We start from the raw sequence: 57,671 nt of genomic DNA, 5'->3' as shown, positions 1-57,671 counted from the left end.
ACGGTGCCCAACTAGCTGCGTAAGCAGCCTAGTCGCACTTCTGGTAGCTTCGGCTCCAGCAATCATTAGGGGATGTCTGTAAACCCGAAATGATTGTCATATAGAACAGAATCGCCGCGTAGTACGTTGTGGACGAAGTGGCTAAAACTTACACAACTCGCCCAAAGCACCCTGCCCGTCGGGCGGCCAAGGGTTAACTTAATAGACACGGCTAAGCATGTAGAACCGACAGCGGAGAACTGGCGGACGGGGGTTCAAATCCCCCCGGCTCCACCAAATATACATCTAAGGGCGTCCACGGACGTCCTTTTTTGTGCCTGAAATCCAGCAAAAACTGAGCCTCCAGCGTTTTTACGATCCGATAGCGTCCAGCAGCATCTTCGCTTTCGTGCATTCCACGTGGTATTCCAAGCCCCTCTCTGATTTTTTTAGAATACACAAACAGCCTTGGAATACATCAAGGGTGCCCAAACCACTCGCCTCTCAGACCTCAAAGTCAAAGCAGCCAAGCCAGAGGAAAAGGACTACACGCTGACTGATGGGAGTTGACTACATATGCGAGTGAGAACCAATGACTCTAAACTCTGAAACTTTAGCTATATCCATTCGCTAACGGGATCGATCCGAAGGAACAGCGCAATGCTGATCGGCAGGCGAAAAAAGCCGCAACCGAGCACACATTCCCGAACGTAGCGACGGTCTGGAATGAGCTTAGAAAAGACTCAGTGACGCCTGCCTATGCCGAGGACATTTGGCGCTCGCTGACGCTGCACATTTTCCCTGATATGGGTGCCATATCTATCTCCGCCATCAGCGCGTCACAAGTCATCAACCTGCTTCGGCCGCTCGAAACCAAAGACAGCCTTGAAACCGTTAAACGACTGTCACAGCGTCTCAACGAGATCACTACCTACGGGGTCAACTCGGGACTCATCCACGCAAACCCACTCAGTTGGATTAGCTCAGTTTTTAAAAAACCGAAAAAGAAGAACATGGCAGCTCAACACCATTACTCGCTCAGCAGAGGCTGCGACTACCCGATGGGTCGATATCGATTAAGAAAAGCAGATCTGGACGTTCCCAGCTGAACGCATGAAAAAACGCCGGATAGACATCGTGCCGCTCACAGATCAAGCACTGGCACTTTTGGAAGCAATCAAACCCTACAGCGGGCATAGAGAATACGTTTTCCCTGCAGACCGCAATCCCCGAACTCATTGCAACAGTCTGACCACGAACATGGCGCTAACGCGTATGGGCTTAGAGGGGCGATTAGTCAGCCATGGTATGCGTTCAATGGCCAGCACAACCCTTAATGAACACGGTTAGGACCCTGAACTAATTGAGGTAGCGCTTGCTCACGTCGACAAGGACGAGGTTCGTAGCGCCTATAACCGGGCGGACTATATCGAACGCAGGCGACCGATGAAGGCCTGGTGGAGCGAGCAAATTCAGGAAGCCACTACCGGCAACCTGTCTGTATCAGCTCTAAAGGGGAGTCGAGACACTGAAAGGTCGTTTCAATACGCTGATCGAAGGGCGGCAATCTGCCCCTCAGAACTGCATCAAACTGCCCAGTCGGTAAGGGTCAAAAATGGTACTTATCGAAGCGCCTTTTGAACGCCTCAGCGGAACCTTCCATGATATTTAGGACCGCATTAGCAGAGTGAGCCTGGTCAAGCCCGCCTATCGCAAGCTGTGTTCCGCGCCCGCCGCTCACATCAAGGGCGAAAACCAGATCGGTATCCGCATTTACTGGCAGGTTTGCATTGTGCGTGGTCAAGATGAGCTGCCTCCGATTTTTCACCTTGCGAAGCAACGGAACCAACTCGTGGTAGATAAAGTTCGAGTCCAGCTCATCTTCAGGCTGGTCTATTAAAATCGGACCATCACCCTGAGCAAGAAGTAGCTTAAGAACCGCTGTATTCCTCTGGCCTTCTGAAAGTACACGGCTTTGGATGTTGCCCACGAGCGTTCCATCCGCGCGATAAAGTTCTACATCTACCTTGTCTTCTATTCGAGTGAGGCGTGCCGCTCGCCACTTATTTTTCTGTTCGACGAAGTGCTTTCGAATATCGTCTGATAACCCTGCCATTTCTAATGGGGCAGGTAGCTCGCCCATCAGCACCGCCTTGATGTACAGCCATGGAGATTGTGAACCTGGATTAAGATCGACAAGATGCTGTTGAAAGTCTGCAAATAGCGCTGTACCAATTTGCTCCCAGACTCTACCGACTCTGGCACGGCGATCAGGGGCCATTCCTTCCCAGACTTCTTGAAAGTGGACTTCATCGGCCATCGGCTGGATACGCACATTGATAGAGCAATCGGCCTTCTGTGTAATCTCCTGAGCAGTTCGAGTTCTAGCCATAAGCTGTTCAGACCAAAGATCATGCAGCTTGCTCAGCATTGATTCCCGTCTTTCCACTTCGGGTGTGAGGGCCTCAATTTTCTTTAGTAGATCCTCAAGGTTAGCTTGCTTGATCTGACGAAGCCTGTCGATTTCCTGAAGGCGTGCAACATCTTGAGGTTGAAGACCTCTTTCTTCACAGGCGCGAAGGAATCCAGCCTTAATCGCACCCAGCTCAGCCGAAACAGAACTCCAGCCCCCGAGTTGTTGCTCAAGTTCCTCGGCGTCTTTCTGCACTTCGGCAGCTAGCTCTGTGAGCTTATCTGAGTGCTTCTGGCGAAGCGCATCGACTCCCTGTGTGTAGTCGTTGAACCAATCAGATCTTGGCCAAGCCTCAACGTTACCGTCGTTCAACACGCCACGATTAGACAGCTGTTTAGCAAGATCATTGAGTGAACTGGCATCTTCAACCAGCTGAGTTTTCGCTTTCTCAAAATATTGCCGAGCCGCCTCGGCTCGCTGGTATTGAAGCGCCTCCGCCTGCACCTCTTTTCGAGCCTGCCATTGGCGGTTCAGCTCTTGCAGCTCCTGGGACAATTCCTTTTCTACTTTCCGTAACTCATCTAACTGATCGGAAGCAGCAAAAACCTGAATGATCTCGGCCCGCAGGGTATTTTCTCGCCCCTTCAGCGCTTGGAGCTCTGCACTACAAGCCTCATCCACCATGCCCAGCAAACTACCTTCACCACCAATATCGGTAAGCTCACTCAGCTGCTGCTGGCTGTAGAACTGAATTGGAATTTGCTTCAGGTAGGCTGGAATATCGAGCACTTCACCCTGCAGCATTTCATGAGCGGCGTCTGGACGAAGCGAAATGATGTCAACTTGACCAGGTACGCTTTCCCAGCCGACTTGGATCTCCGCATCGCCCGAGAACGTACCTCTGAGCCGCTCGAACTTCGCTTTAGTTGAAGCGGAAAATTGACCACCAGTGTCCCGAGCAAAAGCAAAGCGCAGTAGCTCCATCAGCGTCGACTTACCAGTTCCGCGCCCACCAATAACAGTGTTCAAATTCGGTGAAAAAGCAATTTCTTGGTCTGCGAGAAACTTAAGCCCGCTGCATTTCAGAAAAACAATTCTAGGGTGTGTCTGCTCTTCTGATGGCCTTACGTCTTGGATGCGTAAACGAGATGTCCCATCTAAAAACGCTTGTCTTAGTGCCACGATAGAGGGCTTTGAGACTTTTAACCATGTCCAGCGGTAGCCCAAGGAATTGGCAATGGGACGGCCGTCTTCTCCTACCTTCACAGACTTTGCATCAGATGACTGAATATAGGCGGGCTGACGCCCGCGCCTCGACCAGTCAGGATTGCTCCCCTCTAGGATCGACTTGAATCTCTTAGGCAGAGGATAGGTAGTTACCTCAACAGCCAGCAGACCCGGTATTTGATAATCCGCGATATTATTTGCCGATGACAACATCCCATCTGCTTGGTCAGCATGAGCGGCTATCACTATCCCTGAATGCTGTTCTTGAACAACTTCCAGCAACTCCTTCAAGCTGATCGTTCGACCTTCTCTGCGCAGCAGTGCAGGCTCGCCGGCTCTGAATCGTTCATGCTCAGCCAAGCCAAGCTTAGTGAGAATCATATTAACGCGCTGAACATGTCGCTGCTTCTTAGCCGGATCAAATAGGCACAGAACGTGATAGCCAATGTCGACTTCAAATCCTGGAAAAATTGAGATTGGAGCGCGATTAAGCTCTTTAGCGACTGACTTGTTCTGTTCCACCAAATGGGTGAGAAACCAGTCACGTGGATCGGCTTTCTCCGAAAAATTGTGGTCAGTGATACCGATCATTTCTAGATCGAGCTCATGACAGCGCTGGAGGAACTGCTTGGCCTTTGCTTGAATACCCTGCTCGCAAGGTTTCCCGTCTATTATCGGACGACGAATGTGAAGGCGCAGATCATCGTCTGCCCAATGTCGATTGTCTTCAGGCGTTTGTACCTGAAAGTCGGCTTTGAGCCAGCGCATTCCCTGATATTCGACCACTGTCTAGACTCCAATTCTATTTTCGCGCTTGGCGGACGACCGAAGCATACTGCCAAAGAGAAATCTTTGGGGTTTGCAAGTGATTGCTCCCTGCAGGAGAGCATCTATTCAATTCAAAAAACTCAGCCCTGAATAACAGCAATGACAGCACCATCAAAGATGGTTCGTACCATGTCATTGAAGTGCCCTCGCTGTCACTCACCCAAAGCCGCATCATTCCATCAGGCCATGAAAGTTGGCGCGGCCATCGGCACCGTAGGCGGTGTTGCACATGGCGTCAGCGCTGCAGACTTGTTGGTTGCACCCGAAAGCAGGCGCTTGAGGGTGGTGTCCTTGTTACCGAGGGCCTGCAGGAAGGCATAAGGGAACTCGATCCTGTCAAACGGCTGACTGGCCAGGTCAGTGATGGCTTGTTCGATTTCTACGGCGTTCATATAGGGCTGTTCCGATCACTGCTGCCAAGGCGGCAAAGGGGGCCTTTAGGTCCATCATCCATGCAAAGTGCATGGATGATAAAGGAACGAGTACTGGCATGTGAAAAAAGACCCATGCCGAGCGATAGATACATTTCCAGCTGCCGCAACCAGAGCAACAGGAGTCCTGAACTGCGACTTGCCATCTACCTCTGCCAGCAGTGGGAGTGACAGCGAGAAAGAGGATGATCAACGTGCCCACCCTCGTTACATTTGATGGTCATACCGCGCAATTTTCAGCATAAAGTAAACATAATCCAGCTTCTCTTCGGTCGGTTCATCATCACGTAGCCAGCGCACCTTGATGCCCAAGTACTGCGCCCATTCAATGCCCTTCTTGAAGCAACGACGGTCATCATTTTTTGCCGCGATCTCGACGTAGTGATTCACCAACTTGTATTGATATTTGCCTGCCCGGTACTTGGCATTTTCAAAGGCCGCCTGAAAGTGCGGCATTGCAGCCTCGAACTCTTCTTTACGGTAGTGGTAGACACCACGTAACCAGGGCACCATCCAGCACAGTTGCTCACCTAACCCGTAAGCCGCTACAAGGGCTGCATATTCGTCAATCTGGTCCATGCGGGTGGCTGCATTCTTCTTGAGCCAAAACCCGTGATTAAGCAGCTCAGCAAAACCGTGGGGCGGCAGAAATGCTGACTGCCGCTGAATCAAGTCCTGCAGGGAGCACACGGCAAAAAGGCCATACTTACTCTTGAGCGCAGCGAGCACAGCGTCTCGTATTCGCGCCCCCGGACGATCGTTCTTGAGCCTACGTACAGTGTCGGCAACGGCAGCCAACTTGCTGTCGAAGAATGTCCAGTAGTGGCTGCAGGCATTAAGCCACACAAACTGAGCCGACTCTGTTGATTCTTGCCGCTGCATCACAGGCGCAAGCTCGGCCTTGAACTCGCTGACGTCATCGGCGATCCACAGGGCGTACTCGCGAAATTGTTGGTAGACATCGGCGAGGTACTGATGATCGTAGGCATCAGTAATTTCTCTCGTGAGGTAGCTCGACACCCGAGCGACCATCAATGCCACGAGAATACTGAACTGAAGCTCTTTGGTTATCTCTCGCCCGCGTTGAGCCAGCGCGGCGAAGGATTCTTCAAAATTTCTAAACAGGGCAGGAACCGCCGGAAGCCTTGCGCCTCGCGTCCACTTGATGGCGTTGTCGAGGTTCTGCTGGAGCGCGTTGTTGTCGCTTTGCGGGTTCTTGCCTGGGTAGTGAAACTGCGTCTGCGAGAGCTCACAGCGCGCGTAGACCCAACGCATGACCTTTTCCAGAGGCAGTACCAGGCTGCCATCTTCAGCGATTGTCGGCAGATACCAGAATGTGTCCTCGGGCGTTTCGAGCGCTAGGTCTGCAAGTCTGTGTTTGAGTAAACTCTGATTCAGCGACACGACCAGCAAAGGGATTGCCTTGGTCGATATGAAGTACTGGAGTGTTTCCACTTTGCTGAGGTAGGTACCCTCTTCTCGAACAAGCCGGCTGTATGCCTCCAGCAGATCGTCGAACGGATCGCCCATGGCACTCAGTACCTCTAGGCTAGGTAAGTACGCTGTCAGAATGCTGCTGAGCGTCTGAATCACCTGTTCGAAATTCGACAGCAGCCCACCTTCTTCTTTAGCGAGCCTCACCAACTGCTTTTGGATGGCCTTCTTCTGAGTCTCGTCAATGTCATCATGGCTGGCTTCCTTGCGGGGAAGCACGCCGAATGCATCATAGGCCAGCTTAACCAACTCGCCCTGTGTGGCAAAGCAAGTATCTCTATTCATCTGAAATCCTTGATACCCCCGGCCAGTATCGACCGGGGGAACGCACTCCTAGCGCTGGTTGGGGTTGAGTTGTTTGCCGCGATTGCCATGAACGTGAGCATTGGTCGGGTTGGTGCCCGACGTGCCGCGATTATTATTCTGTGCATCCGATCTGTGGTTCTGCTGCTGGCGCTGCTGGCTGGTGGAGTTGGGTTGCTTAGACATGATTGTCTCCTGCTGGGTGGTTAGGAAGTCGCATCCTAACCACTCGGCTTAAACCGGTATCTAGGCTTTTTGGAGACGAACTTTCAGAAGTTCTGCAGCACCACACAGATGCTAAGCTATTGCCGACAAAGCTTTAACAAATGTCGCGCCACAGCTCATCTGACTCAACAACGGCGACAAATCGACCAGCAGTAAACCCGTCAGGGAACATTGAATCCCGAGCCCCCTCGTCACGTTCGCCTATGGGCCGGAGGAGATACTTCTCATCACGCAGAATGACTTCCAACGTTTCACGCGATACCACTCTGAACCCATCGACTGATTGCCCATCAAGTTCAATGGAGGTATCAACGATCCAGGCACGTATATCCGCTTCAGGCTCCAGACCGTGATAGCCCAATCTGGCGCGCAGGTCTTGATCAGCTATCAGCGCACTGAGTACCGCCACCTGCTTGCGGCGTAACTGCCAGGCTGCCTTACGTAGTGTGTTGGTGCGATGCAGCCAAACCTCATGGATTGTCGAGCGGATATACCCAGACTTGACCTCCAAAAGCAGTAGCACGCCATCCTGGTGGCAGATTAGATCCACCTCGCCGGCATCGTCCTCTTCGGTCGCCAGTGGCCGGTAGCCCACCTCAACGGCAAAGCCGCGCTGTCTAAGGCTCTCGGCCAGAGCGAGTTCTACGCGCTGGGTTTCAGCCTGCATATCGGCCCGACGCGCATTCACGCGCCGCAGGTTATTGATGGCCGCCGTCAGGTTGTTTTGCTGCGCACCAACCCAAGGAAACTGAAAGCTGTAGCGGCCGATTTTGTAGAATGGCTGCTCGTAGAGTCGCGGCGCAGGGGCGCGTGGTTGCTGCTTCAATTGCTGTGATAGCGCCTTGAGGTCGCTGGTCCAGAATTTGAGGATTGCCTTAGCCGAGTCGGCGCTGCCTTTCGGGTGCTCCTCGCAGACAGTCCAGTCAGTGATCTTGCGGATCTTTTCTGGTTCTTCCGACCAAGTCATGGGAAACCGGTTTTCTCCGGAAAGCATGCCATTCATGGCTAGGCGCCCTAGTGCCTGAGCAATCACACCCGATTCGCGCAGATGACTCTGGAATGGCTGGATAAACTCTTTCTGAAAGAAAACCGAGGTCAGTTCACTTGCCAGCAACATGTGGTGAAGCTGAACTTGCGAGCCGTCATTGAGCAAGATGCGATCAGCCAGGCCGTATATCTGCTGTAACTGCAGCTTGCTGCGAACCGCCTTGATATAGGCCAACTGGTTCAGCTCATGATTCTCAGGCGAGCCGATGATTTGCTCAGCCATACCGGAGTCGATAAAGGCCTGTACGGCACGGTTCATCCAGTAGTGCCAAAGCAGATCGCTCTTGCGCCCAGTTCGCTGCCAATACTTTGTTCCCAGCTCAGACTGGTTGTAGATCACCGGCTCCCCCGGCTTTAGCTGGTAACGGCATTCTGGATCGAAGCAGAACCAGTCGATGGAATCTTCGTAGTCGATTCGCTCTTGGGTCGCCGCAATCAGAACGGCTAACGACTCGAGATTTAGACGACACGCCACCACCTCAGAATTGCTGGGATCAGGAAAGATAATCGGTGATAGGTGTCGTTTCAGCGACTGCGCGAGCCGTGACTCACTCAGACGAAAATCTTCTTCCGAGCAAGCACGGAGCTTGTTCAAAATAATACGGTTGTAGACCTTCCACTGCTGGCCGGCAGGGTCATGTGAGCCATCTTCGGTAAATGCCTGGTAGGCCAGAACACTGAGATAGGAAAACAGCTCCAGCAGGGATAAATGCTCCAGCTGTTTTTCGGCACTGGTAATCAACTCATCAAAGACCTTGAGCTGATCAAGCAAGCGATCACAGACGCCGAAGAAAACTTGCCACTCATCCCCGGCGAGCGCCGCACGCATGGCAAGCCAGAGTGGCGACTCCGTTCGCTCAAATAGCTTCGCGTAGCGTATCGCCCATCTGAGGGTTTCCGGGTTATGCCTAGCGAGGTGCAACAATAACTCGATACTGACTGCACTATCGAAATGCAGCACCCTGCTAAGAGCCAGGCTGGCGAGCTCAGAACTGGCCACTGCCTCAACATCAAGCCAGCACGCTGCTGAAGCCAGACCAGCAGCTCGGTCAATGGCAGTTAAGTTCTTACCTGCGGGACGTTGATCGAGGAAATGATGCAGGCTTTCATCAAGGGCGAGGCCCTTGCTGAGTTTTGGTTGATTCCGTTCGAATACCGACTGGTAATGCTGTCGGCAGCGCTCTCCTTTTTCTGTCATCTCACCGCGCTCACATCAATCTTAAATTCCTAGCCAGAGCCTAAACCATCGGCAGGCCAGGACTCCATGGGCACGGTGCTAACGCGCAGTATGTAGGCAATTATCCTCGGCTACTTCCGAACCCATGATGATCATCCCCATAGGGCTTCGTAGCGGCCTGACAGAGGTAGCTCGCCCTGTAAAACAGTGCGGGTAGCCCACCAATGTAGATACATTAACCCTTGAATTTCCTAATGTTTTTCAGTGGCTTAGGGTTATCTGGCCGTCCAGTTAGATCAGACCATTGCACTCACCGCAAGGAGCGGGCTTTAGCCATTCTGGGCCGAGAATGTCTCCCTCGGCCCAGAGCAGCCAGTTAATGTATCAACTCCCTGCGCCCGAACCAGACTCCAGCTCCCTTAAAAGCTTCTGCAATGCTTTGTGCCTTTGCAGATAGCGATCAATCAGAGGGTTGAGCAAGCCACGCAGCAGTGCAATTGGCGTCCATCTTCCAGGCACAACAATACGCGGCCGGCGAGAACGCATGCCTTGCGTAATCGCTTTGGCCACCTGCTGGGGTTGGATGGGTTGGCGCAGATAGTTCGGCAACACGGTTTTATTCATTCGTGTGGCCAAGTCATTTCCGCCGAAGGCAATCTTGGCTATAGCCGTCTCGGTCCACCCCGGATAGACCACACTGACCGAGGCACCGGTGCCGCCCAACTCGACGAGCAAGGCACGCGCCAAGGCCTCTACGCCAGCTTTGGAAGCGGCATAAGGTGCGTTAACCAGACCGTTTATGAAGGCATAGATGGATGAGGTCACCAGTATCTGTCCCTGATTGCGAATGACTTCCGGCAAGGCCGCCTGCATCGTATTCCACACACCGAACAGATCCACTTCGACGATGCGCCGAAACTCATCCGTGGGGCATATACGCAAAGTCTTGGGATCGCTGCGCCAGGCAATGCCAGCATTGGCGAATGCCACATCGAGGCGGCCAAAGCGCTCAACCGCGCTCTGCACCACCCTTTTTGAAGCCTCGGCATCGGTCACATCCAGCGCCAGCGGAAGGACTCGTTCGGCGTCGAACTCCTGAGCGAGCTGGTCAACCGCCTCTTGCTGCATGTCCGTAAGCACCAACAAAGCCCCCAAGCTATACAGCTCACGCGCGGTGGCGGCGCCTATTCCCCCGGCGGCGCCGGTAATCAGTATTACTTTGCCTATGAAGTCGTAAGCCATGTTGCGATCCCCAATCAATCAGTCCGTGTTTTAGAGGCGCTCGATACCAGGCATTTGCCACTGGCCATCGAGCATGCGCTGGGTCGGCAGATAAATGCGGCCGGTTATGCTGAACGGACCACTGTTGGGAGTGGGGAGCCAGTTACTCAGTTGCTCCTCTCCCGGTGCTTCGCTCTGCATCAGCAGATTCAGCGAACCATCGGGGTTGTAGACCAGCTTATCGCGGTCACCCAGCGCAAAGCGGTGCAGAGGGTTGGGGATTAGATAGCCGTCATCATCGTAAGCGGTCAGCGACCAGAAGGCCTTGGCAGGTGGAAGCTGGTCCGCAGCGAAGTGCAGGCGATAGCGCTGATCACCTTGTAGCACCTCACCGTGGGCATCGGTTATGGCGTTGAGGTAGGTGGCTTCGGCAGCGAGGTTGGCACCAAAACCAACCATAGCCACTACCGCGCGAACGCCGTAGTCTTGGCCAAAGGCGGCGATATGCTTGGGCGCTTGTCGCCAACCGTTGACGAGTAGATCGCGACGTTCCAGAGCCTCGTGCATCTCCCGCTCCGCCAGCCACATGCCCACTGCCACGGTTTTCTCCTGCAGCCAGTTCCAACGCGGCTCGCCCTCGCCAACCCGCACGCCAAGCTGCTCCAATTCGGCCACGGCGGCAGCGTCTGTCGCGGCGGCCGGATTGTCCTCCATCAATCTCGACAACTGTCCGAAGAAGGCCCGAGGGGCCAGCTTACGCATCTCGAACAGTGGTGACGGTGGCAATTGCTCAGGCAATTTGAACGGCAGCGCCTCGACCACTTTGTCCTGCTTCCAGTCGTCGAGGCTGCGCAGACTGAGCCCAGCCTGTATGGCATGCACAGCGCTATAGTCAGCTTTTCCATTGGTTTGAATCCGGCCGAGCAGCCAGTTCATGCGTGTGGATGAACGCAGCAAGGTCATGCCTTCCGGAACTTGGCCATCCCAGTCAGGCCCCGCGAGCAAGAAGCGCCCGCCTTCGTCACCTGTTGTACGCGTGCCAACACTGGCAAACACGTTGCTCCAGGCATCGAGAAACTGCATCACCAGATAACGCGAGCAGGCTGGAACCTCAAACACCCAGGGCCCTGCCTCCATATCAAGCCAAGCCTGGGTATAGAGCGTGTCTATATTCGGCCTGACGAAAACCCGAAAGTCAGCCTCGGGAAATTCGGCCATGTTCACCAGGCGATTGGCCGGAGCGATCGAGTGAGTGAAGCTGTTGCGCGTAAGCTCGGTAAGCACCAACGGATAGCCAAACACGTAACTCTTGGCAGCCAGGCGGACGGTGCCCATCTGGCTCCACAGAGTGCTGCCGACAATCAATAATACAACCAGCCCAACCCATAGCCAGTTGCGAACACTGGGCCGCTTCTGGAGTTTTTCTGAAGTGTTCATAGTGACTCTCCGTCAGCGTATGGTCAGGCCAAAAGGTTCTTCACTGAAGTCGAAGCAACCGAGAAAGGTTTTGATGTCGAGCAGACTGCCGTCGATCTTCACATCACCCATCAAGGCACCTTTCACCAGACCACCCTCGCCGGTCAGCAGGGTCTCCATAAAACGTTTGTCCATCGTCAGCTTGAGCGTGGTTCCCTCCGGGATACCTTGGTGCAACTGCGCCACCCCGCGACGCACTTCCAGGGCCAGTTGCTCACCCGTGTCGGGAAACTCGAACCCGAGGGTCAGTTGCACATCGTTAGCCTTTTCAGGGTCGACGCGCGTCACCCAATTCTGCAAAAAGATCTGCGGGGTGAAGCTGCGCACCATATCGGGCGAGAGCATGACCTTGCGTATCTCGGCCGTGCGCTGTCGAATTTGCTCGCCATCGAACTTGCCTTCCAGCTCCATGGCGCTCATCAGGTACCAGTTGCGCCAGTTGAAATTCATACTGGCATAACCCATTTTGCGGAAACTGCGCGCCTTGATATCGCGAGCCAGTTTGTCATCGTGATCCATGCGAATAACGTAGCTGGACAGCTCTGCAGCCCACTGATAATCGCCTTTGAGATAAGCATCGCCTGCAGCCAGAAGCACCTTTTCGCGCCCGCCCATCAGGGCGATCAAGCGTTCTGCCTTCTCTTTGGGCGGGGTCGGATCGAGATCCACCGGGTCACCTTGGAACCAGCCAAGATAGCCGTTGTAAATCTGCCGAACGCTATGCTTCACCGTGCCATACATCTCTCGCAAATACGGCGAGTAGCCCGCCAGATGAGCAGGCAGTTTGACCTTCTCGACCAGCTCATCTGGCGTCAGGCCCTTGTTCATCCAGCGCACGGTCTGGTCGTGAACATAAGCCATGCCGTCGCGTGTCATGCGCAGCACTTCTTCGACCTTATCCGCACCCTCGACAGGACGGCCGTGAAGCGGAACCAGATGCTCGGCGTGGAGCTCACGCAGCATGTCGATGCTGGCAATCCACTCAACCGGATCGCGGAACTTGGTGCCGCGCAGGGTGTGGATATTGGGAAATGCCGGGCCCTGTTGCACGTCAGAGCTAATCAGCACTCGATTGTCTGGCAGGTAGACCACGATCTCATCTGGCGCTTCACCTGGCGCGTGCAGCAATTGAACGGGCAACCCGGCAATGGTCGTATCGAGTCGCTTACCGATGGTGTCGGTCGGGGCAATAAAGGTCGAGGGTTCCGCGCGTACGAGCGGACCTATCGCCGAATTCATGTCTTTCTGGTCGGGCTGTTCAAGCAGGGCGCCGAAGCTGTAAGCGGAACGAGCCCCGAGGATTGGGCCGACCAGTGAACCCTGACTGACCACATTGGCCAACAGCGTTTCATGGGCAAAGATTTTCACCTCACCGCTTTCAACCTGCTCACGACTGACAAAGGCTTGCACACCGTTGATATGGTCCGGGTGGAAATGCGTGTAGATCACCGCCTTGACCGGCTTGTCGGTCAGCTTGCGAAACTGCGCCATGATCTTGCGCGAATCACTCAACGACTCCCCGGTGTCGACGATTATCAAACCCTCCGGGGCCTCAATCATGACCACGTTACCCAACTGCCAACCGACAGCCGAATAGGTGTTGTCGGCCACCTTGTAGACATGCATATCGAAGAGCGAATTCTGCGCGGCCAGTTCAGGATTAATCTGCGGTTCAATTCGCTCGGAGGGGAGCTCGGCAAGTGCGCTAACAGGGAGTACGGCGGCCAAAAGCAGGCAACCCAGTCGACGTGGAATAGGCATGAACGTTCCTTATTTTTATTGTGTAGCCAATCTTGCGACGCCGAATTGGCTTTGGCGAGCCCAATCAATTGCACAACTGTAGTGTCATCAACGTTATTGCACTCGAAGAGTCAGCGTAGCAATTCGGGAGCATGTGCCAGGAAGCTGTTCCATTTCGCGATAAGGACTCTGCCCGCTAGCAGGTGGCCGCAACATCCTTGCCATCAAAGTACAAACCCACAGCGGTGATGGCCGCCTAGACGCAAACCAGCACGAAAACTTCTCGGACTTTCAGGGGCTTTTCACTTTCTGGATGCCAGGTGCCAAAGCGCTTAAGCGCGCTGAGGGTATTTCTGCCGACGTCGTAAATAGAGATATTTATGGCGTAAAAAGTACCATCTACCCCATGCGGCAAGGGTACTTTGTGAATGACCTTAACTGACAACAAACAACAAGAAAGCAGTCTCATGACAAGCCAAGAGAAGATGACAGACGCAAGATTTGTAGACATAGCCACCCTGCAAAAGGCTATGCGTGCCTTCTGACTAACTTCGGCAAAATCCTGGACCCGCCAGGCATCCGCCCCCGTCGATTCCCCAACCCTAACTTCCCCCATGCCCAAGCACGGATTGCCCGAGCGCGTGGCGTGTTAAGTGATGGGCGGGTATTGGCCGACCCCCTGAACGAATATGCCAGCCCGCCGCAAATGCAGCATTACACAGCGCTGGAGCGTTTCCGCTTCGCCAGCCCGATTACGCGATCACAGCCCTGCTTTTGGAGTTTTAACATGCCCAAACACGCACCCGAGTTGCCGATTCAGGTGGACGACGAAACCGGAGTTTGGACTACCGACTCTGTACCGATGCTATATGTGCCGCGGCATTTTTTCGTCAACAACCACATGGCTATCGAAGCGGAGCTGGGCACCGAAGCCTATGCCGAAATTCTCTACAAAGTCGGGTACAAATCTGCTTGGCAATGGTGTGAAACACAAGCCGAAGGGCATGCTTTGAAAGGCATCGCCGTGTTTGAGCATTACATGAAGTACTTGTCTCAGCTTGGCTGGGGACTATTCAAAACTGAGCATATCGACCTTGCCAGAGGCACCGCCGAAGTACGTCTGGAACACTCGGCATTCGTGTCCGAATATGGCAAGTGCGAGCGCAAGGTCGACTATATGTTTACCGGATGGTTTGCCGGTGCCATGGACCAGATTCTTGCCGCCGCTGGCAGCTCGCGTCGCACCGTTGCCGAGCAAGAGTTCAGCGCCTCTGAAGCTGATCACAAGCACGGCCTGTTCATTGTTTACCCTATTTGATTAACGTATTTAAGCTCTGACCGCGAAGGCCTAATCCGCCGAGGAAGCCATGCTTTACCAACCTAAGGTGATCAGTGTCGCTGGCAACTGACTCAAAATTGCTGGCAGTAGGACTGACAGGCATGACCAAGCGAATCAGCGCCAGACATAAGCGACGTATCCAGTCTCCGCGAACTCAATATGGGAGGCCAGTGAACATGTCACGATTCGACCTGCACCCCGAGCAAGATTGCACTGGAAAATTGAGCTTGAGAACGAATAGGAGCGGCCTGATAAATGTATAAAAATGCTGAGCGATTACCAGTGCATTCATTATTGCTGCCTCACGTGATTGATGTGACTATCTGTAGATGAATATCGCACCAACCAAGCCGTATAGAATTATTGAGCCAACATAATGAGAGCGTCCTTCGAAAGTGTCCTAAAGGATAAGAACTGCCTGCACATTAATCGCTTGCTTTATGATGTGCAGCCGAAAAAGGTGCACCGCGTTGCATTTTTGCTCCTCGATAACTTCTCCATGATGGCATTTACTGGCGCAGTGGATGCATTGGTCACAGCCAATCTAATGAGCACTTCGCCGCTCTATGAAATAGTGGTTGTGGGCAGAACCGACTTGGTAACCAGCGATCTTGGTATTTCGATCTCTGTAGACTGTAATTTAAATGATCTAAAAGAAAGCCAACAAAACTTAATCCTGGTTTGTGGCGGATTCCGGGTTGATTTACAAGCCAATCAAAATATCAGAACCAAACTACGCTCAGCTGCCTCTGCAGGCGTAACGTTGGGCGGGCTTTGGAATGGCTCATACTTTATTGCCGAAGCGGGCCTTTTGGATGGATATGACTGTGCGTTCCATCCCGACGGCAGGGCCATGATGGCGGAGCTATTTCCCAAAGTTAAACTGTCGAAAGACTCATTCACGTTAGACCGAAATAGAATTGGTTGCGCCGGTGCTAACAGCTCATTAGGCATGATGCTTGAGATCGTCAGACTTGAACACGGTGATAGCTTGGTGCGCGCGGTTGAAGAGGTTCTAAACTGCGATAAAACAAAAGATGCAGTGGATATTTCCGCACTGATTCTGGATAAGAATCTAACCTTGCCGCAGCCTCTTAAAGTTGCACTGGAGTTGATGCACAGCAATATCGAAGAACCACTGACTATTGATGAGATTGTCAGCCATTCATCGCTGTCCAGACGCCAACTTGAACGCCTGTTCTGTCGTTATGTAAACGTTACGCCCCCACGTTACTATCTCGAGTTACGCTTAACCTATGCACGACAACTTCTACAAACCACTAACAAGTCACTGGTTGATATTGCAGTGGCAAGTGGCTTCGTGAGCATTTCACATTTCCGCCGGTGCTTTCGCGAGTTTTTTGATATTCCACCAGGGCGCTTCCGCACGGGGCAACATAAAGTGCGGTGAGCATGACGAAAAACCAAGCTCGCTATATCCTGGCAGTAGTTTGTACCTCCAGCCTCCCCGCTTCGCTCTTCTAAGCACAAGCATGCTCGCAAAGATCAGATTGAGTTGCATTCGGGCTTCAAAGTAAGGCTAAGAGATGTTGTGAGTTAAACTCTCTTTCAGCGACTTTTCAGCAACATCGTTTTCCATCCTTAGCCGTCTGGCGCTTACTCTTGAGAAAATCAGCACGCCGCCTTGCTTCAGCCTCAGCCTAGGCGAGCAACACTCCGTAGCAAGAGCCGATAATCGCCGTGCCGCTCGAAAAAGAGCAGCTCATCAACGGTGCGGAACCTAACGTCACCAAGCATCCGCTGCAAAGACCGCAAAGCCGCACGAGCGAGTATCCACAAACCACGAGCAACGATGATTGTCATCGCAGGCTCGCATCCCACTGCCCCCTATCTAGCGGATAGCTTGCCGCCATCTTTACCAACGCCCCAGCCACATGATTTGCAACAACTTTTTGGCACTGCTAGTTTCGCGCGATTCCCCTACACAACGTAGGGAGTCTGGACTGGATGGACTGATCGACTCATTGGATCTATATCCACTCAAAGTGCCGTTCACAGTTGCTGGTTACACGACTGGCTTCTATTGTTCTAGCAAACCTCTATTCGCAAACTCCGGCGGAGCGACCATGGGCCCGAGAGAACAGATTCAATCATTACAAGCTCGCATGAGCGCTTCGATTATTGGCCAGGAACGTGTTGTGGAGCGCCTGGTTATCGCACTGCTGTGTAATGGCAACGTACTGGTCGAAGGCCTCCCGGGCCTTGCCAAGACTCGCGCAATCAAGAGCATGGCGACGAATATGGATGCCGACTTCAAGCGCATCCAATTCACACCCGATCTACTGCCATCGGATGTAACGGGCACCGAGGTTTATCACCAAACAGATGGCCACGGCGAATTCCGCTTTGAGCCGGGCCCTATTTTTGCCAATCTGGTGCTGGCCGACGAAATCAACCGGGCGCCCGCAAAAGTCCAGGCAGCCCTGCTTGAAGCGATGGAAGAACGTCAGGTAACCGTTGCCGGCACCTCACATAAGTTGCCTCCACTGTTCATGGTAATGGCGACCCAAAACCCGGTGGAGCAAGAAGGCACCTACCCGCTGCCAGAGGCTCAGATGGACCGTTTCATCATCCATGTGAACATCGAGTACCCAACCGTGGAAGACGAGGTTGGCGTAATCAAGCTGGTGCGTGAAGAAGAAGCTGCTGCCCTCGAAGAGAGTGATGACACCGGGGCGCAACACGCGAAACCGTCAGCCGACTTGATCCCGCAGCAGGCTGTTTTTGATGCGCGCCGGGAGATTGCCAAGGTTACGGTTTCTGACGCTATCGAGCGCTATATCGCCGACCTTATTTACGCCACACGAACCCCGGAAGTTTACAGCGATGAGTTGCGCCGCTGGATCGATGTAGGCGCAAGCCCGCGTGCCTCGCTTGCACTCGACCGCGCCAGCCGTGCGCATGCCTGGCTGCATGGACGCGATTATGTCGACCCGCAAGATGTTCAGGCCATGGTTCACGACGTACTCCGACATCGTTTGTCTCTGAGTTATGCCGCCGTGGGCAAAGGCGTCAGTCCGGACCAAGTCACTGACGAGATCGTCGCCCACGTGGCCCTGACTTAAGGTTTACCCGGAACTGAGGGTTCTATGAGTAACGATGCAGCTCGCAATCGTCTGGGCATCAGGGCCAATCAACCCGAGAATGAGACCGAAGACCCACGCGTAAAAGTCAACCTGGCGCATCTGATGGAGATGGAAGCCGAAGCACGGCACCTGACGTTGCTGCCGCGACAACCTGCGCGCAGCATCCTCAATGGTCGCCATGCGTCTCGGCTGCGCGGTCGCGGGCTGAACTTCGAAGAGTTACGCGGCTATCTGCCAGGCGATGACTCGCGCACAATCGATTGGAAAGTCACTGCCAGAACCGGCAAACCCCACGTCCGCGTTTACACAGAGGAGCGCGACAGGCCTGCATTGGTCGTGGTGGATCAACGCATGTCGATGTTCTTCGGCTCGGCTATGAACATGAAATCCGTAACAGCAGCTGAAGCCGCCGCCATTTCGACTTTCATGATTCTCAACCAGGGCGATCGCGTCGGCGGTATTGTCTTTGATGACGAGAATTTATGGGAGATCCGCCCGCGCCAGAGCCGCGCGAATGCCCTACGTTTTCTGGAAACGCTGGTCTCCGCCAACCGCTCGTTAACCGCCGACGCGGAACCCCGCGCACCGATGTCATTGAATCGCCCGCTTGAGGCCGCGGCCAGAATTGCCGGCAGTAACCACCTGGTCGTGGTGATAAGTGACTTCAATAATATTGACGAACACACCGATGAACTGCTGGGTGGCATAGCTCGCAAGAATGATCTTCTGTTGTGTCTGGTCAGTGACCCGATGGCCGACACGGTTGCGACCAACTGGAAATTGATTATTTCTGACGGTCGCCTCAAAGCGCTGATGGACACCAGTGAGGACAAAGCCAGAGCATCTGTTCAGCAGGTGCTGGATGAGCGTTTCAGCACAATCAAGGGCTGGGAAGAACGCGTTGGCGTCCCCGTGCTGCCGTTGTCTACCGAACACGACACCCTCATGCAAATTCGTGCATTGCTCGGAGGCGCTGATGGCGAAGACTGACGTTGCAACGCAGGCCCCAACACCTTCGGTGCCTGCTGATCTGGCTAACCTTAACCTGATCGAATTGCTCGAAAAGCTCGAGCCTGTGCCTGCGCCAGAACCAATCTCATTGTTTCCGCAGACACCCTTCTGGGGATGGCTTGCGCTGCTGTTGCTTATAGGCGTGGCTTATCTCTCATACCGCGGCTGGCGTAAATGGCGAGCCCGAGCCTACAGACGCGCTGCATTGGCTGAAATTGCCCAAGCGGGCGACGACCCGATAAAACTGGCAAGAATTCTTCGCCGTACCGCTCTGTGCGCATTCCCCCGCCGTGAAGTCGCCAGCCTGCATGGCGAACAGTGGCTCGCGTTTCTGAACGAGCATTACCCCGGTAACAAGTTCGCGGGTGAAATAGGCCAAACACTGGACAACGCGCCCTATCAGCCCAACACCAACAGCGGATCTGCACCCGGCCTGGCCAAACTGGTGGCCGAATGGGTTCGCACTCATAAAGTTCCGACAACAGGGGAAAACTCGTGATTGAGTGGGCGGCGCCTTGGGCCTTTATCTTGCTGCCTCTGCCATGGCTGGTGTGGCGCTTCATGCCGCCGTTCCGTGAGCGTACAAAAGCAATTCGCGTTCCGTTCTTTGACACCTTTGTAGCGGCAATGGGGGCTACACCCCGCGAGGGCGTGGTGGTTCCGCAGCGCAGCAAGGTCGATACAGCTATCGCAATTCTATTGTGGCTATTACTGGTGATTGCCTTGGCGCAGCCACAGCGGTTGGGTGATCGCGTTGAAATCAAGCAAGCCGCTCGCGATGTAATCCTGGCTATCGATATTTCAGGTTCGATGGATGTGAAAGACTTCAAAGCCTCTGATGGCACTGAGGTGCAGCGGCTGTTGGCCGTCAAACGCGTGGTACAGGACTTCGTAAAAAAACGTGAAGGCGACAGGGTCGCTCTGATCGTGTTCGGTTCGCGTGCTTATGTGCAGTCACCGTTTACCGAGGACTTGAAAACCTTAGGCCAGCTGCTCGACGAAACCAGCGTCGGCATGGCAGGACCGAACACAGTTATCGGGGACTCCATTGGGTTGGCAATACGCACATTCGAGTCCAGCAAGGTCGATCAGAGGCTGCTGATATTGCTGAGCGATGGTAGCGATACGGGCAGCCGCATGACGCCGCTGAATGCCGCCACCATTGCCGCTCAACGCGGGGTCTCGATATTCACCATTGCGGTAGGTGATCCAGACGCCAGCCCGGACTCTAAATACATTGTCGACGTCGACACCTTGCAGGAAATCGCATCACGCTCCGGCGGCGAATACTTTTTTGCCGGCGATGAAAAAACCCTTGAAACGGTCTACAGCCGAATTGATGAATTAACCCCGCGTAAAACCCAAACATTGTCCTACCAACCGCGCGAAGCCCTGGCTTATCTGCCAATCGCTGTAGCCGCTGTATTGCTGTGCTTGTACGCACTGATCAGGCAGTTTCCTGTCAGGAGGAAAAGTCAGGCATGACTTACTTTCTTGAGTCGCTGTCCTATTTTCATTTCCTGCGTCCATGGTGGCTGTTGCTACTCGTGCCGCTGCTGTGGATCTGGTGGCGGATGCGCCCGACCCGCAAGGACACAGATGATGTTACTGCAGTCATCGCGCCGCATTTGGCCGAAGCAATTACGGTAGGGGGCAATCGCCGCCAACGCTGGACCGCCGCTGACAGCTTGGGCCTCGCCGGCGTGCTACTGGCACTCGCTGTTGCGGGACCGGCGTGGAACAAAATCCCTAACCCACTGCTGGCTCAAACCGCGCCGCTGGCCATGGTGCTCGCGGTTACGCCGTCGATGGACAATTCAGACATCGCACCGAGCCGGCTGGAACGGGCTCGCCAGAAGTTGCTTGAGCTAAGCGCTTTGCGCTCCGGAGCCCGTACCTCGTTGATCGCGTATGCCGGCACGGCGCACCGTGTGGTGCCGCTAACTGAAGATCCACATGTACTGAAACCCTTTATCGAAGGGCTCAATACCGACGTAATGCCCAAACCCGGGAACAATGCATCTGCCGCGCTGGCACTGGCAGAGAAGAGCCTTGAAAGTGAAACCGTTCCCGGTGCGATTGTTTTTCTGCTGGATGACCTGAACAACGCCGACGTGCCTGCTTTTGAGAAACATGCGCAGGCAAAAGGCGCGCGTCTGATCTTCCTCACGGTCGGCAGCAATCAAGCCAGCGTCGACAGAATGAGCGGCATAACCGATGCCGAGGTAGTGGAGTTATCGGTCGATGATCAGGATGTCAAAGCAATAGAGCGCTACACCGCACAAGCCTACCGCGAAGCCCTGTCGGGTGATGACCGATTGCAATGGCGAGACCAAGGGGTGCTGTTCGCATGGCCCGCTGCCCTGTTGATCCTGCTTTCGTTTCGCCGCGGACGTGTCGTTCAATGGCCAGGCGCTGCCGCCTTGGTGTTGCTGATGAGTCTGCATCCGGGCGACGCCCAAGCGGCTAACTTGGTGGACTTCGTGCTGACTCCGGACCAGCAAGGTCGCCTGCAATTTGATCAATTGCACTACGCTGAAGCTGGCGAAAAATTCCAGGACCCACTCTGGAAGGGCTATGCCCTTTATATGGCGGGCAGTTACGCGGAGTCTGCGGAGGTGCTTAATCGCCTCGAAACCTCGCAAGCTGCTTTCATCCAGGGCATGGCCCAAACCAAAGCGCTGAACTACCGCGCCGGTATCGAGGCGTTCAAACTCGCCCTGGAACGTGATCCGAAAAACCAGGCCGCTGCGCGTAATCTGGACATCGCCCGCGCGCTGCTGGCCTACGCCGAAGATGCCAGAGATGCCTCGGATACGGGCATCGGCTCAGAGGGCGCCGATGAGGTGGTGTACGACAAAGAGTCTGCCGAGGGCGCTGACATGCTCGCCTCAGACATACCGACTGATGAAATTAAAATGCAATCGACCGAGCAATGGATGCGCAGTGTCGACACCCGAACATCTGAGTACCTCAAGCAACGCTTCTTGCTGGAATCGATCGAGGATCAGCCGTGATTTACCGTCTGTGCCTGTGCTTGTTATTGTCCCTGCCCTCTTTGGCCCTGGCTGCACCGGGAACGCCTGTTGAGCCCATCATCGAGATGGAACTGACTGAAGACACCGTCATTCCGGGCTCTCCTACGCAGCTCACAATTTCGGTGCTGGTGCCAACATGGATGCTCAAGCCTCCGGCCTTCCCCGATCTGGAAGTTTCTCATCTGATGGTGCGGCGCCCACCCGACTCATCATCACCGGCACGCAAACGCATCGATGGCAAAATGTGGGCTGGGGTCAAACGCACCTATCAGTTGTACCCGATGATTCAGGGCCAGTTCGACATTCCCGCCCGCCCGTTGCGGGTGACCTATGCAGACCCGGAAACCAATGCGCCGGTCGAAGTGAACATGATGACCGATCCCATTCGCTTATTCGGCTCAGTCCCTAAAGAAGCGCAAGGGCTCGATCCATTTGTGGCGGCCACGGGCCTTAAGCTCGACCAGACAATAGAGGGTGCCGCCGATGTAATGAAGGTCGGTGACGCTTTTAAACGCCGGGTCGTTGCCACGATTGAAGGCACCTCTTCGCTGTTCATTCCACCGCTGCTGCCAGACTCGGAGATTGCCGGTATCTCTGCATACCCCAAAGAGCCACAGACCCAGGAAACACCCGACGGAGGCACGCGAACCGAGGAAGTAAGCTTTGTGGTTGAGCAAGGCGGAGACTACGAACTGCCTGGCGTGGAGATACGCTGGTTCAACCTCACCACCAAGAAAATAGAAACGGCCAGCCTCAAGCCTTTACTGTTCTCGGGGAAAGTAACACTGGCCCAGCGGCTAGAGCGAAACTGGCGAACCATCGCCATCACGCTGGTTATCCTTGCGTTAGTGATAGGTCTGGCACTGCGTTTTATCCCATCACTGCGCACCGTGATTCAACGTAACTATGCGGCTGCCAAAACCCGCTACCTATTGTCCGCCAGGCATTCATATAACCAGGCCATGCAGGCAATCAAACAACAGGATTTGGACGCAACGCTGAAGCACGTACAGAGTTGGGTAAACCGACTACCGCCGCAGGCTTGCCCTGACTTAACGGCTTTGAAGGCAGCCCTGTCGGGCATTGGCGAGAAGCTGTATGGACCCACTCCGACTAATCAGGCTGACTGGTCCGCAGTTAAAACCGCATTGCAGCATGCCGCGCAGGAGAGCCGGCAGCTCAAGCGTCAAACAGGTAATGCCAACGCTTTACCGCCGCTAAATCCAACCCACTAAACGGGAAAGCTGGAGTGAGCACTCCAGTTTTCCCGTTTGCTTATGAGGCCGGCGGCAGGAACCAGTCGTAGTAGGCGTTGGGGTTGTCTCCGCGCACAAAGCGCCGGACACTTTCTTTCCAGCTGCTGGTATCACCCATCGTCGCGTACAGGTAGATCTGATAGAACTTCACCAGCCGCAGATACGATGCTTCAACCTCACTCATCTGCACGTCATTGCCTTGAAACTGAGGTTTCTCACGCAGTTCCAGAAGAGACGGCAAGGTGTAAGTAATCTGCTCGGCATGAGTCCAGCGACCGTACTCGATTAGCGGACGATTATCCGTCACCGGCTGGGCATTTTTTACGTAGCTCTCCAGCCCTGTGCGGTCGGTGATGTAGGTCGCGAGCAAATCAGTTACTGAGCCAATGCCCACTTCCTGCAGCGTGCTGGCAACATCGCCGCGCTGCATGCGCTGCTCGATTTGCCCGATATCCAACGCCAAGGGCTTTTCGGAACCCAGCAGCATCATTTCGTTGGCTTCAGTCGTCCAGAGCGAAACGTGCGGGAACACGTCCAGCATGGAGCGAATCAACGAGCGAGTATCAGCCTCGGTCTGAGTCGCAATAGGCAGCCATTGCGCGAGTATGCCGCCCTCGCTAAGACGGGCTTTAGCCAGCTCATAAAAATCCGAGGAGTAGAGATTCACTACACCGGCAGCCGCAGGTGGAGGCGGCTCCAGAGTGATCAGATCGAACAGTTCCTTGCTGCGCATCAGCTCGTGACGACCGTCACCCACTTGAATATCAAGGCGCGGGTCTTTACCTGCTCCAAGATTACCCTTGAACAGGGTAACCGCATCAGCAACCGGCTTCATGAGTTCAATGCATAACCGCCGATCCAACTCGGGATACACCAGGGTGGCGCCAGCTGTAATCCCGGTGCCAAGGCCGATGACCAAGGCTGACTTGGGTTCACCCGGATGTACCAGCAGTGGCAGCAGCGCTTGCAGACGCATGTAGCGCAGAGATGGCATGGCGTCCCCTGTGTTGGAAACGCCTTGAATGTAAAGTCGGCGGAAGCTGCCCTGCTTGCTGTCCTGCTCTAACACCGCAACAGTGCCGCCCGGCGCTTCTTCATAGAACACCACCTCACCGCCACGCGAGTCAGTCAGCAGACGCGTCAGCAAGTCTCTTGGCAACCAAACCGCCAGAGCGACCACCACTGCTAGCAGGCCGAAAGCTGGTGCCGGGGTGAAGCGTTGACGATCCTGATACAGCGCAACGGCACCTACCAGGCCGGCAAGCACCGCAAGTACTGCAAGGCTGCCCGACAGCCCCAGCCAAGGCACGAGGATGAAGCCGGTGCCAAGGGTGCCGACAATGCCGCAGGCCGTATTCAGGGCCAACATTAAGCCAATGTCCTGGCCTGGTTTCGCCTCATCAACCACCAAGCGTGCAGCGGCTGGGAAAGCAGCGCCCAAGAGCAGAGTCGAAGGAAAAATAATCACGCCAGCCGCGACGATGAATCGAGACAGCATCTGCGCCATGCGGTTGCCCGTGACATCGAACACCCACAGCCCTGTGACCTCTTGAGCTTGAAGTAACCACGGCCCGAGCAGCGAAAATGTGGCCATTGCAACAAAGCCTGCACCCAGCACCAGTAGCCCAAAGGTGGTCCAGCGGGCGCGGACGCGATCAGCAAAACGCGAATACAGGAAGCTACCGATAACCAGCCCCGAGAGATAAACCGCCAGCACGACGCTGAAAGCAACGGCGCGGGTACTCAGGAACTGAACAATGATTTGTGTCCACAGGACTTCATAGCCCAGCGCAACACCGCCCGCCAGGGCATATAACACCAACGCGAGGCGCGCCTTGGATGAAAGCGCGAAGAACTTGAGGCGCTCGCGTGGGGCCTCGGAAGTACGGATCTGAGGCTTTGTTCTGGATAAAACGAAAGCCCAAATCCCCAGCAAGACATTAAGCGCGCCCGCGAAAAAAGCTGCGCCCTTAACGCCAAAGAGCGGCACCAGCGCCAGCGCAGTCAGCAGCACACCGATGATAGCCCCGGCCGTATTGGCCGTGTAGAGCTGGCCAGCAGTGCGGCCGATCTGGCTGTTGCCCGGCCGAACAGACGATATAAGGGGCGGTAATGTCCCTCCCATGAGGATTGCAGGAAACATCACCAACAAGAACGGCAGGAGCCAGGCAAGAACCCCGACTTGCGATTGCAGTGCGACGAATATGGCGGGCGCCTTGGCTAATGCCAGCGTCGCACCAATTCCAATTACGGCAATCAAAAATTCCAGTACGGCGTACAACCGCAATGGATTACGAAGACTATCGGCAAGGCGTCCAAAAATTGCGCCCCCCAATGCAAGACCAGCGAAGAAAGCACTGACTCCAGTAGAAATCGCGTAAACATCAACGCCGACCACCAGAGATAACTGCTTAACCCAAATGGCCTGATAAACCAGAGCTGAAAAACCAGATCCAAACAGCAAGCACTGAAACAACAAAATTCGCGGACGCGCCGGAACTGAATTCATAGATTGTGATTTCTTACGGTTCTGAGTGTCGTAACCACGCGTTAGCGTGATGCCGAAACCACTATATTACGGATGAACGTACACCGGCACCCATTTGGGTGCCGGTGTAGTTGGTTTGCGTGAGTAAATTACTCTGTCTTACCCGCTTTACCGTGAACGTGTTCTTTCATGATTTCACTAACGTTCCAGGAAGCCGGAGTTTGACGCTGCGGGTACTCGTCAAAGGTTTTGGCAAAGTCGGCAACGATAGTGGTCGCCCACTGGAACATGTAGCCGCGGTGAGCCCAGAAATCCCAGTAGGTGTTTGAGCTACCGTAGGCTTTCTCATACGGGTCCATACGCAGGTCGAACAGAAGCGGGGCTTTAAGCTCATCGAGCTGACGTGCCCAAACTTCCATGCCATCGTAGTCCTGTACCAGGTACATGGCTTTCCAGCGATCCGCGAAGCGAACTGCAGAAACCTGACCATCGTCAGTCGCGTAGATGAAGTTGTGACGCGGACCCTTCTCTTCTTCACCGGTCAGCATTGGCAGGAAGTTGTAGCCGTCCATGTGAACCTTGAAGGTCTTGTCACCTGACTTACAGCCCTTCTTGCACTCTTCAATGATATTGCTATCACCGGCAGCGGCGAGGAAGGTCGGCAGCCAGTCCATGTGAGACATCATGTCATTGGAGATAACGCCCGGTTTGATCTTGCCAGGCCAGCGAACCATAGCTGGTACGCGGAAGGCACCTTCCCAGCTGGTGGTTTTCTCGTTGCGGAACGGAGTAACGCCCGCATCTGGCCAGGTGGACTCGTGAACGCCGTTGTCTGTTGTGAACAGAACAATGGTGTTGTCTTCAATGCCCAGTTTCTCGAGCTTGTCGAGGAACAGACCTACCTGTGCATCAAGTTCCAGCATACCGTCGGCATATTCGTTAAGACCGGATTTGCCACGGTTAGCTTCACGTACGTGTGTGAAGAAGTGCATGCGTGTCGAGTTCATCCACACGAACCAAGGCTTCTTCTGCTTGGTGTTACGATCGATGAAGTCAAGTGCAGCGGCGGCAAACTCGTCGTCCACTGTTTCCATGCGCTTCTTGGTCAGTGCGCCGGTGTCTTCAACAGAACCGTCGGCAGCAGCCTTGATAACGCCACGCGGGCCTTTCATCGGTGGATCTTTTGGATAGTCTTCGTTCTCTGGCTCTTCCTCAGCATTGAGGTGATACAGGTTGCCGAAGAACTCATCGAAGCCGTGATTGGTCGGCAGATACTCGTCGAGGTCACCCAAGTGGTTCTTACCGAACTGCCCGGTTGCATAGCCTTGAGCGCGCAGAAGCTCACCCATCGTCGGATCTTCAGGCTGGATACCCACCGAAGCACCTGGCATACCTACTTTGGTCAGACCTGTACGGATTACACTCTGGCCGGTAATGAACGCAGCGCGCCCTGCCGTACAGCTCTGCTCACCGTAGTAATCGGTGAACATCACCCCTTCCTTGGCAATACGGTCGATGTTGGGTGTCTGGTAGCCCATCATCCCATGGCCATAAACGCTGATGTTAGGAATGCCCACATCGTCGCCCATGAATACCAGAATGTTTGGCTTACCAGATGAATTATCTGCAGAGCCGTTAGCCGGTTTGTCAGCTGCAGTGGCCATTCCAGTGGCAATTGCTAGCGACGACATTAACAAAAATTTGAAACACCTTGATTGGATCTTAGGCGCCATTTGGTCTCTCCCACCATTTAAAAATGTTAAAGCATGAAAAAAGCTAAGCCTGCAGTGCCTGCATCGCAAGATTCAGTAACCTTGAAGACTAGCCTACAAAACATGCCGGTCAACTGATCTGAGACATGTAGTTAGATTTCTTGATGTTGCGAAAAGAGCGAACTCAGCGCTTATTTGATAGGCCGCTAACTAAGTTAATTTGCTGCATCAGAAGCGGGCCACTAGCGTGCTTTGCACGATGATTTTCAAAGTAATAGAGCGGCGTTAAAACACTCGGTACTCGTCCCATAAAAACAGCCGCCTCATTGAGAGACTGAAGGTGCCTACGCCAGTGATTACGGGGGCTACGTAGAAGGTTGCCATTTCTGGTGTCAGAGCTTGCCGGCACTATTGGCCGCCCGTTTCGACCGACCCGATAAGACGCTGCACTGAGCACTCCGATACGGACAGTTAGCTGTATACAGCTCCTGCTTAAAATCAAAAATGCATAAGAATTTTGCCGGTTCAGAGCTGTGTGGTTACGCACTGAACGACTTCGATTTTCAGACGCGGACTACAAAGAGGTCGAGCGTACTTTGGCGGCCATCTTCCGCGTGACCCTCACGACCAAAACAAAAGCAACCGAACTATTGGTTGGAACTTAAAGTAATCGCCACTCCTGTAAAACCGCTAGGTTGGAGTGGCGAGATCTTAAATTGCCGTCAAAGCAGACAAGCCCTTCTTTGCCCGTCATAAATTCGTAATAAGCGGTGCAATGCGAACTACGAAAACCTGTGACTGTAGTCAGACATCTTCATCCGAAATTTAATCGGCATTGAGCTGCAAAAGCTTGGCGTAAACCTTGTGCGGCTGCGCTTCATTCATGCCTTGCAGGCTGGCACTGATGTTGGTCGAATCGAAGTAGTGATACCAATCCGATTGCGCCACCGCCTTTTCCAACTCTATGATCCCTTCTGCTGTTTGCATGGCGAATACGCCGATGAAGGTATTCGACGGGGTCTTGGGTACGCGCGAATCAACCGCGCTCCAGCCAAGCACAACCATCCCAAGCGCGCGGGCGCTGTTGATGGGCGTATCAAGGGTGCGCAAGTAGTCGAGTTGCTGCTCTGCAGACAGCGCGAGCCAGTTTTTATTGGGCTGCCAGATAATCGCTAGTATATGCATACGCTTACAGATTCTCCCGGTAATCCTGATCCACCAGCGCATCAATATCACGCTGCATGGCGGCATCCCCGCCCATTTTTGCAGCCAATATTTCCCCGAACGACACCCGAAAAGGCTTGGGCCAGGTCTCGGCTTGCCACAAACTCGAGCGTTTGAATGCTTTGGCGCAGTGGAAAAAACACTTATCCACACTCATGCGGATTGCCAAATGGGCTGGCCGGCCAACCGATGCAAAACGCTCTAACACCTCAGGGTGATCATGAACGGTCACCTTGCCGCTGACCCGCAAGGTTTCTTCTGTGCCTGGGATGACAAATAACAAAGCGGCCCGCGGATTACTCAGCACGTTTTTCAAGCCCATTATCAACTTGTTGCCGGTGCGATCCGGAAGCCACAAGGTGGTTTCATTCTCAACCCAGACAAAACCAGGTTCGTCGCCCTTTGGCGACACTTCAGGAAAGCCATCGGCGTCGCAGGTGGCTAGCATCACGAAAGGAGACTGGGCAATGAAGGCAATCGCCTTCTCATCCAGGCTCGCACCAATTTTCTTCAGAATCGCCGGATGTGGCTCACCGCCAACACGCGCTTGCAGCGTGTCGACGTCCGTAACTAAATGCGCAGTGGAATCGATCATTTGCTGCTTCCATCTCTATGCGTTTCGGGTTCAAGGCGATAGCACCGCTGACTCACATTTCCCTGCCGAATTTGGCAGGGAAATGCACTGGGAGTAAGGCCAGACTTACCGCTAATCAGGTTTGCGGCAGTGCTTCCAGCAGCTTTTCTGCCTTGGCAATCAGCGCCTCCTGATGCGGCTGCAACTCCTGACCGCCCAGACTCGCAAACACCTCCTGGAAAGGATCGACCAGACCTGTGTCGACACCAGCCAGCGTTTCAATCACGGCGTGAGCGAAGAACGGCACAGTCGGCGCGCTATAACCGCCCTCATGGCACATGACGATTCGGCTCTGGCAATGCTGGTCTGCAAAACTCATCAGCTTGCGCGTAAGTGTTCTGTAGCCCTCGCTGGTCATCATTTGCCGACCCAGCGGGTCGTAGGAGCCGGCGTCAAAACCTGATGCAACAATCACCAATTCAGGTTGGTATTTTTCCAGCGCCGGAATTACCACCCGATCCCAGGTGGTCTCGTAAGCGCCCACGCCAGAACCTGGCGGCAGCGGCACGTTGATGTTGAAACCGGTGCCCGCGCCTTCACCATTTTCTTCCATGAAACCTGAATCCGAAGGGAAGCAGCGGTCCTGGTGCAGGGAAATCGTCAACACCCGTGGATCATCGTAGAAGGCGGCTTGTGTGCCATTACCGTGATGTACATCCCAGTCGACAATGGCGATACGTTTCAACCCGCGCCGCTCGATCGCGTGGCGCGCGGCAATGGCTGCGTTACTGAACAAACAAAAGCCCATCGCCAAGTCCGGCATTGCGTGATGGCCTGGTGGACGCACCAGCGCATAGGCGTTGGTAACCCGGGTATCGAGCACTGCATCGAGTGCCTCGATAACGCCCCCTGCAGACAACATGGCAATTTCAAAACTGCCACGCCCCATTGGCGCAAAGGCCCCCGCTTCAACGCCCAAGTACTCATTGAGGCTGCGGATATGCTCTAGATGGCCGGGTGTGTGAACGCGAAGAATCTCTTCATCGGTTGCCGCACGCGGGGCGATTGGCGTGAGTTTTCCGAGCAATCCCGTCACTTCCATCAAGTTACGGATTCTGCGTTTTGTCGCCGGGTTTTCAACATGCTCGTAGGGCTCGACAGGATTGCCGAACGGCATTACACCGGCCAAATTACCTGTGTTATGCCACAAGTAAAGCTCATGCGATACAAAACCAGTTGCCATGCGCTTTTGCCTCCATTGGAATAACTTTATTGTTTTAATTGCATGCGAATCTAACGCTATACAGGAACGAACTCCTGGAGCGTTAAACGACTAGCCATATAGTCACGCGAACTATTGAGGCTTAATCACATGAGTAATTTCGCTTCAACTTCGCGCTGAATATGACTATTCGAATCTGGGTAATGGATGACTGAGTAACTGAACAATCGGTTCAGCAGGGTTATCGACGCCCCGTACAATGTTTTCCATAACTTTTAATATACGTCGCTCATGCTCCGCCATGAAACGGGCGACTTCAGCAGCCTGTTTATTCTGTGAAGGGTCGACCAGGGTCTCGAGCATTTCGTAACGGGGAAGATACTGGCTGGCAATCAGATTCTGCAGGGCTTCGAATCTGTCTTTCCACGGCAGTTGATTGAGATCATCACTGGCCGCCTGACCTGTAGCATAGCCCTGCGCGGCGTCGTTGACAGGCAGTTCATACTGGTAAAGCACAGGTCGCATGATGGCTTTGGCTTCGGTTTCAAACTGGAGTAACGAGGCAACGATATAGCGCTGCTCACGGTTCTCTACCACGCCTAACATATTGTCGAAGGCAGATTCTCCGACGACTTCGCCTTGATAAACTTCCGCCAGACAGCTTTTGAAATCCTGCAATTGCATGCTGTTTCCTTTTTATTATGATGCCGTACACAAACTTACAGTTAGACTATCCAGCCGCTACACAATCAGGCCACGCAATACAATTGCCCAACGGATTTTCAGCCATTTTCACTTAAATTGGCTCAAAACTTTCCCGAGCTTTTAAAATTGCTTGCACGCGCACAGCAATAGAATAATTGCGCTGACTAATTGCCTTCTCTTAGTGGAGCCTTTACTGTTCTCTCAGTGACGTGACTTCAGTATGTGAATCCTTTGGGTGCTCGAATTGAATAAACTGGCATCAACGGGCCAATCCCGATTTAAGCTTTATATTTGGAAGCAACACATGCTGGTGTTGGGGCCTGACTTCGAGAGCCATTTGCACAGCCATCATGCCGTGCAGCTGGCAATCGGCCTGGAGGGCGATTTGCGCATGCGCAGTACATCAACACAGCCCTGGAGCGCCTCCAGCGCATTCTTGGTACCGCCGAATGTGCCCCACGAGTTCGACGCACAAGGTTCGACCTGCGCCTTGTTTTATCTTTTCCCCGGCGGCAAGGCCTACACAGGGCTGCAGAAGCTGCACGGCGGCAGTGCTATTGAAGCCTTATCAGTTTCACCTGAGATCATGCAGACGCTAAGAAAAATTTCAGCCAGTGATTCGCGCGAACAAGCGCTGGCAGATCAGGTGTGCAGCCTGCTCTTTGAGAGCCCGGCTACAGCCACCCAAACACCGCAGGACCCTCGCTTCGAAGCTGTACTGGGCTGGATCAACCGACATTTGGACCAACCGATAAAACTCGCCGAATTAGCCTCGGCGGTCGGCATATCGGAAAGCTGGATCTCGCACCGATTTCGTCAATATGAAGGGGTCACGCTGCGCCGCTATGTGCTCTGCAATCGACTCAGAAACGCGCTGCATGAAGCGCTCAAAGGCTACTCGCTCACCGATGCCGCTCACCGCGCGGGGTTCTCGGATTCGGCCCATTTCACACGAACGTTCCGCGATGCTTACGGTATTTGCCCCTCCTTTGTACTTTCCAGATCAGAGCCCTGCCAAGTGTTCTGGTTGAATGATGAAAGCCACAGTACTAATGGTTAAAACCGAAATGTTCCTTGAGCTTCGCCGAGGAAAAACTGCACATCGCTCCTATACTTCGTAAGCACCACAACCCGCGTTTTCGCCAGCGCCTAGCGCAGGCGACGCCATCCGCCAACAGAAAGACAACCCAAGGGCAGCAACAGGAATTGCACTTATGAAGATGACCCGCACAGCACTCATCATTGCCTTGGCAATGCCGTTTTCACTGGTATCAACCGGCATTGCCGCTCAAACAAGCAAACCCAATATTGTCTTCATCCTCACGGACAACCTCGGTTACGGGGAAGTTGGCGCCTATGGCGGCGGAATCACCCGGGGCGCACCTACACCGCGCATCGACTCTCTGGCAGAGGAAGGATCGCGCTACCTGAATTTCAATATGGAAACCCAATGCACGCCGAGTCGCTCAAGTTTGATGACGGGGCGCTGGGCCATTCGTTCAGGCACCCATTCAGTGCCGTTCGGGGGCGTCACTGATGGTTTGACCCGCTGGGAAGTGACAATCGGCGAGGCGTTATCCGATGCAGGTTATGCCACCGGCTATTACGGCAAGTGGCACTTGGGCAGCAAGGATGGACGCTTGCCTAACGATCAGGGGTTTGATGAATGGTATGGGATTCCCCGCACCACGGATGAAGCGCTTTGGCCAAGTGCCTCGGGCTGGTCTGCCGACATCATGCCACCCGAGCAGATCATGGAAGGTAAAAAAGGCGAGAAAAGCCGTGAGCTGGGCGCCTACGATGTGGTCCAGCGCCGCAAGATCGACGCAGAAATCACGCGGCGCACCGTGAGCTTCATCGAGAAACAGGCAAAAGCCGACAAACAGTTTTTTGCTTACGTCGCATTAACCCAACCGCACCTGCCAACAGAGCCGAATCCTGAGTTCAAGGGCAAGACAGGCAATGGCGACTGGGCCGACATGCTGGCCGAGATGGACGCGCATGTCGGGGATATTCTCGACTCCATAGACAAGGCGGGCGTTAAGGACAACACCATTGTGGTTTTCACCAGTGACAATGGCCCTGAGTACATTCGCCCTTGGGATGGCTGGGCCGGGCCTTGGCGCGGGCAGTACTTTACCGCGCTGGAAGGCGGTATCCGTGTGCCGTTCATGATCCGCTGGCCGAACAAGATTCCAGCCAAGCGGGTAAGCAATGAGATCCTCCACGGCGTCGACATGTTCGCCACACTGGCAACCTTCGGCGGCGCCAAAGTGCCAACCGACCGCCCTTTCGACAGTCATGACCAATCGGATTTCATTCTGGGTAAAAGCGAGAAGTCGGCACGCGAGGGCTTCCCCATCTGGTGTGCCGACCGACTGCAGGCCGTGAAATGGCGCAACTGGAAACTGCACTTCTACCGTCAGGACAACATGTTCGACCCACCCGTGAAAAACCCGGTGCCGACGATCTTCAACCTGTACACCGATCCGCGGGAAGAGAAGCCCACGGTCGATACGTGGGTGGTTGGTCCTGTACTTAAAATTGTTGGCGAGTATCAGGAGAGCCTGAAGCAATCCCCATTGATCCCGATGGGCACGCCAGACCCTTACAAGCCGGGTGCTTCGCTTTAACGCTTAGCAAGGACATGTGGCTGAATGCATCAAGCGTTTAGCCACATGCCCGATTTGTTCGTCGCTGCCAGCCCGGCGCAGGCAATGTGCCGGGCTCAGCGCTTATGTTTAGCGTGTATCCTGCCCACGAATTTCACAAGTCGATGGCTATCGACAGCATGTACAGGTTGCCATCAAAACGGTCTGTGCTCGTCGTATCAAAGTACGCCTTGCCGATCACGGAGAGAGTTCGCGTGCCGACCGCCTGATTCCAGATAACCGCTGGACCAAATCCCGCCCCCTCGGCCTGGATTGATGACGCATCTACAGGCCCTTGGAGTGGTCCGTCGTCACTGTCTAGCTGCTTGTAGTAATAACCCACGATGCCCAGCCCAAAGCTCTCAGAAAGATACTGAGCGGCTAGTGCGTCCAGGTGAAACTCGGTGCCAGTTTTGTAATCGGTGTCGGAGTTGCGGTCGTTGAACATCACACCAGTGGTCATCGAGAACTCGTGACCGGCATCGGCATCAAACCATGTGTAACTCCCTGACACGTCGAGCGCCCAATAATTGCGCCCGGCATTTAAAGCTTCGTCTTCATCGTATTTGCCAGTCGGGATGTAAAGCGCTGGAGCAAAGGTAAAGTTGTGCTCGCCATTAACCCAATTCAGCATCAGCGGGCTCACGTAAATGTCACCAATGCCCTGCTCGTCGCCACTGGCTGAGGCCGTGCCTTGCGCTGTCGAGAGATCACCACTGGCTTTGATGTTGGCAAAATAAGGCACCAGCACCGCAGAGCCGATCCGCGCGCCCCACAACGTGGTATCCGACAACCAAACCAGTTGCAGGTTATTGAGCCACATCTGCTGGTCCAGCTTTGCAGATACCTTACCGCCACGGGCGTGCGCGCCAACATCGGCGTCGTAATAGGCCAGGTCGTTGCGCAGGTAGACGCCTGCATCACCCCAAACCGCCGCTTGGAAATCACCGTAAGTGCCCTGCAGGTAATCGCTGCTTGCGCCCTCACCGGCGAATGCGGACTCGACCAGCAACAATGAGAACACGCTGCCTAAAGCCGCGCGGGAGATTATCTGTGCACCTATCGAGCGTTTGATCACAATGACATCCTCTTGTTAGGCACTATTGCGTGTGGGCTGGCTGATAACGGGCCGTCTTGCAAACGTCACATAAAGCGCATCGGCTCGCACCTGAAGATGTTAGCTCGTCATAAAATTTGCCGAAAAATTAGCAGTAAGTTGGGGCCAGCACGGCGGCCCAATGTGCGCAGTTATTGCGACGACGATCGCTAATCTTTCGAGCATAGACAACTTGCAGAACGAGCCAGCAAAGCCCCTGCAAATTGGCTCATTAACCGCTCGGTGAGGCACAGCCTGCATAGGCGCAAGCAGGCGAAGATGGGCGCACAAAGAAATAGCAACAGGCCCTCAACGCAAAAAGGCTGCCCAGTAACCTGAGCAGCCTTTTATCGTAACCAACAGTTAATCCAGCAACAGACTTCTAGGACATCGGTTAGCGCATTTCTTGGTCAGCCGTGCCACCTAGCTCGGTTGAGTTGAGCGCACGTAGTTACCTTACTTCTCGCCTGATCATTCCGCCGGCAAAGTGGCAATGTAATCAATGATCGCCTGGCGATCTGCTTTCTCACCGACCTGCAGCGCGACGCCGCGCATCCACAGCCCGAGTTGGTCAGCATGGCCATCACCGCCGCGCCCCCCTTCAATATAGTGAGTCAGCTGACGGTCAATATAAGCGCCATCGAGGATGTTCAACCTCGGCGTTTTTAACTGTGCAAAACCTTCTCCACGTGTCCCGTGACAGGCAGCACATGTTCCTTGAAAGAGCGCCTCACCGCGCGCCACATCCGCGCCACCGGCAGATTTTTCAGCGTCGATTTTTACCCCAGCGTAATAACTCGCCAATTGCTCGAAGGCCGCGTCATCAAGCCCGGCAACGATGGCGCGCATCTGCGCGCCATAACTGTCTTGAGCGTCATAACCGCGCTTACCTGCCTTGAAGCTGCGTAACTGATGCAGCAAGTAGTCGGCCTGCTGCCCAGCCAGACGCGGCGTTCCCAGTGCTGCATTGCCTTGCCCTTGATCACCGTGACACGCTGCGCAGGTCGCTGCCAACGCAGGCGGGCTGTCCGCCGCCTGAGCAACGCCAGACACTGCCAGAAGGAGCAGGCCAACACTGATAATTTTCTTCATTGATTCAGATTCCCGTGCGCTTTTGTGCTTCTTGTTGTTCGATACGATCCAGCAGTCCCTGGCGAACACCGCCGACATCAACCGGCGGTGACTGGCGCCACTCATGCAGCTCAGCGCCCGTGTATGGTTTGAAATCTGCTGGCAATTCATTAGGGCTGAAGGTTTCCAGCATCCAGTTAAGAACGCCGGCCAAGCCATCATCGGAAAGGCCCGACAAAGCCGAACCTGGCACCTGAACCAGATACTCACGCCCGCCCGGCACCCAGAGAAACTTGCCAAGCTGCCCCGGGAACGCCGGCACTTGCCGCTCGGGGTTACCACTGCCGTCTGGCAGGTGGCAGCCCTGACAATTGATCATGTAATCGAAATGGCGCTGCTCGGTTGCCCACAACGCTGGCGTGGCGCTCAGCAGCAGCCCGGCGACAGCGGCAGTTATGACTGAACGCCGCGCCGTTAAACTATTCTTTAACACCGATCACGACCGACAACGAACAGTGATAAGGCATATCTGCATGGCTGCCGGAGCACCAGTTGATGTCGTTCGAGCTTTGCGGGCGATAAAGTGGCGCATCGCCCTCATCGCGCTGACAAACGCAGCGACCACAACTGCTCTTGCCGCAGCAGTCGTTGTAAGAAATCACGTAGTCTTTGCCGTCTGTAGGGTTGCGGCAGGTCCCGATCCAGGTGATGTCCGAGCGCACGGTTCCGGGCGGGCAACTGTTTACCGAGCCCCCGCAACAGCCACACAGAAAACCGTCGATGGCGCAGTAACGCCAGTAGTCGCAGCTGTTCGGGTCGCCCTCTTCCACCAAGGCGCTACTGCCTTGGGCGAAGGCGCTGCTGCGAAACACGGGCAGCAAGGTGGCCGCGCTGGCGCCGACCAGCATGGTGCCCAAGCCACCGAGAAAACCACGCCGTGAGGTGGCGCGAGCTGTGCGCCGGGTAAACATCTCCGTCGCCTCATCAAACCATTTGATCGCCATGCTTAATGCACCTTCTTATATTGAGCGTGTTCACCCACGCTCTGTGCGGCTTGGTATGCCTGTACCGAAGCGAACCCGAGTTGCTGAGCTTCAAACAGGCTCTCCAGATGTTCGCGTGTGTTGATCAAGCCGTGTGTCACAACGGTTCCGGCCGCGTCGATCAACACGCCGTACGGCAGCTTGCTGATCTGGTAAGCCAGACCGACTTCCTGCGACAACACATAAGGGAACGCGTCCAGACGGTGCGCTGCGATAAAGGCTTGATGCGAAGGCTCGTCGCCGTCACTCGCCAGAATCACGCGTAACTTGGCACCTTCCTGCTCACGAACCGACTTGAGAACCGGCAACAGTGTCTTGCAGACCGGGCAGGTGTCCGACAGGAAAAACAACAAGGTCGATTGGCCATGTGCATTGGCGCCACCGAAACTGACAGCCCCGCCGGTGAGGCTCGGCAACGAAAAGCTCGGCGCAGACTCACCCGCCTTGATCGACTTACCCAGCGAGAGCGCACCCACGGGTTTGATCCGCTCGTGCAGCAGGCCGACCTGACGGGCCAGCGCCAGACAGGCAATCAGCACAACAATATTGAACACCCAGGAAAGGATGGATGAGATCAGCAGCGCGTCATTCATGACAGTTCTCGCAAAGAAATTCGATTGGAGATCAATAAATTGGCCAGCAGGTAAACCATCACGGCACTCAGCAGGGCAAACAAACCGGTAACGGCGTCGAACCAAACCCACGGTCGATCAAGCATGGGCAGCGTCAGGTTTGCCGCCACCAGCACCAACAACACATTGCGCCATGCCAGCGCCATGCTTGGCGGTTGCGGTTTGGAGCCAAAATGACAGCCGCAATCTTCGATGGCTGCTCCGCGCTTCGCGCTGACCGCCAGCACCAGCGCATACAGCGCAAGCAGACACACCACCGGCCAAGCCGCTACAGGCAACCACGGGCTCACCAGCACAGCAGCTGCCGCCAGTAGCTCCAGCCCAGGCAGTAAATACTGCAACAGGGCGCGCCCCCCGCCGGGCAGCGAGAAACCCATAGCCTGCGCGTAATTGCTCAACACATTGGCAAATGCATCCGGGTTGCGCAGCTTGTGCCAGCCTGCCGATGCCATAAGCGCAGCCAGTGCCAAGGCGCTGATCAAATGCACCACGGGGTCGTGCAGATACGCGCCCATTACCACGGCATCACCATGTTCAGGAAACCGAGCGGAATATCACCGATAGAACGCAGGTGTTCGCCGCTGTCCGCGTCGTAGAGGTTGATCGCCTGACGCAGCAACGGCATCAGCGCTTCTTCGCCCTCAGTCAGATAAATCCATGTGGTGAACACGCTGGACATTGGCACAACCCAATCGAGGCTATACAAGCGCGGCTGATCGCCTTGGCTTACGCCAATCGCCGTGCTCTGCTCATTGAGTTCGATGCGCGCCACACGCTCCTGAGTGCTGACATCGTAAACCCACACTTCGGTGCCAGGCTCTTGGTAAGCCTCTGGCGGACCTTGATGCATCAGCACGTAAAAGCGACCACTCCTCTCGTGCAACGCAGTGCCGTGGTTACCCGCAACACTCCAGCCGTCAGCCCGCTCTTCATCGCTGACCAAGGACCACTGCTTGGTGGTTTCAAGGCCTTGCGGCGTCATTTTAAGGGCGTAGGCGTTGTTCTTTTGCGAGATGAAATACCAGGTGTCACCCATGCGTGAAGCGGTGGTGAGCAGCAAATCTTTGAGCGGATCGAAGGCCGGTTCGGTGCGTTCCTGCTTGCTGACATGGCCTTGCTCATCGAGCGTGAGGTGCAAGAAGCCGCCATTGCCGCAAATCGAGTAGAAATCTCGCGGGCCGGCCGGGTAAATAGACGCACAACCTGGCGTTGCGACTTCTTCGACGAAGCGGTTGTTCTCAAGGTCAACGATGCTGATCGACTGTGCGGGGGTAAAATTCAGCACGGCGAGAAAACGGTCATCATCAGACAACACGCTCAAACCCGTGGAGATCAGAGCAGAGATGCGCTTGGCCGGAATTTCGATTTCACGCTTGGGGCTCAGTGTTTTGGCATCGTAAACGGTGACTACGTCTGTGCGCTTACCGCGCACACCACGACTGAAATAAATTTCGGTGGCGTACAGCTCGTCACGCGTGCGGGCAGCAACAACGCCGTTGGTCCAGGTGCCGGTGTTGAGCATACCGAGGCTTTTGCCGTCATCGTTGAACAGATAGGCACGGCCATCGGTCATCATTGGCGCGTTGCTGCCCCAAATCCAGAACCAGTTCTGCCCACGGTGATCACCCAGCACTTCGACGCTCGCCTGTTCAGGTTCGAACTGCGCCGCAACAGGTAATGCCACGGTAATCAATGACAGACCGCAGAGCATGTATCGGAGTGTACGCTTGAGCATATTGAGGTATCCGCCAGCTTCAGTAAGGCTTATAAAAATTATTTAAAAATCAGTGTACGGATGTTCAAGCTTCAACAGCTTGACACCAGATGACAGTCCACTTGCCATCTGGCGTCATTGTCTGAAGCGCCGTACTTTGGATAAATCCGCCTGCCCGGGCGCCCGTAACATGCCGCTGTTCGCAGCAGGCTCCATGCAAAACTAAAGCACCGACGAAGCCTTCCGTCGAGTGCCCGGCCAAGTCGTTACTGAGGCATTACACCCGCTGAACCGACGAGAATGATTTGCCCATCATTCAGTGGCGCCAGCGCTGCCAAGTTGACCCGGTCTTCACGGACCTTGACGGTAAACCGCGTAAGCGCCGCATCAGAGATTGCCGTCATGCCGCCATTACCGACCAAGGCCACGCGACCATCCGCCAGTTGCGTCAGCGCGGTAATGGCCTCTTCGGTGCCACTGTCGAGCGTTTGCCAGTTGTCGCCGGCCGGATCGCCGAGCAGCACGCGCCCGGTCATGCCGGCCAACAAGACCTGGCCATCGCGCAAACCAAGCCCGCTCCACAGCGAACCCGTAGCGCCGGTGTCCAGCGCCTGCCATGTAGCGCCGTGGTCTGTTGAGCGATAGGCATTGCCCATCTCAGCAGCAATAAACAGCGTGCCGTCGCTCGAAGCGAACAGGTGGTTGAGGTGATAGTCGTCACCGTCTTCGCCCACCTGCAGGCGCTGCCAGCTCTGCCCGCCATCTTGAGTTTGCGCCGCGTAGCCATAAGCCCCGACAACGATGCCGTGCCGCTCATTCTCGAACCACAGCGAGAGCAAACCCGGTTGCTCGTCGAGACGCTGTTGCAAGGTCCAGTGCTCGCCGCCATCGGTGGTGTGCAAAATCACCCCCGCCTGACCGACAGCCCAACCCTGTTGGTCATCGACAAACGTCAGTGCCGTCAGCAGGCTGTCGACCGGCACTGTGTTTGCTTGGCGCCAGTGTTCGCCATCATCACTCATTACCACCACACCGTGATCGCCGACCGCGACCACACGCGTGCCAGCCTTGGCCACGGCAACCAGCGGCGATGCCTGAGCATGCGCCACCGTCATCGCCGGTTCGACCGTTCCGGCCGCATAAGCGCCGTGCACCCAAACCAAGGTTAATGCCGCCATCAACACGCGCAGCCTATTGCCCAAAAGCATCATGCGTCCTCTTTTCAATGCGCGATTACGGGCGCACGAACGGGCCCCTTTCGCGGTATCAGGGTATCGAGCAGCACAGCGATTGCTGGCAGCAGGGTAATGGCCATGATCATGTTGACCATGAACATGAACGTCAGTAACTGGCCCATGTCGGCCTGAAATTTCAGCGCGGAGAACGACCACGTCGCAACGCCGACAGACAGCGTGAGCGCAGTGAATACAGTCGCCACTCCAACCTCACGCAGCGCCAGCTTGAACGCACTCACAATGTCGATGCCTTCTGCGAGATGCAGTTGCAGACGGTTGTAGATATAGAACGCGTAATCGACGCCGATGCCGACTGCCAGCACCATGACCGGCAGAGTCGCAACAGTCAGGCCGATATCGAGCGCCTTCATGAACCAGTAGCCGAGGAATGTCGCCAGCGTCAGCGGCAGACAGCAGGCGATCATGGCCCGCCAATCGCGGTAAACCAGAAACACCAGAAGCAGAATGGTCAGGTAGACATAGAGCATCATCGGCAATTCAGACACTTCAACGACCTCGTTGGTCGCCGCCTGAACACCGGCGTTGCCACTGGCCAGACGCACGTTGACGCCGTCCATTGCATGACTGGCGCGATATTGCTCGACCGCCTGCACCACTCGTTTCAGGGTGCTGGCTTTGTGATCGGCCAGATACAGGTTCACCGGCAACAAGGTGCAATCGGCGTTGTACAGGCGCAGCCCTTCGGGCACTTGGCGCACGGCTTCACCCAACGACAGCTCATCCAACGGCAGCGAAGCCCACTTCGGATTCCCTTCGTTAACGCCCGAAGCCGAGAGTTTTGCCAGCGCTGGCAGCGACTGCGCCGAGAGCACGCCCGGCACATTGCCGAGATACCACGTCAGCCGGTCGACATAATTCATTACGTCATGCCGGTAGCAACCGCCGGTGGGCGTTTCGACCGCGACGGTGAACAGATCCAGACCCAGCGAGAAGTGATTGACCACACTTTCAACGTCCTGGTTGTAGCGTGAATCCGCACGCAGCTCAGGCGCGCCGGGCAGCACATGGCCAATATGCCGGCCCTGACTTTGCCAGACTGCAACGCCCATCAAGACCAGACAAAACAGCCCGCCAATGGCTGCCTGACGCGGTTCGGCGAGGCGACCCAAGCGGATCATGACGTTATCGCGACGCTCACGTAAACGCTCGATGCGCGAGACATAGGCGGCGTCGAAACGGAAGTAACTCGCCAGCACCGGCAGCATGATCAGGTTGGTGACAATCTTGTAGGCGACACCCACAGAAGCGGTGATCGCCAGTTCACGGATCATCGGAATAGGCACCAGCACCAGCGTGGCAAATCCGACAAAAGCGGTGATCAACGCCAGCGTGCCGGGAATGAACAGACCACCGAAACTGCGCCGCGCCGCGGTCATGCCATCCGCACCGGCACACACCTCTTTAGAGATGAAGTTAACCTGCTGTACACCATGGGAAACGCCAATGGCGAACACCAGAAACGGCACCAGAATGGCCAGCGGATCCAGGCCAAATCCGAGCAAGGTAATGGTGCCGAACTGCCAAACCACCGACACCAGCGAGCAGAACAGAGGCAGGAATGTCAGTGCCCAGGAACGCGTGTACCAATACACCGCCAACACGGTGAGAAAGAATGCCAGCACAAAGAAACCGACGACGCCCTTGGCGCCTGCGCCGATATCGCCCATTTGCTTGGCGAAACCAATGATCTGCACGTCATAGTCGGCGTCGCTGTATTTCGCGCGCAATGCGTCCTCAAGGTGCTGACTGAATTCCAGATAGTTGAGGCGCTTGCCGGTTTGCGGATCGGGATCAGCCAACTCGGCCACCACCATCGCACCGGAATGGTCATTGGCCACCAGGCTGCCGACAAAACCGCCAATAATCGTGCGCTCGCGGATACCGACAATCGCCTGCTCATCGAGGGTGTCGACGGTCACGTCACCGCCGACCACATCTTCGGCCTTCATGCCTTCTTCGGTGATTTGCACCGCGCGGGTATTCGGCGTCCACAGCGAGGTCACGCTGCGCCGGTCAATGCCGGGCATGAAAAACAGAGTTTGGGTGATGTCATAAAGGCGGGTCATCGCCTTCTTGTTCCAGATGTCACCGTTTTTAGCGTGCAGCACAACAATGATGCGATTCGCGCCGAACAGCACATCGCGGTACTCATTGAAGGTTTTGATGAATGCGTGTTGCTGCGGCAACTGTTTGTCGAAACCTGCAGACATTTCCAGGCGAGATGCAAACACGCCCATGACCAGGGTAATTACAGCCAATGCGCTGAGCGTTGCCAGACGGTGACGGAAGAAAAAGCGCTCAAGCGCTGAGACGAGAGAAGCCAACATGAGATGCCTCGATGCCAACACGCCAGCAAGGGCGAGTGAGCTGGATAGTCGCCTCCAGCCCTCTCACCCTCTGCCGCATGCTGCCAAGTTAGAACGAGTAGGAAATATTGCCGCTGAGGAAATCGCGATCAGCCATCAGGTTATTGTTTCCGCCGCCCCAGAACTCCACCCACTGCAAGCCAGCCTTCCAGCGGTCGCGGTAGTTGAACAACAGGGAAGTGGTAAGCGATTTACGACCCTCGACAAATGGCAACGCGTTGGGCGTGGTGCCATTGACGTCATGACTGAAATCCAGCTGCGGAGTGACGGTGATACCGCTGCCCCACAAGTTTGGATAGTTGATACCCACCTCGGCGATGTAGCCCCACGATGCTTTGTCCGGCAGCGAGTAATCCGGCAGGAAATACGGCACCTTGCCTGAGGTATCGAGCCCCGGGTAATAGGCCACTGCGGCTTCGGCGAGGATGAAACCATCCGAGGCGCCGAGGCTGGACGGAATGAAGCCCAAGGTGTCGTTCTTCGAGAAGGTGTAGATGGCGTTGATGTCGCCCTGCCATTTTTCCTCTTCAACAAAGCCGGTATTCACGCCGGTATCGAACACGCTGTACGGATTGAAGCTGCCAGTGAACCCACTGCCAAATGGCACGGTCGGATCAATCCCGACGCTGTCATCCGGGCGGTATGACAACTCCCCGGCCACGGCAACCGGTCCCATCATGGTGTTCATCGACACCCCGAACAGGTCTTTGTCTTCGCCGTAGTTGATGAAGTAGTTGTCCACGACCAGAGCGTCAGGGTTGCTCAGAGCGGTGTAGCCCACGAACGGCAGCTTGTCGTGATAACGCTCGTAGAAGAAGCCGAACTCTGCGCCGATATCATCCGCAGTCCAGCGCAGTGCTACGCCATACTGGCCGCTGTTCTTGGCTTCACGCTCACCGCCGTAAGGAATGGCCAAACCGCTGGCCACCAGATCAGCGTCACTCAAACCACTGATCAAAGGCTCACCGCAGCGGCCAGTTGGCGTGCCCGCGCATGTGCCTGGCAAAATCCCTTCGACGTATCCGCTCGGATAATAAATAGGCCCGCGCCCTTCACCGGCCACATCAATTGCCGAGTAATAGGTGCCGACTGGGTCCAGCTCATAAGCATTCCACTTGAACTGGTAATAGGTTTCCAGGTTCAGGGTATCGGTCAGCCCCAGGTTGAAAGACACCATCGGTGCCGGCATGAAAACTTCTTTCAACTGGGTGCCTGGCGTGTGGTATTTCGGCAAACGCAGGGCGTTGATCTGATTGATACCGCCGACGTAGAAAATCTCCTCACCCCAGCTGATCACCTGGCTGCCTAGCTTGACCTTGGCCGGCATTTCGCCGAGGTCGAAGCTCTTCGCCACCCACAGATCAAGCAAGTCGAAACGCTCGGTTGCATCGCGCTCGGCCTGCTCATCCAGTTCGGTGCGACGGACATTGTCCATCTTGAAATCCTTGGCCCACGAACCGCGGCCCAAGAAGCTCCAGCCATCGCCAAAGCGCAGGCTCAACTCGTGCGTTCCCTTCAGCACCAGAGAGAACACATCGTGCTTGTTGTAGTTGAGATCGCCGTTATCAGCGTTGGCATAGTTGATGTCCGAGTTGGCGTAGCCGTTGCCTCGGCTGAGGTTGTAGTAACGACCCAACTCGGTATCAGTGCTGCCTGCACACCCGCCGCTGTCACCACCGAGCAAATGGCAATCCGGAGACTCCATCCGCGTGGCAAAACCATAAGACAGCGTCGAGTCGAAGCTGCCTGAAACACCGTCTACCGAGCCGAACAAAAACGCGTAACTGGGTTGCGCCCACATCAGCCCCGAGGCGGCCATGACCGCCAGTGCCAGAGAATTGAGTGAGCGCGTCATGGTCTGCGGCATCGAACGACCGCCTTTATTGTTATTCATGTCTGTGCCTTCCAATCAACGTTCGCCGCGACGACGCAGTTCGTTAGGGTTGAACATCTTGTCGTCTACACGCCCTTCCAGTCCGGCCGTCAGGTCCAGCACTTCGCCTTCCTGAGTGAAGTTGTCGGCGATGTAACGACGCGCGATCAGGTCATAACTGACGTACTCAAAGCCGGTGCACGCCTGGATTTGCGGGTCAGCCCAAATGCTCCCTTCCTGAACGCGCCACAGGTTGCCTTTGGCGTCGTACATGTCGACGTGCAGCAGGTTCCAGCTGTCTTCGTCGAAGTAGAATTTGCGCTTGGCAAACGAGTGACGCTTGCCGGCTTTAACAGTCGCCTCGACCACCCATACGCGGTGCTTTTCATAACGCTGCGCATCGCGGTTCAGGTAATCCTGCCCCATCAAATCCTCGTACTTGTTGGACTTATCAACGAGCTTGTAGGAGTTGTAAGGCACCAGCATTTCCTGCTTGCCGATCAGTTTGAAGTCATAACGATCGAGCGCGCCGGTGAACATGTTGATCTGGTCAACGAAATACAGGCTGTCGGTGCCTGCAATCGGGTTGTCATAGGCAAACGAAGGCGCACGACGCACACGGCGCTGCCCCGGGAAATAAATCCACGAGTCCTGCGGCTTATCCAGAGAAGCGTGTACGAGGTACATTTCGCCAGCACGCGAAGACGGCGAGAGCACGTTGTAAAGCAGTTTGGCCTCGGTGTTATCCGCACCTTGCGGGTTCTCTACAGCCGGGTTGTTGTAGGGATAGTATTCGTAGGCCCACTGCTTGAACTCAGAGAGTGCGCCATCGCCTTCGCGTACCAGCAGAGAGATTTGCGCACGGCGACCCTTGGCCATGTAGCGCAGCTTGTAGTTCCACATCGCTTCGATGCCGCTAGTCGGCTTTGGAAACGGCACTGCCGCACCCACAGCCTGCTCCAGTCGCCAGCCATCGCTGCCAATTTTCGCTGTCCCGGCGTACTGCGCGGTGCGCTCAGCCACTTGCGCGGGAATCCCGCAACTGCGGTGTGTGGGGTACACATCAAGGCGATAACCGGGGTAGGTCTTGATCATCGCCGCCTGCCCTTCAGGCAGCAGCGCCTGATACTGGCTGAGGTTATTGGCATCGACGGTGTAGAGCGGTTTTTCTGCCGCATACGGGTTGCCGTGGCCCGGAGACCAACCTGCAGGCGCCTTGCTCAGGCCACCACTCCAGGCGGGGATGCTGCCGTCGGCATTACCCGCGAGCTCTGCTCCGATAGGCGTCAGTTGGTTAGCCGATGCATTAGCGTCGGCCGCGGACGCCAGTTGCACAGACAAGATGACTGACAACGCGCCGCCCAATACGGTACGTGGGAACGATTTCATGAGTTTCTCCAGGAATTATTATTGTGCGACGTCAGACAATTCACCCACGCATGCGCCGAACCATCGCCTAAGCAACGGAATGCTGAGCGTTGAGCGGGTATTTCTGACAGGAGCGAAAACAAATGTGGCAACGACGCAACAGCGCCGAAAAAATCGTGAGACCTAGAGGGTCTGATCGGAAGGGAGCGGTGATTACAGTGACTGACAATCCAGCAATGCGCAGCCATCTGCCAGTGCCGCGGGAATGATCACAACAGACGGCGTCTATCGCATCCATTGATTGCTCAGCCCCGCCCAATGGGACTGAAACCCAAGGCTTAATCCACCCCATACAAACAACCTCTGTCACTTCTTATTTTTTTGCAGTTACCGCCTTGATCGAAATCGCCATACCGCGCATTGGCCGGCAACTCACAGTCGTCAAGGAAGTCGCAACCGAAAGTAATGTTTTTTTGTAACAAGAGCTTGCCAGTAGATGACACGACGCCTGACATTTGGTGTCAAAAGCAGTGGATAAGGCGCTGGGAACGGCGGTTAGCGATGAGAGTGCTAGCCGGGAAGGTGCGTGGGGTTATTTGGGTTTAGCGCAGCTATCGCAGCCGCAGAATGGCAGCCACTTTACGGCTGCCGCATCGATGGCTTTCAGGCTTTGGCGCGTTGGCGGTATTGCAGAGGGGTGAGTTGATGCCAGCGGCGAAAGGCGCGGCTAAAGGAACTGGCCTCCGAGTAGCCGAGCAGCAAGGCTATTTCGGTAAAGCTGTAGTCAGACTGCGCCACGTAGTTTTCGGCGAGCGAGCGGCGAACGCCCTCAACCATCTGACTGAAATCCAGCCCCTGCACAGACAAACGCCGCTGCAAGGTGCGCACGCCCAAACGCATACTCGCAGCTACTTGTTCAATGCTGACATTGCCACTGCCCAAACCACTGGCGATGTGTCGGCCCATCTGGCTCAGCAGGTCAGTTGCAGCCGCACGCGTTTCGCGCTGCTGCTCCAGAAAAGGCTCGAGTGCCTGAAACAAACGGGTGTCGGCGGTGCCCACCGGCATATCCAGAATGTCGCGCGAAAAACACACGCGATTGTCCGGGCGATTGAAGAATATCGGGCAATTGAACACCTGACGATGAAAGCTCAGATCGGCGGGAGCATCATGTTCAAAATCAACCCTTATCGGGGTTAACGTCGGATTCTGCGTCACTTCGCGGAACAGACTCAGCGCAATGCCGATGGAAAACTCCGCATCCTGACGGCGGCGCACAATCGCCGGATCGGTAATCTGATAGGCCAGCGCGACTGTCTTGGCGTCTTCGTCGATATCAACCCGCGTACCTTGAGTTAACACCGCAATAAAGCGCGATAAACAGCGCAGCACCATTTGCATGGACGGGGCACTGCGAACCGCATGCCCGTATGCGCCAAGCTCCTGGCTGCGGGTGCTGATGCCTACCTGCAAGCCAATAGTCGGGCTGACTTCCTGGCCCAAAATCTCCCAAAGCGCCACGTACTGGCTAAGCGGAATTTCAGACTCAGGAGAATTGAGAACAGCGTCCCCCAAACCGACAAAGCTGAGGTAAGGCTCGAACAATCCCGCGTTACGCGTGAAAAAACTCTCGGCGAAAATCGTGTGACAACTGTGAACGGCCATAGGGTTGGGGAGAGGCTAGTTAAAACTATTATTGTTGGTAGCCAAGCACAGCCCGGCACTGATTCAGCGCCCCATCATAGAGCCATAGAAATATTTTGCAAAGAATCGAGGCAAGCAAAGGCCTGCGCACAGAGGCTTGGCCAGTGAGCCACGCGGTTGATCACAGATGCTCTGGCCATTCGGCAAAGTGATCGGCGATCGGCTCAAGTCGAACTCAATACACATGCAGTGAGCATCACCTCGTTGGCGTTCAAACGTGAGGTGTAGCGGTGCCAAGCACGATGAGACAGCACTTAACAAGGCGAGCACACCCTGACTGCGGCTGGGGCGAGAATGCCCCAGCCGCAGTCGTATCAATAGGTGCCGCTAATAACCCAGTAACCTCGGCAGAGTCATGCTGAGGGCTGGAACGTAGGCGATGACCAGCGTCACGGTGGTCAGAATCGCTACAAATGGCAGTGCCTTGTGTGAGATTTCTTCAATCGCAGTCCCCGAGATACCGGAGGCTATGAATAGATTCTCCCCCATCGGTGGCGTCATGAAGCCAATGCTCAAGCAGCAGATCAGCACGATACCGAAGTGCACAGGGTCGATGCCGAGGCTGTAGGTTATTGGCAGTATGACCGGGGTTAAAATCATGATCGCGGCCAATGTTTCCATGAACATGCCGACGAACAACAAGAACCCAATAATTAATATCCAGATCAAGTAGATGTTATCAGTCAGGCTGAGCATGCCGTCAGCAACAATCGCTGGAATTTGGTTCTCCACCAACAACCGGCCAAACACTGTAGCAGTAAAGAGAATGACCAAGACCCGCCCCGTGATCCAAGTAGTGGTTTCCAACGCTTGAAACAGTTCCTTGAGATGCAATTCCTTGTGGATGAAAAGGCCGACAAAAAGGGTATAAAAAATGGCCACAATCGCGGATTCAGTGGGCGTGAAAAGCCCAGTATAAATGCCACCCAGAATCACAAAGGGGGCAAGAATTGACCAAAACCCATTGCGTGCAGCTGTGCGAATTTTCTCGGTGGACCAACCCTCTCCATTGCCGGTGTAACCCATTTTTTTACACCGCAGGTAATTCATCACCAGCAGGCCGCCCGCCAACATCAACCCTGGCACTACCCCGGCGATGAACAGCTTGGGGATCGAGACTGAGCCGAATTCGCCGTACTTGGCTACCGCAGCCGAAGATGGCAGTAGTCCCATCGCTGAAATGCCAAAAATCACCATTGGAATAGACGGCGGGATGATGATGCCCAGGCCGCCAGATGATGCCGTGATAGCCGATGCATAGCCTTTGGCATAGCCACGCTTGACCATAGCCGGAATCATCAACATGCCGACCGCAGCGGTGGTCGCGGGGCCCGAGCCGGATATGGCACCAAAAAACAGACACGCCATCACTGCCGCGGCAGAAATCCCGCCGGTGATCGGCCCGGCAAAACTCTCAGCCAAAGTGACTAAGCGTTTAGAAATACCGGCAGCCTCCATCAATGCTCCAGCAAGGATAAAAGCGGGTAATGCCATCAGCGGGAAAGACCCCACCGAAGTGAATGCTATTTGTACCAGTTTGATCGGGTTGTCACCCAAGTAGAGAAAGGTTGCCAGCGCTGAAACGCCCAGCGATACGCTGATTGGCGTGCTGATCAATAGCAGCAATAGAAAAGAGCCAAAAAGGATATAAACAACAGTGGTATCAACCATGGCTCAGCTCCTTTTGTCCGCTGCTGCTGGCGGCAGATTGCTGAATGATTTTGTCCAACTCGGTGGTTTCCGGATCGCGGATGTCGACCCCTTTGACTAGCCGGTAATAGTTCACCTGAATAATGCGTAACGTCATCAGGGAAAACGCGATGGGCAAAATGAGATACAGGTATTTCATCGGTATCCCCAGTGTCTGGGACTTCCAGAACAGGTTTGCCTTCATGAAAAAGGTCACACTGAGATAGACGAAGTAGCTGTTGAACGCGACCCAGATGAGATCTGATAACACCTCTAGAGCCGTAGCTACTTTCTTCGGCAGGAATTTGAACTGGAATGTAACGCGGTTGTGGGCAGCCAGTTTGGCGGCGTAGCTCGCACCAAAAAACGCAAACCATACGAACATGTAAGTCACCAACTCCTCTGTCCATGACAGTGAGTGATTGAACAGGTTGCGGCTGAGTATCTGGGCGAACAGGATGACTACAAATAGCGCCAACAATGTACGGCAAATGTAGTTTTCTAAATTATCGATGAACTTGTACAGGAGCTTTGCCGGTTTCATGATGCACCTCTCGAAGCTGCGCCTCCCCAAGCGGGAATCACTTCATCGCATAGAACAACATGCCATCCTTAGCAGGTCATTGACACACACCCAGGTGCGGGCGATTGCATCGCCCACACCGCGAGAGCGCTGCGCCGCCTGGACGCAGTGAGTAGGATTAAGGGTCAGATTTGCTCGCGGCCGAGGGCCTGAAGCACCTCATTAACCTGATTTTTACCGCCGACACTGTCGTAATATTTGGGCCAGACTTTCTCGGTGGCTATTTTGATCCACTCGGCTTCATCCAACTCATCTATTTCCATGCCGCGCTCTTTCAGGTTCTCAAGTGCCAGCGCTTCCTGCTCTTTGAGGAAACGCTCGCTGGCCAACGTGGCAGCTTTACCGGCTTCGATGATTGCTTGTTGGACTTCTGGAGATTGCTCTTGGAAAAGCGACTCCGACATGATGATCGGCTCGATCAGGAAGTTGTAATGAATCGGCGTCAGGTACTTCTGTACCTCGTAAAACCTGGCTGAGTTGATGTCGATAATCGACAGGTCTTGTCCATCGACAACCTTCAACTGCAGAGCCGTGAAAACTTCAGACCACGACATAGGCGTAGGGTTTACGCCCCAGGCCTTGTAGGTGTCGATCATGATTTCATTTTTCGGTACGCGAACCACTAGGCCTTGCAGGTCTGCCAGGCTCTTGACTGGCCTCTTAGAGTTGGTGAAAACACGGAATCCCGAGAATGTCCAACCGACAATACGCGTACCCGAATCGCGCACCGTATTTTCAACCAGCTTCTCAGCGGCCGCACTTTGCGTGAGCGTTACGGCATCCTCAACGCTTTGCACTACATACGGCAGGGTAAAGACACCGAGCGTGGGCGAGAATGGGGTTATGTTGTTTATCGCGACAACGGAGAAGTCCAGCAGGCCCATGCTGACATCATTGATGGTGTCTTCTTCGGAGCCCAGTTGGCTGTTTAGAAACAACTTGGCGTCGTACTGCCCGTTGGTTTTCTCTTTGAGTTCTTTAACGAAAACCTTGGTCATGGCTTCTTGCGAGCCTCCCGCACTGCCACCCAAAGAAATTCTAAAGGTGGTTTGAGCCATGAGGCTGGGAGAAGACAGCGCAAACGCGCAAGCCATAATCAGTGCTGATGCTTTGGTTTTGATAGTGAGCTTCATGATATATGCCCGCCCTGTAAAGATTATTATTAACGTGAGCTGGTTAGCACGCCTTGAGGCTTTTAGTGCGACTGCCAATAAATGACATGCGTTTCGGTGTACTCATAAAATCCATGCTTACCGTCGGCACCACCAATTCCCGACTTGCGATTGCCCGCATGGAAGCCTTGCATGGCTTCAAAGTGCTCACGGTTCACATAAGTTTCGCCGAATTTAAGCAAGCGGCATGCCTTCATAATCTCATCAGCGTCCTGCGAGAAGATTGATGATGTCAGCCCATACTCGGAGTCATTCGCATAGGCCAGGGCCTGATCGAGGCTGTCCACAATCATGACCGGCAAAACCGGGCCAAAAATCTCTTTTTGCATGATCGCTTGCGTGTTGTCATCCACAACCATAACGGTCGGCAGGTAGTGAAAACCCTCTGTGTTCTTGGCGACTGATCCACCGCACAGAATTTGTGCACCCTGCTCTTTGGCTGCCTCAACCATGGCCGCAACCTTATCCAGGCCTTGTTTGTTAACCAGCGGCCCCATTGAGATATCCTGATCGGCCAGTGGATCGCCGAAACGAGTTTCGCTCATTGCCTGGGTCAACTTTTGCAAAAACTCGTCCGCAACGGATCGCTCCACATACACGCGTTCAGCGCAGTTGCAGGCCTGCCCGGTGTTGATGGTGCGGGAGTCGCGAATAGCTTTGGCGGCGAGGTCGATGTTGGCTTTGCTGGTAACGATTGCCGGGGCTTTGCCGCCCAGTTCCAGGTTGACCTTGGTGATGTTTTTGGCGCACGCCTGCATGATGCGCTTGCCTGTTTCGACGCTGCCGGTAAAGCTGACCATGCCCACGTCGGGGTTGTCGCATAAAGCAGCGCCGGTAGCGCCGCCGCCAAATACCAGGTTGAACACGCCAGCGGGGAGATCTGTTTCGGCCACGAGCTTGGCAAACTCATAAGCATTGTTTGGCGTTTCTTCACTCGGCTTGATGACGATGCAGTTGCCTGTTACCAGCGCTGGGCCCAGCTTGCGAGCGATCAGCAGCAGCGGGAAGTTCCACGGCAATATCCCGCCAATCACACCAATAGGCTTACGCTGCAGCATGATGGTTTCATTGACACGGTCGCTCGTGATGACCTCACCTTCGATTCGGCGTGCCCATTCAGCCATGTAATCAAGATAATCCGCGGTAAAACTCACTTCGGTCTCTGCCAATGGCAGTACCTTGCCCTGCTCTGCACTGATCACACGCGCGAAATGATCTTTACGCTCACGCAACTTGGTAGCGATCTGGCGAAGGTACTGAGCACGCTCTATGGCAGGCTTGGCGGCCCACTCGGTTTGTGCCGACTTGGCCGCTGCAACGGCGGTGTTGATAACGTCTGCGCTGCTGTTGGGGATGACCGAAAGGGAAGCGCCGTTCGCCGGATTGATAACCTCGATAGTGGCATCGCAAGGCGTATCGATAAACGCACCGTTAATATAATTCTTATGCATTGCATTAGTAGTCATGGCGTTACCCTCGTTTATTGGATTATTGATCGATGGGTTAATGGCTATGGGAAAAACTTGAAGTGCTTTTTGATCGCTGAGGTAATCGTCCAGCGCGACTCAACACCCTTTTCGATAGTGACAAAGTCGCCGGGCTTTATTGCCACTTGCTCACTTGGTTTAGCCGAAATAATGGCGCTACCCTCAAGGATGTAAAACTGCTCTTTCTGGGTGTAGCTCCAGTCAAACTCGCACACTTCTTTTTCCCAAGTTTGCCAAGTCGATATCACTTCTAGTTGCCGGGAATCTGGGGTTTCTACTTTAATCATTGACGTCACCTTTATTGTTTATTCTGATTACTGGGCACACCTGAACGGAGCCGACTAAAAAAACTTGGCGTCGGTGTTATCGCGAAACTCAAAGTATTTAATCGCGCTCACAACACCCACTTTGTGGAAACCATGAAACGGTACAGATTTGAATCCGGTGGTTGGGATCGGCAAATCTTCTGCCGGTTTTCCAGCAACACGCTCAGCCAAAACCCTCCCCATCACCGTGGCCATCGCCACGCCCCGGCCGTTGTAACCCAAGCCTGCCAACTGGCCAGGTGCCGGCTCATGGAGGTGCGGCAAGACATCGGGGGTGAATGCAACGCGTCCACCCCAGTGATATTCAAGGTCTTCTTCGCAGAACTGAGGGAATACACTGCGCATGCTTCTCAACAGCCGTTGCTTATCCGCCCGGGCACAGCTTTCAGCGGTCCCCAAGCTGCCAAACAGCAAACGGTTGCGATTGTCTTTACGGGAGTAATAAATGACCCGCCGGGTGTCAGCGAGGGTATGACCTTCGGGCAAAACAGCGTCGTATTCAGCCTTGCTCAAAGGACGTGTCGCTGCCTGAATACTGATCAGCGGCACTATTGTTTGCCGCAACCCTTTAAGCGTGTTGTCGGTGTAACCGTTGGTGCAATGCAACACCCAATCGCTGACAACTTCGCCATACTGAGTAGTCGTCGTCCACTTGCCACCTTGTGCCTTTACGTTAAGCACGGGGCTGTTGGCAAAGATATCAGCACCTTGTGACTTTGCGACTCGGGCCAATTCGCGACTGTAAGACAGCGGTTGCAATGAACCTGCAGACTTGACCAATGTAGCGGTTTTGTAGGCATCACTTCCGCTCAGCCTGCGTAGTTCTGCGCCTTCCACAAAGCTGATGTCCAAGCCGATTTTTGACCAGCCGTCATACATCTTTTGCAGATCTTTGGTAGCAGACTCGCAGTGTGCACCGCGCAACCAGCCACCCTGCACGGCTTCACATTGCAGGTCATGGTGTTTGACCAGGTTGAATAACTCACTCGCTGAGTTGATATAAGCATCGAGCATGCGCGGACCGAAAACGGGGCCCAGTTGCTGGATTATTACGTCGGGAGTGGCATGGGCAAGCGGGTTGACTTGCCCACCAGTGCGACCGGATGCACCCCAGCCCGGCTCATGGCTGTCGAGAACTACGACACTGATATTACGCTTGCTCAGTTCCAGTGCGGCACGCAGGCCGGTAATACCTGCGCCGATAATGGTGACATCAGCATTCATGCGCTCACGCAGTTGCGGCGGTTGCGAGAGAGGTACCGCTGTCTGCTGCCAGAGGGAAGTTACCGATTGATTGAACATCGACATGTGGTGATCCGCCATATTCGTTCTTGTTTGGCGGACACTAGCAAGTAAAGGTGCGCACATTACATTTGGCGAATTTGTTCGGATTGCTCCTAAGTAGCGTCAAAGCTGACGCTACTTAGGAGCAGCTACCTGAAGTAATGCATTTTTCCGGCGTCACCAGTACAGTGCTCAAACCCGTATGCAGCGCTCAACACTGATGTAGTCCGAAGCATTTACAGCGCCGACCTGTACGCCTAACCGGATGCGAAGGGCAACAAGATGGCTCACAGCTCTCTGGAACTCGAGGCCTTGGCTTCGGTACTACTCAGTAGAACGTATAAGAAAGTAGTCAGGTGTGAGCAGATGAATAAGTCGTCAGATCTAGAGAATTTTTCAATCAACCTGAAGTTTCTCTGTGGCTTTTACAGTTCAATCTCTGAAGTGTGCCGCAAGCTTTCGATCAACCGGCAGCAATTCAATCGCTACCTTAGCGGTGAATCAATGCCATCATATAAAAATCTAAAAAAGATATGTGATTTCTTTGGGGTGGAAAGTGAAGAGATCGTATTAAGCAGCAAAATATTTCAGGCCAAAGTTGAACCTCAAAACAGGATGGCAGGCGCACAACCTGTTCCTGAGAAACTGGCCAACACTATAATGCCTATTTTGCGTAATTCCGCCGAATCACTTGAACGTTATGAAGGCTATTATTACCGATACTTTTACTCGTTTGGTTTTCCTGGTTACATCTTCAGATCCTTCGTTCGAATTTATAAAGCAAACGGCGTTTATTACTTCAAACATATAGAACGAACTTCCGGCAAGAACCCAATGCTGGGCGGACGTTTGACAATCAAGTACCACGGCTTAGTGTTTTTTTTGGCCGAGCGACTGTTTCTAATCGAGTCCGAAACCGCGTTGAACTCAGGAGTATCCGAAGCCATTCTGACGCCAAGCTATCGACCTAATAACAAGTATCTCTCCGGTATCATGGTCTGCGCCTCTACGTGCAGCGCACACCAACCGGGGGCTGCGAGAACGGTCCTTGAATACTTGGGAACACATATCAATGTTCGTGAGGCCATGCGCAAGTGCGACCTCTTCCACCACACAGACGAGCGCATTCCACGCAACATCAAACAAGCCATCGTCAATACCGTATCGCCAGAAGAGTTCACGTTATACCCGCCAAGAAGTTGATGGCACGTTTTGAGAGGCGCAGATCGGCTCTATTTGATAAGGGGTCGATCACCTTTTCTAGTGCGTTTTCGCCAGCCATCACTTATGGACTTTGCAACCCATTCGAGGCAAAGCTCTTGCGGCAGAAGAAAACCAGAGCACATGAGCCCCGCTTGCACTCATCAACTAAGTGAAATCTTTAAGAGCGTGTTCAGTTGCGCAAAGCTCAGGTTTCAACAGAGTTATTTAGCCGCGATTCGCTCCATTGCTTCACCAGCAAAATAACCAGCGCCAGCAGCAATAACAGGCTGGCAACGCTGAAGGCGGCGACGTGGTTGTATTCGTTGTAGAGAATCTCGACATGCAGCGGCAGCGTGTTGGTGTAGCCACGGATATGTCCCGACACCACCGACACAGCGCCGAACTCGCCCATGGCGCGGGCCGTGCATAGCACCACGCCATAAATAAGCCCCCACTTGATGTTCGGCAACGTCACGTGCCAGAACATCTGCCAGCCGTTGGCCCCCAGCAGGCGTGCGGCCTCTTCTTCTTGCGTGCCCTGCCCCTGCATAAGCGGGATCAGCTCACGGGCAACAAAGGGTACGGTGACAAAGACAGTCGCCAGAACGATGCCCGGCAAGGCGAAAATAATCTGGATATCGTGCGCTCGCAGCCAAGGGCCGATAAAGCCTTGCGCGCCGAACAGCAGCACATAGATAAGCCCAGCGATAACAGGCGAAACCGAGAAAGGCAGATCGATAAGCGTGACCAGAATACTCTTGCCACGAAAGCTGTATTTGCTCACGCTCCAGGCAGCGGCCACGCCAAATACCAGGTTCAGCGGCACCGATATGCCAACAGCCAGCAGCGTCAGTTGCAGTGCGGCAATGGCGTCCGCCTCAAAGACCGAAGCTAGGAAAGTGCCAATTCCTTGCTTGAGCGCCTCACTGACCACGATCAGCAGTGGCAACAACAGAAACAGCGCAAACACCAACCAGGCGCTTACGATGAGTACACGCCGACCAATCGCATTGCCGCGCCGTTTAGCGTTACTTGCAGCACCGGCTGCGAGCGTGATGGATGACATGAGACAGCCCTCAGAACTTGGCGATTTTTCGTTGCAGCAGATTGATCAGCAGCAACAGGATGAATGACACCAGCAGCATCAGCACACCGATCGCCGTGGCGCCGTGATAGTCGTATTGGTCGAGCTTGACCATGATCAGCAGCGGCAGAATCTCGGTTTTCATCGGCATGTTGCCCGCAATAAAAATCACCGAACCGTACTCGCCAACACCACGAGCGAACGCCAGAGAAAAGCCGGTGAGCCACGCGGGTAACATCGCCGGCAGCAGCACATGACGAAACACCTGCAACGGCTTTGCCCCCAGACAAGCAGCGGCCTCTTCGACCTCTCGCGGGATGTCGGCCAACACCGGCTGTAATGTGCGCACCACGAAAGGCAACGTGACGAAAGTCAGGGCCAGCGTGATGCCGATGGGCGTGTAAGCGATCTTCACGCCCCAGCTTGCGGCCAATTGGCCAAGCATGCCGCTGGGGGCATACAGGGCTGTGAGAGCGATACCGGCCACCGCTGTCGGCAAGGCAAATGGCAAATCGATCATCGCCTCGATCACTTTGCGGCCGGGGAATGTGTAGCGCACCAGCGCCCAGGCCAACAGCGTTCCGATAATGCCGTTGATTGCGGCGGCCGCGAAGGCGGTGGCAAAACTCAGCTTGAGTGCAGCCTGCACGCGCGGCGCGGAAACAATCGACCAGAACTCGGCCCAACTCAGCTGCGCGGCATGCACGAACATGGCTCCGAGGGGGATGAGCACCAGCAAGCTGAGATAAACCAGGGTGTAGCCCAGCGTCAGGCCGAAGCCGGGTATCACCGGGGAAATGCTTCTCGACATAACGAGGCCTATAACTGAAAT

The 57,671-nt window shown here is 54.7% G+C and carries 44 protein-coding genes, 1 other RNA gene and 2 pseudogenes (1 of these 47 only partly in view); 13 read left to right on the top strand and 34 right to left on the bottom strand.

Features of this window, described 5'->3' with window-relative positions:
* Together ssrA and PMYSY11_RS05210 are read left to right on the top strand one after the other, a co-directional pair.
* Positions 1-276, top strand: a transfer-messenger RNA (tmRNA) gene (ssrA, locus tag PMYSY11_RS05215); it begins 111 nt to the left of the window's first position.
* A gap of 180 nt (positions 277-456) precedes the next feature.
* Positions 457-1,532, top strand: a pseudogene (locus tag PMYSY11_RS05210) (tyrosine-type recombinase/integrase).
* A gap of 56 nt (positions 1,533-1,588) precedes the next feature.
* Here PMYSY11_RS05210 and PMYSY11_RS05205 read toward each other — a convergent pair.
* The 8 genes and pseudogenes from PMYSY11_RS05205 to PMYSY11_RS05170 all read right to left on the bottom strand — a co-directional run bounded on the left by PMYSY11_RS05205 (position 1,589) and on the right by PMYSY11_RS05170 (position 13,582).
* A complete protein-coding gene (locus tag PMYSY11_RS05205; RefSeq protein ID WP_150548507.1) occupies positions 1,589-4,405 on the bottom strand; it encodes a TrlF family AAA-like ATPase in 2,817 nt (938 codons plus the stop codon).
* Positions 4,406-4,692: 287 nt separating this feature from the next.
* A pseudogene (locus PMYSY11_RS05200) lies at positions 4,693-4,839 on the bottom strand (type IIL restriction-modification enzyme MmeI); the annotation flags it as partial.
* A 246-nt stretch (positions 4,840-5,085) separates the two neighbouring features.
* Positions 5,086-6,657, bottom strand: a complete 1,572-nt coding sequence (locus PMYSY11_RS05195) for a hypothetical protein (RefSeq protein WP_150548506.1) — start codon at positions 6,655-6,657, stop codon at positions 5,086-5,088.
* A 48-nt stretch (positions 6,658-6,705) separates the two neighbouring features.
* Positions 6,706-6,861: a hypothetical protein gene (locus PMYSY11_RS05190; RefSeq protein ID WP_150548505.1), complete on the bottom strand. Its 156-nt coding sequence runs from the start codon at positions 6,859-6,861 to the stop codon at positions 6,706-6,708.
* A 133-nt stretch (positions 6,862-6,994) separates the two neighbouring features.
* Positions 6,995-9,145: an NERD domain-containing protein gene (locus PMYSY11_RS05185; protein ID WP_239655540.1), complete on the bottom strand. Its 2,151-nt coding sequence runs from the start codon at positions 9,143-9,145 to the stop codon at positions 6,995-6,997.
* Positions 9,146-9,508: 363 nt separating this feature from the next.
* Positions 9,509-10,366: an SDR family NAD(P)-dependent oxidoreductase gene (locus tag PMYSY11_RS05180; RefSeq protein ID WP_150548504.1), complete on the bottom strand. Its 858-nt coding sequence runs from the start codon at positions 10,364-10,366 to the stop codon at positions 9,509-9,511.
* Between the two features lie 30 nt (positions 10,367-10,396).
* Entirely contained in the window at positions 10,397-11,782 is a 1,386-nt protein-coding gene (locus tag PMYSY11_RS05175; protein ID WP_150548503.1) for a DUF1254 domain-containing protein, read from the bottom strand.
* Between the two features lie 12 nt (positions 11,783-11,794).
* Positions 11,795-13,582 carry an alkyl/aryl-sulfatase gene (locus tag PMYSY11_RS05170; protein WP_150548502.1) on the bottom strand — a complete coding sequence of 596 codons (1,788 nt, stop codon included), beginning with the start codon at positions 13,580-13,582 and terminating at the stop codon, positions 11,795-11,797.
* 766 nt (positions 13,583-14,348) lie between these two features.
* Here PMYSY11_RS05170 and PMYSY11_RS05165 point away from each other — a divergent pair.
* The 8 genes from PMYSY11_RS05165 (at position 14,349) to PMYSY11_RS05130 (ending at position 23,291) form a co-directional block, all read left to right on the top strand.
* Complete coding sequence (locus PMYSY11_RS05165) at positions 14,349-14,879, top strand: DUF5943 domain-containing protein (RefSeq protein ID WP_150548501.1); 531 nt, start codon at positions 14,349-14,351, stop codon at positions 14,877-14,879.
* Positions 14,880-15,276: 397 nt separating this feature from the next.
* Positions 15,277-16,311, top strand: coding sequence for a GlxA family transcriptional regulator (locus PMYSY11_RS05160; RefSeq protein ID WP_150548500.1), 1,035 nt, complete (start codon positions 15,277-15,279; stop codon positions 16,309-16,311).
* A gap of 676 nt (positions 16,312-16,987) precedes the next feature.
* Complete coding sequence (locus PMYSY11_RS05155) at positions 16,988-17,986, top strand: AAA family ATPase (protein WP_090513148.1); 999 nt, start codon at positions 16,988-16,990, stop codon at positions 17,984-17,986.
* A 24-nt stretch (positions 17,987-18,010) separates the two neighbouring features.
* Positions 18,011-18,997, top strand: coding sequence for a DUF58 domain-containing protein (locus PMYSY11_RS05150; protein WP_150548499.1), 987 nt, complete (start codon positions 18,011-18,013; stop codon positions 18,995-18,997).
* Complete coding sequence (locus tag PMYSY11_RS05145) at positions 18,984-19,517, top strand: DUF4381 domain-containing protein (RefSeq protein WP_172970664.1); 534 nt, start codon at positions 18,984-18,986, stop codon at positions 19,515-19,517. Before PMYSY11_RS05150 ends, PMYSY11_RS05145 begins: the two co-directional genes overlap by 14 nt.
* Positions 19,514-20,503 carry a VWA domain-containing protein gene (locus tag PMYSY11_RS05140; protein WP_150548497.1) on the top strand — a complete coding sequence of 330 codons (990 nt, stop codon included), beginning with the start codon at positions 19,514-19,516 and terminating at the stop codon, positions 20,501-20,503. The genes PMYSY11_RS05145 and PMYSY11_RS05140 overlap by 4 nt, the downstream gene beginning before the upstream one ends.
* Positions 20,500-22,035, top strand: a complete 1,536-nt coding sequence (locus tag PMYSY11_RS05135) for a VWA domain-containing protein (RefSeq protein WP_150548496.1) — start codon at positions 20,500-20,502, stop codon at positions 22,033-22,035. Before PMYSY11_RS05140 ends, PMYSY11_RS05135 begins: the two co-directional genes overlap by 4 nt.
* 86 nt (positions 22,036-22,121) lie before the next feature.
* The gene (locus PMYSY11_RS05130; protein ID WP_150548495.1) at positions 22,122-23,291 is read left to right on the top strand and encodes a BatD family protein; all 1,170 of its coding nucleotides are present in this window, start codon (positions 22,122-22,124) and stop codon (positions 23,289-23,291) included.
* Between the two features lie 40 nt (positions 23,292-23,331).
* Here PMYSY11_RS05130 and PMYSY11_RS05125 read toward each other — a convergent pair whose 3' ends face one another.
* The 6 genes from PMYSY11_RS05125 to PMYSY11_RS05100 all read right to left on the bottom strand — a co-directional run bounded on the left by PMYSY11_RS05125 (position 23,332) and on the right by PMYSY11_RS05100 (position 31,216).
* A complete protein-coding gene (locus tag PMYSY11_RS05125; RefSeq protein WP_150548494.1) occupies positions 23,332-25,821 on the bottom strand; it encodes a fused MFS/spermidine synthase in 2,490 nt (829 codons plus the stop codon).
* A gap of 128 nt (positions 25,822-25,949) precedes the next feature.
* On the bottom strand, positions 25,950-27,464 hold the full coding sequence (locus PMYSY11_RS05120) for an arylsulfatase (protein WP_150548493.1): 1,515 nt from the start codon (positions 27,462-27,464) through the stop codon (positions 25,950-25,952).
* Between the two features lie 873 nt (positions 27,465-28,337).
* Entirely contained in the window at positions 28,338-28,697 is a 360-nt protein-coding gene (locus tag PMYSY11_RS05115) for a DUF6616 family protein (protein WP_150548492.1), read from the bottom strand.
* A gap of 4 nt (positions 28,698-28,701) precedes the next feature.
* Complete coding sequence (locus PMYSY11_RS05110; RefSeq protein WP_150548491.1) at positions 28,702-29,331, bottom strand: MSMEG_1061 family FMN-dependent PPOX-type flavoprotein; 630 nt, start codon at positions 29,329-29,331, stop codon at positions 28,702-28,704.
* A 115-nt stretch (positions 29,332-29,446) separates the two neighbouring features.
* The gene (locus tag PMYSY11_RS05105; protein WP_150548490.1) at positions 29,447-30,553 is read right to left on the bottom strand and encodes a class II histone deacetylase; all 1,107 of its coding nucleotides are present in this window, start codon (positions 30,551-30,553) and stop codon (positions 29,447-29,449) included.
* 165 nt (positions 30,554-30,718) lie between these two features.
* Positions 30,719-31,216, bottom strand: a complete 498-nt coding sequence (locus PMYSY11_RS05100; RefSeq protein ID WP_150548489.1) for a hypothetical protein — start codon at positions 31,214-31,216, stop codon at positions 30,719-30,721.
* A 325-nt stretch (positions 31,217-31,541) separates the two neighbouring features.
* On the opposite strand from PMYSY11_RS05100, the gene PMYSY11_RS05095 reads away from it, so the two are divergent.
* A complete protein-coding gene (locus PMYSY11_RS05095) occupies positions 31,542-32,297 on the top strand; it encodes an AraC family transcriptional regulator (RefSeq protein ID WP_150548488.1) in 756 nt (251 codons plus the stop codon).
* Positions 32,298-32,451: 154 nt separating this feature from the next.
* Complete coding sequence (locus PMYSY11_RS05090; RefSeq protein WP_150548487.1) at positions 32,452-33,870, top strand: arylsulfatase; 1,419 nt, start codon at positions 32,452-32,454, stop codon at positions 33,868-33,870.
* 133 nt (positions 33,871-34,003) lie between these two features.
* Here PMYSY11_RS05090 and PMYSY11_RS05085 read toward each other — a convergent pair whose 3' ends face one another.
* The 18 genes from PMYSY11_RS05085 to PMYSY11_RS05000 form a co-directional block, all read right to left on the bottom strand.
* The gene (locus tag PMYSY11_RS05085; RefSeq protein WP_150548486.1) at positions 34,004-34,966 is read right to left on the bottom strand and encodes a SphA family protein; all 963 of its coding nucleotides are present in this window, start codon (positions 34,964-34,966) and stop codon (positions 34,004-34,006) included.
* A gap of 489 nt (positions 34,967-35,455) precedes the next feature.
* Positions 35,456-36,076, bottom strand: a complete 621-nt coding sequence (locus tag PMYSY11_RS05080; protein WP_150548485.1) for a c-type cytochrome — start codon at positions 36,074-36,076, stop codon at positions 35,456-35,458.
* A 4-nt stretch (positions 36,077-36,080) separates the two neighbouring features.
* The gene (locus PMYSY11_RS05075; RefSeq protein ID WP_239655539.1) at positions 36,081-36,548 is read right to left on the bottom strand and encodes a c-type cytochrome; all 468 of its coding nucleotides are present in this window, start codon (positions 36,546-36,548) and stop codon (positions 36,081-36,083) included.
* The gene (locus tag PMYSY11_RS05070; protein ID WP_371850773.1) at positions 36,535-37,053 is read right to left on the bottom strand and encodes a methylamine dehydrogenase light chain; all 519 of its coding nucleotides are present in this window, start codon (positions 37,051-37,053) and stop codon (positions 36,535-36,537) included. Before PMYSY11_RS05070 ends, PMYSY11_RS05075 begins: the two co-directional genes overlap by 14 nt.
* 8 nt (positions 37,054-37,061) lie before the next feature.
* A complete protein-coding gene (mauD, locus tag PMYSY11_RS05065; protein WP_150548484.1) occupies positions 37,062-37,691 on the bottom strand; it encodes a methylamine dehydrogenase accessory protein MauD in 630 nt (209 codons plus the stop codon).
* Entirely contained in the window at positions 37,688-38,245 is a 558-nt protein-coding gene (locus tag PMYSY11_RS05060; RefSeq protein ID WP_150548483.1) for a MauE/DoxX family redox-associated membrane protein, read from the bottom strand. Before PMYSY11_RS05060 ends, mauD begins: the two co-directional genes overlap by 4 nt.
* Positions 38,245-39,465 (bottom strand): amine dehydrogenase large subunit, encoded by a 1,221-nt coding sequence (locus tag PMYSY11_RS05055; RefSeq protein ID WP_069901268.1) that lies wholly within the window; start codon positions 39,463-39,465, stop codon positions 38,245-38,247. The genes PMYSY11_RS05060 and PMYSY11_RS05055 overlap by 1 nt, the downstream gene beginning before the upstream one ends.
* Before the next feature lie 245 nt (positions 39,466-39,710).
* On the bottom strand, positions 39,711-40,655 hold the full coding sequence (locus PMYSY11_RS05050) for a WD40/YVTN/BNR-like repeat-containing protein (protein ID WP_239655538.1): 945 nt from the start codon (positions 40,653-40,655) through the stop codon (positions 39,711-39,713).
* 11 nt (positions 40,656-40,666) lie between these two features.
* The gene (locus tag PMYSY11_RS05045) at positions 40,667-43,027 is read right to left on the bottom strand and encodes an efflux RND transporter permease subunit (protein ID WP_090513964.1); all 2,361 of its coding nucleotides are present in this window, start codon (positions 43,025-43,027) and stop codon (positions 40,667-40,669) included.
* An 88-nt stretch (positions 43,028-43,115) separates the two neighbouring features.
* On the bottom strand, positions 43,116-44,960 hold the full coding sequence (locus PMYSY11_RS05040) for a DUF1302 domain-containing protein (RefSeq protein WP_239655537.1): 1,845 nt from the start codon (positions 44,958-44,960) through the stop codon (positions 43,116-43,118).
* A gap of 15 nt (positions 44,961-44,975) precedes the next feature.
* Positions 44,976-46,328, bottom strand: coding sequence for a DUF1329 domain-containing protein (locus PMYSY11_RS05035; protein WP_090513967.1), 1,353 nt, complete (start codon positions 46,326-46,328; stop codon positions 44,976-44,978).
* Positions 46,329-46,970: 642 nt separating this feature from the next.
* Entirely contained in the window at positions 46,971-47,972 is a 1,002-nt protein-coding gene (gene qhpR / locus PMYSY11_RS05030; protein ID WP_150548482.1) for an AraC-like transcriptional regulator QhpR, read from the bottom strand.
* A 366-nt stretch (positions 47,973-48,338) separates the two neighbouring features.
* Entirely contained in the window at positions 48,339-49,682 is a 1,344-nt protein-coding gene (locus PMYSY11_RS05025; RefSeq protein WP_150548481.1) for a TRAP transporter large permease, read from the bottom strand.
* Positions 49,675-50,244: a TRAP transporter small permease gene (locus PMYSY11_RS05020; RefSeq protein ID WP_069901263.1), complete on the bottom strand. Its 570-nt coding sequence runs from the start codon at positions 50,242-50,244 to the stop codon at positions 49,675-49,677. The genes PMYSY11_RS05025 and PMYSY11_RS05020 overlap by 8 nt, the downstream gene beginning before the upstream one ends.
* Positions 50,245-50,408: 164 nt before the next feature.
* On the bottom strand, positions 50,409-51,281 hold the full coding sequence (locus PMYSY11_RS05015; RefSeq protein ID WP_239655536.1) for a TRAP transporter substrate-binding protein: 873 nt from the start codon (positions 51,279-51,281) through the stop codon (positions 50,409-50,411).
* Between the two features lie 197 nt (positions 51,282-51,478).
* Positions 51,479-52,921, bottom strand: a complete 1,443-nt coding sequence (gene aldA / locus PMYSY11_RS05010) for an aldehyde dehydrogenase (protein ID WP_150548479.1) — start codon at positions 52,919-52,921, stop codon at positions 51,479-51,481.
* 44 nt (positions 52,922-52,965) lie between these two features.
* A complete protein-coding gene (locus tag PMYSY11_RS05005) occupies positions 52,966-53,229 on the bottom strand; it encodes a cupin domain-containing protein (protein ID WP_150548478.1) in 264 nt (87 codons plus the stop codon).
* A gap of 54 nt (positions 53,230-53,283) precedes the next feature.
* Positions 53,284-54,576 carry an NAD(P)/FAD-dependent oxidoreductase gene (locus PMYSY11_RS05000; RefSeq protein WP_172970663.1) on the bottom strand — a complete coding sequence of 431 codons (1,293 nt, stop codon included), beginning with the start codon at positions 54,574-54,576 and terminating at the stop codon, positions 53,284-53,286.
* A 342-nt stretch (positions 54,577-54,918) separates the two neighbouring features.
* On the opposite strand from PMYSY11_RS05000, the gene PMYSY11_RS04995 reads away from it, so the two are divergent.
* Positions 54,919-55,755 carry a helix-turn-helix domain-containing protein gene (locus PMYSY11_RS04995; protein ID WP_069901285.1) on the top strand — a complete coding sequence of 279 codons (837 nt, stop codon included), beginning with the start codon at positions 54,919-54,921 and terminating at the stop codon, positions 55,753-55,755.
* A 205-nt stretch (positions 55,756-55,960) separates the two neighbouring features.
* On the opposite strand, the gene cysW is transcribed toward PMYSY11_RS04995, so the two are convergent.
* Together cysW and cysT are read right to left on the bottom strand one after the other, a co-directional pair.
* Complete coding sequence (cysW, locus tag PMYSY11_RS04990; protein WP_150548476.1) at positions 55,961-56,821, bottom strand: sulfate ABC transporter permease subunit CysW; 861 nt, start codon at positions 56,819-56,821, stop codon at positions 55,961-55,963.
* A gap of 10 nt (positions 56,822-56,831) precedes the next feature.
* On the bottom strand, positions 56,832-57,650 hold the full coding sequence (gene cysT, locus PMYSY11_RS04985) for a sulfate ABC transporter permease subunit CysT (protein WP_069901257.1): 819 nt from the start codon (positions 57,648-57,650) through the stop codon (positions 56,832-56,834).
* Positions 57,651-57,671 lie beyond the last annotated feature (21 nt).

The organism is Pseudomonas marincola, assembly GCF_900682675.2.
Taxonomy (GTDB): domain Bacteria; phylum Pseudomonadota; class Gammaproteobacteria; order Pseudomonadales; family Pseudomonadaceae; genus Aquipseudomonas; species Aquipseudomonas marincola.
This window is presented reverse-complemented; position numbering and strand designations above follow the sequence as displayed.

Bases quoted from the DNA above. Each gene is read 5' to 3' on its own strand.
- PMYSY11_RS05195 (WP_150548506.1), bottom strand. From the start codon at position 6,657: ATGAATAGAGATACTTGCTTTGCCACACAGGGCGAGTTGGTTAAGCTG.
- PMYSY11_RS05190 (WP_150548505.1), bottom strand. From the start codon at position 6,861: ATGTCTAAGCAACCCAACTCCACCAGCCAGCAGCGCCAGCAGCAGAAC.
- PMYSY11_RS05185 (WP_239655540.1), bottom strand. From the start codon at position 9,145: ATGACAGAAAAAGGAGAGCGCTGCCGACAGCATTACCAGTCGGTATTC.
- PMYSY11_RS05180 (WP_150548504.1), bottom strand. From the start codon at position 10,366: ATGGCTTACGACTTCATAGGCAAAGTAATACTGATTACCGGCGCCGCC.
- PMYSY11_RS05175 (WP_150548503.1), bottom strand. From the start codon at position 11,782: ATGAACACTTCAGAAAAACTCCAGAAGCGGCCCAGTGTTCGCAACTGG.
- PMYSY11_RS05170 (WP_150548502.1), bottom strand. From the start codon at position 13,582: ATGCCTATTCCACGTCGACTGGGTTGCCTGCTTTTGGCCGCCGTACTC.
- PMYSY11_RS05165 (WP_150548501.1), top strand. From the start codon at position 14,349: ATGCCCAAACACGCACCCGAGTTGCCGATTCAGGTGGACGACGAAACC.
- PMYSY11_RS05160 (WP_150548500.1), top strand. From the start codon at position 15,277: ATGAGAGCGTCCTTCGAAAGTGTCCTAAAGGATAAGAACTGCCTGCAC.
- PMYSY11_RS05155 (WP_090513148.1), top strand. From the start codon at position 16,988: ATGGGCCCGAGAGAACAGATTCAATCATTACAAGCTCGCATGAGCGCT.
- PMYSY11_RS05150 (WP_150548499.1), top strand. From the start codon at position 18,011: ATGAGTAACGATGCAGCTCGCAATCGTCTGGGCATCAGGGCCAATCAA.
- PMYSY11_RS05145 (WP_172970664.1), top strand. From the start codon at position 18,984: ATGGCGAAGACTGACGTTGCAACGCAGGCCCCAACACCTTCGGTGCCT.
- PMYSY11_RS05135 (WP_150548496.1), top strand. From the start codon at position 20,500: ATGACTTACTTTCTTGAGTCGCTGTCCTATTTTCATTTCCTGCGTCCA.
- PMYSY11_RS05130 (WP_150548495.1), top strand. From the start codon at position 22,122: ATGGAACTGACTGAAGACACCGTCATTCCGGGCTCTCCTACGCAGCTC.
- PMYSY11_RS05125 (WP_150548494.1), bottom strand. From the start codon at position 25,821: ATGAATTCAGTTCCGGCGCGTCCGCGAATTTTGTTGTTTCAGTGCTTG.
- PMYSY11_RS05120 (WP_150548493.1), bottom strand. From the start codon at position 27,464: ATGGCCACTGCAGCTGACAAACCGGCTAACGGCTCTGCAGATAATTCA.
- PMYSY11_RS05115 (WP_150548492.1), bottom strand. From the start codon at position 28,697: ATGCATATACTAGCGATTATCTGGCAGCCCAATAAAAACTGGCTCGCG.
- PMYSY11_RS05110 (WP_150548491.1), bottom strand. From the start codon at position 29,331: ATGATCGATTCCACTGCGCATTTAGTTACGGACGTCGACACGCTGCAA.
- PMYSY11_RS05105 (WP_150548490.1), bottom strand. From the start codon at position 30,553: ATGGCAACTGGTTTTGTATCGCATGAGCTTTACTTGTGGCATAACACA.
- PMYSY11_RS05100 (WP_150548489.1), bottom strand. From the start codon at position 31,216: ATGCAATTGCAGGATTTCAAAAGCTGTCTGGCGGAAGTTTATCAAGGC.
- PMYSY11_RS05095 (WP_150548488.1), top strand. From the start codon at position 31,542: ATGCTGGTGTTGGGGCCTGACTTCGAGAGCCATTTGCACAGCCATCAT.
- PMYSY11_RS05090 (WP_150548487.1), top strand. From the start codon at position 32,452: ATGAAGATGACCCGCACAGCACTCATCATTGCCTTGGCAATGCCGTTT.
- PMYSY11_RS05080 (WP_150548485.1), bottom strand. From the start codon at position 36,076: ATGAAGAAAATTATCAGTGTTGGCCTGCTCCTTCTGGCAGTGTCTGGC.
- mauD (WP_150548484.1), bottom strand. From the start codon at position 37,691: ATGAATGACGCGCTGCTGATCTCATCCATCCTTTCCTGGGTGTTCAAT.
- PMYSY11_RS05060 (WP_150548483.1), bottom strand. From the start codon at position 38,245: ATGGGCGCGTATCTGCACGACCCCGTGGTGCATTTGATCAGCGCCTTG.
- PMYSY11_RS05055 (WP_069901268.1), bottom strand. From the start codon at position 39,465: ATGCTCAAGCGTACACTCCGATACATGCTCTGCGGTCTGTCATTGATT.
- PMYSY11_RS05050 (WP_239655538.1), bottom strand. From the start codon at position 40,655: ATGATGCTTTTGGGCAATAGGCTGCGCGTGTTGATGGCGGCATTAACC.
- PMYSY11_RS05045 (WP_090513964.1), bottom strand. From the start codon at position 43,027: ATGTTGGCTTCTCTCGTCTCAGCGCTTGAGCGCTTTTTCTTCCGTCAC.
- PMYSY11_RS05040 (WP_239655537.1), bottom strand. From the start codon at position 44,960: ATGAATAACAATAAAGGCGGTCGTTCGATGCCGCAGACCATGACGCGC.
- PMYSY11_RS05035 (WP_090513967.1), bottom strand. From the start codon at position 46,328: ATGAAATCGTTCCCACGTACCGTATTGGGCGGCGCGTTGTCAGTCATC.
- qhpR (WP_150548482.1), bottom strand. From the start codon at position 47,972: ATGGCCGTTCACAGTTGTCACACGATTTTCGCCGAGAGTTTTTTCACG.
- PMYSY11_RS05025 (WP_150548481.1), bottom strand. From the start codon at position 49,682: ATGGTTGATACCACTGTTGTTTATATCCTTTTTGGCTCTTTTCTATTG.
- PMYSY11_RS05020 (WP_069901263.1), bottom strand. From the start codon at position 50,244: ATGAAACCGGCAAAGCTCCTGTACAAGTTCATCGATAATTTAGAAAAC.
- PMYSY11_RS05015 (WP_239655536.1), bottom strand. From the start codon at position 51,281: ATGACCAAGGTTTTCGTTAAAGAACTCAAAGAGAAAACCAACGGGCAG.
- aldA (WP_150548479.1), bottom strand. From the start codon at position 52,921: ATGACTACTAATGCAATGCATAAGAATTATATTAACGGTGCGTTTATC.
- PMYSY11_RS05005 (WP_150548478.1), bottom strand. From the start codon at position 53,229: ATGATTAAAGTAGAAACCCCAGATTCCCGGCAACTAGAAGTGATATCG.
- PMYSY11_RS05000 (WP_172970663.1), bottom strand. From the start codon at position 54,576: ATGTCGATGTTCAATCAATCGGTAACTTCCCTCTGGCAGCAGACAGCG.
- PMYSY11_RS04995 (WP_069901285.1), top strand. From the start codon at position 54,919: ATGAATAAGTCGTCAGATCTAGAGAATTTTTCAATCAACCTGAAGTTT.
- cysW (WP_150548476.1), bottom strand. From the start codon at position 56,821: ATGTCATCCATCACGCTCGCAGCCGGTGCTGCAAGTAACGCTAAACGG.
- cysT (WP_069901257.1), bottom strand. From the start codon at position 57,650: ATGTCGAGAAGCATTTCCCCGGTGATACCCGGCTTCGGCCTGACGCTG.